The organism is Clavibacter sp. AC415, from assembly GCF_979252985.1.
Genome location: NZ_CEEDAR010000018.1, coordinates 1 through 55,984 on the forward strand (window position 1 = coordinate 1; position 55,984 = coordinate 55,984).

General features: G+C 74.5%; 38 protein-coding genes, 4 tRNA genes and 23 pseudogenes (1 of these 65 cut by a window edge). 27 read left to right on the forward strand and 38 right to left on the reverse strand.

Annotation, left to right across the window (positions count from 1 at the left end; translation table 11 throughout):
- The 4 genes and pseudogenes from ACZ411_RS10860 to ACZ411_RS10875 all read right to left on the reverse strand — a co-directional run.
- Positions 1–175: pseudogene (locus tag ACZ411_RS10860) on the reverse strand (uL11 family ribosomal protein); the annotation flags it as partial.
- A gap of 22 nt (positions 176–197) precedes the next feature.
- A pseudogene (nusG, locus tag ACZ411_RS10865) lies at positions 198–1,300 on the reverse strand (transcription termination/antitermination protein NusG).
- 187 nt (positions 1,301–1,487) lie between these two features.
- Entirely contained in the window at positions 1,488–1,781 is a 294-nt protein-coding gene (gene secE / locus ACZ411_RS10870; protein ID WP_464170579.1) for a preprotein translocase subunit SecE, read from the reverse strand.
- Between the two features lie 69 nt (positions 1,782–1,850).
- A tRNA-Trp gene (locus ACZ411_RS10875) sits at positions 1,851–1,927 on the reverse strand.
- 195 nt (positions 1,928–2,122) lie between these two features.
- On the opposite strand from ACZ411_RS10875, the pseudogene ACZ411_RS10880 reads away from it, so the two are divergent.
- A pseudogene (locus ACZ411_RS10880) lies at positions 2,123–3,345 on the forward strand (pyridoxal phosphate-dependent aminotransferase).
- A gap of 46 nt (positions 3,346–3,391) precedes the next feature.
- On the opposite strand, the pseudogene ACZ411_RS10885 reads toward ACZ411_RS10880, so the two are convergent.
- The 7 genes and pseudogenes from ACZ411_RS10885 to ACZ411_RS10915 all read right to left on the reverse strand — a co-directional run bounded on the left by ACZ411_RS10885 (position 3,392) and on the right by ACZ411_RS10915 (position 7,669).
- Positions 3,392–4,548: pseudogene (locus ACZ411_RS10885) on the reverse strand (UDP-N-acetylmuramate dehydrogenase).
- Entirely contained in the window at positions 4,526–4,987 is a 462-nt protein-coding gene (locus tag ACZ411_RS10890) for a MaoC/PaaZ C-terminal domain-containing protein (protein ID WP_464171112.1), read from the reverse strand. Before ACZ411_RS10890 ends, ACZ411_RS10885 begins: the two are co-directional and overlap by 23 nt.
- Positions 4,988–4,994: 7 nt before the next feature.
- Positions 4,995–5,447: pseudogene (locus ACZ411_RS10895) on the reverse strand (FAS1-like dehydratase domain-containing protein).
- 650 nt (positions 5,448–6,097) lie between these two features.
- On the reverse strand, positions 6,098–6,229 hold the full coding sequence (locus ACZ411_RS10900) for a hypothetical protein (protein ID WP_464170581.1): 132 nt from the start codon (positions 6,227–6,229) through the stop codon (positions 6,098–6,100).
- Positions 6,230–6,422: 193 nt separating this feature from the next.
- Positions 6,423–6,496: transfer RNA gene (locus tag ACZ411_RS10905), tRNA-Met, on the reverse strand.
- A gap of 40 nt (positions 6,497–6,536) precedes the next feature.
- A tRNA-Thr gene (locus ACZ411_RS10910) sits at positions 6,537–6,607 on the reverse strand.
- Between the two features lie 124 nt (positions 6,608–6,731).
- Positions 6,732–7,669: pseudogene (locus ACZ411_RS10915) on the reverse strand (aldo/keto reductase).
- 164 nt (positions 7,670–7,833) lie between these two features.
- Here ACZ411_RS10915 and ACZ411_RS10920 point away from each other — a divergent pair.
- Positions 7,834–9,587 (forward strand): annotated as a pseudogene (locus ACZ411_RS10920) (glycoside hydrolase family 13 protein).
- 90 nt (positions 9,588–9,677) lie between these two features.
- Here the strand turns inward: ACZ411_RS10920 and ACZ411_RS10925 are convergent.
- Both ACZ411_RS10925 and ACZ411_RS10930 read right to left on the reverse strand, forming a co-directional pair.
- Positions 9,678–9,899, reverse strand: coding sequence for a M23 family metallopeptidase (locus ACZ411_RS10925; protein WP_464171113.1), 222 nt, complete (start codon positions 9,897–9,899; stop codon positions 9,678–9,680).
- Positions 9,900–11,028: 1,129 nt separating this feature from the next.
- Positions 11,029–11,839 (reverse strand): annotated as a pseudogene (locus tag ACZ411_RS10930) (inositol monophosphatase family protein).
- A gap of 290 nt (positions 11,840–12,129) precedes the next feature.
- On the opposite strand from ACZ411_RS10930, the gene ACZ411_RS10935 reads away from it, so the two are divergent.
- A complete protein-coding gene (locus ACZ411_RS10935) occupies positions 12,130–12,447 on the forward strand; it encodes a hypothetical protein (RefSeq protein WP_464170583.1) in 318 nt (105 codons plus the stop codon).
- A 134-nt stretch (positions 12,448–12,581) separates the two neighbouring features.
- On the opposite strand, the pseudogene ACZ411_RS10940 reads toward ACZ411_RS10935, so the two are convergent.
- Both ACZ411_RS10940 and ACZ411_RS10945 read right to left on the reverse strand, forming a co-directional pair.
- Positions 12,582–13,694: pseudogene (locus tag ACZ411_RS10940) on the reverse strand (aldo/keto reductase); the annotation flags it as partial.
- 173 nt (positions 13,695–13,867) lie between these two features.
- Positions 13,868–13,951, reverse strand: a tRNA-Tyr gene (locus ACZ411_RS10945).
- A gap of 188 nt (positions 13,952–14,139) precedes the next feature.
- On the opposite strand from ACZ411_RS10945, the pseudogene ACZ411_RS10950 reads away from it, so the two are divergent.
- Both ACZ411_RS10950 and ACZ411_RS10955 read left to right on the forward strand, forming a co-directional pair.
- Positions 14,140–14,639, forward strand: a pseudogene (locus tag ACZ411_RS10950) (YajQ family cyclic di-GMP-binding protein).
- Positions 14,640–14,718: 79 nt separating this feature from the next.
- A pseudogene (locus ACZ411_RS10955) lies at positions 14,719–16,199 on the forward strand (phospholipase D-like domain-containing protein).
- Positions 16,200–16,223: 24 nt separating this feature from the next.
- On the opposite strand, the gene ACZ411_RS10960 reads toward ACZ411_RS10955, so the two are convergent.
- From ACZ411_RS10960 to ubiE, 5 genes and pseudogenes are all read right to left on the reverse strand, one after another.
- Positions 16,224–16,397, reverse strand: a complete 174-nt coding sequence (locus ACZ411_RS10960; protein ID WP_464170585.1) for a hypothetical protein — start codon at positions 16,395–16,397, stop codon at positions 16,224–16,226.
- Positions 16,398–16,843: 446 nt separating this feature from the next.
- A complete protein-coding gene (locus ACZ411_RS10965; RefSeq protein ID WP_464170587.1) occupies positions 16,844–17,131 on the reverse strand; it encodes a hypothetical protein in 288 nt (95 codons plus the stop codon).
- 622 nt (positions 17,132–17,753) lie between these two features.
- A pseudogene (locus ACZ411_RS10970) lies at positions 17,754–19,126 on the reverse strand (FAD-dependent oxidoreductase).
- A gap of 106 nt (positions 19,127–19,232) precedes the next feature.
- Positions 19,233–20,304, reverse strand: a pseudogene (locus tag ACZ411_RS10975) (polyprenyl synthetase family protein).
- A 35-nt stretch (positions 20,305–20,339) separates the two neighbouring features.
- A complete protein-coding gene (gene ubiE / locus ACZ411_RS10980) occupies positions 20,340–21,074 on the reverse strand; it encodes a bifunctional demethylmenaquinone methyltransferase/2-methoxy-6-polyprenyl-1,4-benzoquinol methylase UbiE (RefSeq protein WP_094116720.1) in 735 nt (244 codons plus the stop codon).
- A 159-nt stretch (positions 21,075–21,233) separates the two neighbouring features.
- On the opposite strand from ubiE, the pseudogene ACZ411_RS10985 reads away from it, so the two are divergent.
- A pseudogene (locus ACZ411_RS10985) lies at positions 21,234–22,509 on the forward strand (isochorismate synthase).
- 5 nt (positions 22,510–22,514) lie between these two features.
- Here ACZ411_RS10985 and menD read toward each other — a convergent pair.
- Positions 22,515–24,195: pseudogene (gene menD / locus ACZ411_RS10990) on the reverse strand (2-succinyl-5-enolpyruvyl-6-hydroxy-3-cyclohexene-1-carboxylic-acid synthase).
- 81 nt (positions 24,196–24,276) lie between these two features.
- Complete coding sequence (locus ACZ411_RS10995; protein WP_464170589.1) at positions 24,277–24,717, reverse strand: PLD nuclease N-terminal domain-containing protein; 441 nt, start codon at positions 24,715–24,717, stop codon at positions 24,277–24,279.
- A gap of 570 nt (positions 24,718–25,287) precedes the next feature.
- On the opposite strand from ACZ411_RS10995, the gene ACZ411_RS11000 reads away from it, so the two are divergent.
- A complete protein-coding gene (locus tag ACZ411_RS11000) occupies positions 25,288–25,575 on the forward strand; it encodes a DUF1905 domain-containing protein (protein WP_464170591.1) in 288 nt (95 codons plus the stop codon).
- Positions 25,576–25,587: 12 nt separating this feature from the next.
- On the opposite strand, the pseudogene ACZ411_RS11005 reads toward ACZ411_RS11000, so the two are convergent.
- The 4 genes and pseudogenes from ACZ411_RS11005 to ACZ411_RS11020 form a co-directional block, all read right to left on the reverse strand.
- A pseudogene (locus ACZ411_RS11005) lies at positions 25,588–26,578 on the reverse strand (1,4-dihydroxy-2-naphthoate polyprenyltransferase).
- 11 nt (positions 26,579–26,589) lie between these two features.
- On the reverse strand, positions 26,590–27,237 hold the full coding sequence (locus ACZ411_RS11010) for a histidine phosphatase family protein (protein WP_464170593.1): 648 nt from the start codon (positions 27,235–27,237) through the stop codon (positions 26,590–26,592).
- 141 nt (positions 27,238–27,378) lie between these two features.
- Positions 27,379–28,362 carry a serine hydrolase gene (locus tag ACZ411_RS11015; protein WP_464170595.1) on the reverse strand — a complete coding sequence of 328 codons (984 nt, stop codon included), beginning with the start codon at positions 28,360–28,362 and terminating at the stop codon, positions 27,379–27,381.
- Positions 28,363–28,384: 22 nt separating this feature from the next.
- A complete protein-coding gene (locus ACZ411_RS11020) occupies positions 28,385–30,370 on the reverse strand; it encodes a M13 family metallopeptidase (protein WP_464170597.1) in 1,986 nt (661 codons plus the stop codon).
- Positions 30,371–30,461: 91 nt separating this feature from the next.
- Between ACZ411_RS11020 and ACZ411_RS11025 the strand changes: the two genes are divergently transcribed.
- From ACZ411_RS11025 to ACZ411_RS11035, 3 genes and pseudogenes are all read left to right on the forward strand, one after another.
- Entirely contained in the window at positions 30,462–30,659 is a 198-nt protein-coding gene (locus ACZ411_RS11025) for a helix-turn-helix transcriptional regulator (RefSeq protein ID WP_464170599.1), read from the forward strand.
- The gene (locus ACZ411_RS11030; RefSeq protein WP_094116729.1) at positions 30,643–31,044 is read left to right on the forward strand and encodes a hypothetical protein; all 402 of its coding nucleotides are present in this window, start codon (positions 30,643–30,645) and stop codon (positions 31,042–31,044) included. Before ACZ411_RS11025 ends, ACZ411_RS11030 begins: the two co-directional genes overlap by 17 nt.
- 136 nt (positions 31,045–31,180) lie before the next feature.
- Positions 31,181–32,453: pseudogene (locus ACZ411_RS11035) on the forward strand (uracil-xanthine permease family protein).
- 45 nt (positions 32,454–32,498) lie between these two features.
- Here the strand turns inward: ACZ411_RS11035 and ACZ411_RS11040 are convergent.
- Both ACZ411_RS11040 and ACZ411_RS11045 read right to left on the reverse strand, forming a co-directional pair.
- On the reverse strand, positions 32,499–33,197 hold the full coding sequence (locus ACZ411_RS11040; protein WP_464170602.1) for an HAD family hydrolase: 699 nt from the start codon (positions 33,195–33,197) through the stop codon (positions 32,499–32,501).
- A gap of 79 nt (positions 33,198–33,276) precedes the next feature.
- Positions 33,277–33,786, reverse strand: coding sequence for a MarR family winged helix-turn-helix transcriptional regulator (locus ACZ411_RS11045; protein WP_094116732.1), 510 nt, complete (start codon positions 33,784–33,786; stop codon positions 33,277–33,279).
- A 132-nt stretch (positions 33,787–33,918) separates the two neighbouring features.
- Between ACZ411_RS11045 and mmuM the strand changes: the two genes are divergently transcribed.
- Positions 33,919–34,851 carry a homocysteine S-methyltransferase gene (gene mmuM / locus ACZ411_RS11050; protein WP_464170605.1) on the forward strand — a complete coding sequence of 311 codons (933 nt, stop codon included), beginning with the start codon at positions 33,919–33,921 and terminating at the stop codon, positions 34,849–34,851.
- 119 nt (positions 34,852–34,970) lie between these two features.
- Here mmuM and ACZ411_RS11055 read toward each other — a convergent pair.
- Positions 34,971–35,835 (reverse strand): annotated as a pseudogene (locus tag ACZ411_RS11055) (NAD(P)H-binding protein).
- A 104-nt stretch (positions 35,836–35,939) separates the two neighbouring features.
- On the opposite strand from ACZ411_RS11055, the gene ACZ411_RS11060 reads away from it, so the two are divergent.
- The 9 genes and pseudogenes from ACZ411_RS11060 (at position 35,940) to ACZ411_RS11100 (ending at position 42,790) form a co-directional block, all read left to right on the forward strand.
- Positions 35,940–36,338, forward strand: a complete 399-nt coding sequence (locus ACZ411_RS11060) for a winged helix-turn-helix transcriptional regulator (RefSeq protein ID WP_464170607.1) — start codon at positions 35,940–35,942, stop codon at positions 36,336–36,338.
- 50 nt (positions 36,339–36,388) lie between these two features.
- Positions 36,389–37,678 (forward strand): MFS transporter, encoded by a 1,290-nt coding sequence (locus tag ACZ411_RS11065; RefSeq protein WP_464170609.1) that lies wholly within the window; start codon positions 36,389–36,391, stop codon positions 37,676–37,678.
- Positions 37,679–37,820: 142 nt separating this feature from the next.
- A pseudogene (locus ACZ411_RS11070) lies at positions 37,821–38,712 on the forward strand (oxidoreductase).
- Complete coding sequence (locus ACZ411_RS11075; RefSeq protein WP_464170611.1) at positions 38,709–39,077, forward strand: YidH family protein; 369 nt, start codon at positions 38,709–38,711, stop codon at positions 39,075–39,077. The pseudogene ACZ411_RS11070 and the gene ACZ411_RS11075 overlap by 4 nt, the downstream one beginning before the upstream one ends.
- A complete protein-coding gene (locus tag ACZ411_RS11080; RefSeq protein WP_104289398.1) occupies positions 39,074–39,445 on the forward strand; it encodes a DUF202 domain-containing protein in 372 nt (123 codons plus the stop codon). Before ACZ411_RS11075 ends, ACZ411_RS11080 begins: the two co-directional genes overlap by 4 nt.
- A 122-nt stretch (positions 39,446–39,567) precedes the next feature.
- Positions 39,568–40,632: pseudogene (locus ACZ411_RS11085) on the forward strand (ABC transporter substrate-binding protein); the annotation flags it as partial.
- Between the two features lie 598 nt (positions 40,633–41,230).
- Positions 41,231–41,686 carry a carbohydrate ABC transporter permease gene (locus ACZ411_RS11090; protein WP_464171116.1) on the forward strand — a complete coding sequence of 152 codons (456 nt, stop codon included), beginning with the start codon at positions 41,231–41,233 and terminating at the stop codon, positions 41,684–41,686.
- A gap of 190 nt (positions 41,687–41,876) precedes the next feature.
- Positions 41,877–42,392 (forward strand): ABC transporter permease family protein, encoded by a 516-nt coding sequence (locus ACZ411_RS11095; protein ID WP_464170614.1) that lies wholly within the window; start codon positions 41,877–41,879, stop codon positions 42,390–42,392.
- Positions 42,389–42,790, forward strand: a complete 402-nt coding sequence (locus ACZ411_RS11100) for a carbohydrate ABC transporter permease (RefSeq protein ID WP_464170616.1) — start codon at positions 42,389–42,391, stop codon at positions 42,788–42,790. The genes ACZ411_RS11095 and ACZ411_RS11100 overlap by 4 nt, the downstream gene beginning before the upstream one ends.
- A 39-nt stretch (positions 42,791–42,829) precedes the next feature.
- Here ACZ411_RS11100 and ACZ411_RS11105 read toward each other — a convergent pair whose 3' ends face one another.
- Together ACZ411_RS11105 and ACZ411_RS11110 are read right to left on the reverse strand one after the other, a co-directional pair.
- Entirely contained in the window at positions 42,830–43,582 is a 753-nt protein-coding gene (locus ACZ411_RS11105) for an SDR family NAD(P)-dependent oxidoreductase (RefSeq protein WP_317229855.1), read from the reverse strand.
- Between the two features lie 358 nt (positions 43,583–43,940).
- Positions 43,941–44,039: pseudogene (locus ACZ411_RS11110) on the reverse strand (pectate lyase); the annotation flags it as partial.
- Between the two features lie 8 nt (positions 44,040–44,047).
- Here ACZ411_RS11110 and ACZ411_RS11115 point away from each other — a divergent pair.
- Complete coding sequence (locus ACZ411_RS11115) at positions 44,048–44,197, forward strand: hypothetical protein (protein ID WP_464171156.1); 150 nt, start codon at positions 44,048–44,050, stop codon at positions 44,195–44,197.
- Here the strand turns inward: ACZ411_RS11115 and ACZ411_RS11120 are convergent.
- Positions 44,173–44,856, reverse strand: a pseudogene (locus ACZ411_RS11120) (pectate lyase); the annotation flags it as partial. The gene ACZ411_RS11115 and the pseudogene ACZ411_RS11120 sit on opposite strands and share 25 nt — an antisense overlap.
- On the opposite strand from ACZ411_RS11120, the pseudogene ACZ411_RS11125 reads away from it, so the two are divergent.
- The 4 genes and pseudogenes from ACZ411_RS11125 to ACZ411_RS11140 all read left to right on the forward strand — a co-directional run bounded on the left by ACZ411_RS11125 (position 44,855) and on the right by ACZ411_RS11140 (position 48,465).
- Positions 44,855–46,948 (forward strand): annotated as a pseudogene (locus ACZ411_RS11125) (PhoX family protein). The pseudogenes ACZ411_RS11120 and ACZ411_RS11125 overlap by 2 nt on opposite strands.
- Before the next feature lie 165 nt (positions 46,949–47,113).
- Positions 47,114–47,446, forward strand: coding sequence for a biopolymer transporter Tol (locus ACZ411_RS11130; protein ID WP_464170619.1), 333 nt, complete (start codon positions 47,114–47,116; stop codon positions 47,444–47,446).
- 102 nt (positions 47,447–47,548) lie between these two features.
- Positions 47,549–47,839 carry an MmcQ/YjbR family DNA-binding protein gene (locus ACZ411_RS11135; protein WP_464171118.1) on the forward strand — a complete coding sequence of 97 codons (291 nt, stop codon included), beginning with the start codon at positions 47,549–47,551 and terminating at the stop codon, positions 47,837–47,839.
- A 23-nt stretch (positions 47,840–47,862) separates the two neighbouring features.
- Positions 47,863–48,465 (forward strand): hypothetical protein, encoded by a 603-nt coding sequence (locus ACZ411_RS11140; RefSeq protein ID WP_464170621.1) that lies wholly within the window; start codon positions 47,863–47,865, stop codon positions 48,463–48,465.
- A 25-nt stretch (positions 48,466–48,490) separates the two neighbouring features.
- Here ACZ411_RS11140 and ACZ411_RS11145 read toward each other — a convergent pair whose 3' ends face one another.
- Positions 48,491–48,913 (reverse strand): hypothetical protein, encoded by a 423-nt coding sequence (locus ACZ411_RS11145; protein ID WP_464170623.1) that lies wholly within the window; start codon positions 48,911–48,913, stop codon positions 48,491–48,493.
- A gap of 144 nt (positions 48,914–49,057) precedes the next feature.
- Between ACZ411_RS11145 and ACZ411_RS11150 the strand changes: the two genes are divergently transcribed.
- A complete protein-coding gene (locus ACZ411_RS11150; RefSeq protein ID WP_094116745.1) occupies positions 49,058–49,795 on the forward strand; it encodes a ZIP family metal transporter in 738 nt (245 codons plus the stop codon).
- Between the two features lie 42 nt (positions 49,796–49,837).
- Here ACZ411_RS11150 and ACZ411_RS11155 read toward each other — a convergent pair whose 3' ends face one another.
- From ACZ411_RS11155 to ACZ411_RS11175, 5 genes are all read right to left on the reverse strand, one after another.
- On the reverse strand, positions 49,838–50,086 hold the full coding sequence (locus ACZ411_RS11155) for a MarR family winged helix-turn-helix transcriptional regulator (RefSeq protein WP_464170625.1): 249 nt from the start codon (positions 50,084–50,086) through the stop codon (positions 49,838–49,840).
- On the reverse strand, positions 50,083–52,116 hold the full coding sequence (locus ACZ411_RS11160; protein ID WP_464170627.1) for a choice-of-anchor G family protein: 2,034 nt from the start codon (positions 52,114–52,116) through the stop codon (positions 50,083–50,085). The genes ACZ411_RS11155 and ACZ411_RS11160 overlap by 4 nt, the downstream gene beginning before the upstream one ends.
- Before the next feature lie 226 nt (positions 52,117–52,342).
- Complete coding sequence (locus ACZ411_RS11165) at positions 52,343–53,140, reverse strand: hypothetical protein (RefSeq protein ID WP_464170629.1); 798 nt, start codon at positions 53,138–53,140, stop codon at positions 52,343–52,345.
- Positions 53,130–53,864, reverse strand: coding sequence for a S24/S26 family peptidase (locus ACZ411_RS11170; RefSeq protein WP_464170631.1), 735 nt, complete (start codon positions 53,862–53,864; stop codon positions 53,130–53,132). Before ACZ411_RS11170 ends, ACZ411_RS11165 begins: the two co-directional genes overlap by 11 nt.
- A 19-nt stretch (positions 53,865–53,883) precedes the next feature.
- A complete protein-coding gene (locus ACZ411_RS11175; RefSeq protein WP_464170633.1) occupies positions 53,884–54,579 on the reverse strand; it encodes a SipW-dependent-type signal peptide-containing protein in 696 nt (231 codons plus the stop codon).
- A gap of 303 nt (positions 54,580–54,882) precedes the next feature.
- On the opposite strand from ACZ411_RS11175, the gene ACZ411_RS11180 reads away from it, so the two are divergent.
- On the forward strand, positions 54,883–55,984 hold the 5' portion of the coding sequence (locus ACZ411_RS11180; RefSeq protein ID WP_464170635.1) for a MinD/ParA family ATP-binding protein. Its footprint extends 827 nt past the window's final position; 1,102 of the gene's 1,929 nt are visible here — the first part of the coding sequence; its start codon is at positions 54,883–54,885; its stop codon lies off the right edge, out of view.

Here is a 55,984-nt window from a genome sequence, read left to right on the forward strand (position 1 = left end):
TCATGGATGACGTTCCCGCGCTGACCTCGGTCTGGGCGTTGTACTCGCCCTGCAGAACTCCATGATGTTGACGCCGTGCTGTCCCAGCGCCGGCCCGATGGGCGGTGCGGGGTTGGCGGCGCCTGGCCTTGATCTGCAGCTTGATCAGACCCGTGACCTTCTTCTTCGGTGCCATTTCTCTTCCTTCTCCTTGATTGCTAGATCGAGCGGGCCGCGCGGCCCGACATCGCGCTGGAGGGGCTCCTGGTGACCTGGTCGAAGCCGTAGCTCGACCGGGGTCTCGCGCTCGAACAGGGAGACGAGGACGGTGAGCTTGCCCGCTCCTCGGGCTTCGATCTCGCTGATGGAGCCGGGGAGGCCCGCGAACGAGCCCTCCTTGATCGTGATGGTCTCGCCGATCTCGAAGTCGACCTCGGCGGCGACGACGCGCTGCGCCTGGCCGCCCTTGGTGGGCTGGCCCTTGACCTGCGCCACGCTCCTTGATCTCGACGAGGCGTCTTCAGCATGGAGAAGGCCTCCTCGAACCGCAGGGGCGTGGGGTTGTGGGCGTTGCCCACGAAGCCCGTGACGCCGGGGGTGTGGCGGACGACCGACCAGCTGTCCTCGTTGAGGCTCATGCGCACCAGCACGTAGCCGGGGATGCGCACGCGGTTGACCATCTTGCGCTGGCCGTTCTTGATCTCGACGACGTCCTCCGATCGGGACCTCGATCTGGTAGCAGGTCGTCGGTCCATGTTGAGCGCACACGATGCGGTTCTCGATGTTGCTCTTCACGCGGCGCTCGAAGCCCGCGTAGGAGCGGACGACGTACGGCTTGCCGGGCTTGGAGCGGAGCTCCTTGCGGAAGTCCTCGTACGGGTCTGACCTCGGGGGCGTCCTCGTCCGCCGCGGCCGCGTCGGCCGTGTCGTCGTCGGGCACCAGGTCGGCCTCGGCCTCCGCGACGTCCTCGGCGGTGGCGGGCGTGACCTCGGCGGGCTCGAGCGCCTCCTCGGCTGCCTCCTCCTCCGCCTCGTCGTCGGTCGCCTCGACGGCGGCCTCGGCCTCGTCGGCGGAGTCGACGTCGAGCGCGTCCTCGACGATGGCGTCGGCCTCGGGGTCGTCGACGGACTCCATCGCGTCGAGCGCGGCCGTCAGGTCGGTCTCGACGTCGTCGCCCTCGACGTGCAGGGCGGTGTGCTCCGCCGCGTCCGAGCTGCCCTCGGATGCGGTGGTGACGGAACCCTCCTGGGCCTCGTCCACCTCGGAGGACTGCTCCGCCGCGGGGGCGAGGTCGACGTCGTCGCGCTTGCTCTCGGCCAATGGATCTACTTCCCTCGTTCTTCGTCGTGCATGTACGTCTCGTGCCGTGCGGCTCCGGCACGCGCGGAGGCGGATCGACGCCGACCCGCAGGCGCTCCCGGCCCTCGTGCGCCGCGGCGCGGGGGGCCGTTGGACCCCGTGCGACCGCCGTCCCGGTCCGTGCCGCCCCCGTGCGGAGGCCCCGGTGCTAGGCGCCGTTGCCGAACACCACGATGGCGAGGTACCCGAACAGCTGGTCGAGGAGCGAGACGATCACCATCATCACGATGACGAAGGCCAGGACCACTCCCGTGAACGTGAGCAGCTCCTTGCGGGTGGGGGTGACCACCTTCTTGAGCTCCTGCACGACCTGCTTGATGAAGAGCACCAGCCGGGCGAAGGGGTTGCGTCGCGCGTCCCGCTGCTCGCGAGCCTGCGCGACGATCTCCTCGCTCGGCTCGTCGCACGATCTTCCGCGCCACGCGTGGGTCCCTTCCTGCATTGCTCAGGCGCCTCCCGGAGATCGGGCGAGCCGCGACGGGCCGCGTCCGTGGACGCGGATCGACCGCAGCAGGGCGGACAGGACTCTGAAAAACCTGCAACCTGCGGTTTTGGAGACCGCTGCTCTACCAATTGAGCCACCACCCTCTGCGTCGGCGCCCGCCTGCCCCTGCACCCCACCACCGTGCGAGCACGGACGGAAGAGGGCGCGGAAGAGCATGGCGGAGATACCGACCCGGCACGTAGTGTACCAGCATCCGCGCCCGGCGCGGTGCCCGGACCCCCGTCCGACGGGCGTCGGCGCCCGCGTGGCGCGCCGTCCGGATCCCTATGCTCGCAGGTATGTCCGAACCGCAGAGCACCGTCCCCCTCAGCCGGCGTCTCCACCCGCATCGGTCTCCATCGCCGAGTCCGCGACCCTCAAGGTCGACGGCAAGGCCAAGGCCCTGCAGGCTGCCGGGCGTCCCGTGATCAGCTTCGCGGCGGGCGAGCCCGACTTCCCGACGCCCGACTACGTGGTCGAGGCCGCGGCCGAGGCCGCCCGGGATCCCCGCAACCACCGCTACACCGCCGCCGCCGGCCTCCCCGACCTCCGCGAGGCGATCGCCGACAAGACGCGCGCCTCCTCCGGCCTCGAGGTGGGGATCGACCGGATCATCGTCACCAACGGCGGCAAGCAGGCCGTGTACCAGGCGTTCCAGACGCTGCTCGACCAGGGCGACGAGGGTCCTCGTCCCCCACGCCGTACTGGACGACCTACCCCGAGGCCATCCGGCTCGCAGGCGGCGTCCCCGTCGACGTGTTCGCGGGCGCCGACCAGGGCTACCTCGTCACCGTCGAGCAGCTCGAGGCCGCATGGACCCCGCGCACGAAGGTGCTGCTGTTCGTCTCGCCCTCCAACCCCACGGGCGCTCGTCTACTCCCGGGAGCAGACGCGCGAGATCGGCGAGTGGGCCGATGCCAAGGGCCTCTGGGTGATCAGCGACGAGATCTACCAGGACCTCGTCTACGACGGGGCCGAGGCCGCGAGCATCGTCGACGTCGTGCCGGCGCTGGCCGACCGCACGATCCTCGTCAACGGCGTCGCCAAGACCTACGCGATGACCGGCTGGCGCGTGGGGTGGATGGTCGGCCCCGCCGACGCCATCAAGGCCGCGGGCAACCTGCAGTCGCACCTCTCCTCCAACGTCTCCAACGTCTCGCAGCGTGCGGCCGTCGCGGCGCTCCGCGGCCCGCGCGACACCGTCGACCGGATGCGGGAGGCGTTCGACCGCCGCCGCCGCACGATCGTCGCCGAGCTCGACGCCATCCCGGGCTTCGTCACGCCGACGCCGCAGGGCGCGTTCTACGTCTACCCGGACGTCACGGGCCTGTTCGGCCGCGAGATCGACGGCGTGACGCCCACGAGCTCGCTCGAGGTCGCCGACCTGCTGCTGGAGAAGGCGGAGGTCGCGGCGGTCCCCGGCGAGGCGTTCGGCCCGAGCGGCTTCCTGCGCTTCAGCTACGCCCTCGGCGACGAGGCGCTCCTCGAGGGCGTGCGGCGGATCCGCGACCTGCTGGCCTGACCCGGCCGCCCGGCCGACGCCGAGCGGCCGGGCGGGTCGGCCCTCCCTAGAGGGAGAGGCCGACCAGCACGGGCTCCGGCTGCAGGATCACGCCGTGCTCGCTCATGACCCGGCCCTGCACGTAGCGCGCGAGGGCGGCGACGTCCTCGGCGGTGGCGGTGCCGCGGTTGGTGAGCGCGAGCGTGTGCTTCGAGGAGACCGCGGCGCCCGATCCCGGCAGCCGGAAGCCGCGCTGCACGCCCGAGCGCTCGATGAGCCACGCGGCGCTGAGCTTCACGGCAGCGGGCTCGCGACGGCGGCGCGCGACGGCCTCGCGCTCGATCGCCTCCGCGACCTCCCACTGGTCGCCGAGCGGGACGACGAGGTCCTCGGCGGGTCCTCCTGCGGCCAGCGCGGGGCATCGGCCGGCAGTGTGCGGGCGAAGGCGGCGCTGACGATCGGGTTGGTGAAGAAGGATCCGGCGCTCCAGGTGTCGGGGTCCGCGTCGTCGAGCACCATGCCCTTGGACGCGCGGAGCGCCAGCACGGTCTCGCGCACGCGGGCGACGGGCACGCGGTCGCCGAGCTCGACGCCGAGGGCGCCCGCCAGCTGCGCGTACGCCACCGGCAGGCCGAGCGCGTCGGGGCCCTCGCCCCGCGCGAGCGCGAAGTCCACCGCGAGCACGACGCCCGCGCGGCCGCGCTTCAGCGACGACGTGCGGTACCCGAGCCCGAGGTCGGCGGCGCTCAGGCGCTCCACCTCGCCCGTCTCGTAGTCGAGGAAGTCGACGGCCTCGAGGACGTCGGCGACCTCCTGGCCGTACGCGCCGATGTTCTGCACCGGGCGAGGCGCCGGTCGACCCCGGGATCCCGGAGAGCGCCTCGAGGCCCGCGAGGCCGTCGGCCACGGTGCGCTCCACGAGCGCGTCCCACGGCTCGCCGGCCTGCACGCGCACGAGCACGGTCCCGTCGGGGCGCTCCTCGCCGACCTCGACGCCGCGCGTCGCGATGCGGACGACCGTCCCCGGCGATCCCCTCGTCGGAGACCAGGGCGTTGGAGCCGCCGCCGAGGACCACCCAGTCCTCGCCGACGGACCACAGGCCGAGCAGCGTGTCGACGAGCTCGGTCGCGCTCGCTCACGGTCACGAGCTCCTCCGCAGGGCCGCCGACACGGAGCGTCGTGAGGTCGGCGAGCGGGGCGTCACGGTGGGTCTGGATCGTCACGGGTGCCCGACGCGAGCCGGACGTGCGCCTGCGCGCGGCCGAGCACCGTCTTGCCGTCGACCGAGGCGGCGATGTCGATGCGGATACGGTCCCCGCCTCGGGGTCGATCGCGCCGACCTTGGCGACGATCGTCATGTGCTGCCCGTCGGCGGGATCCACGACCACGGGCCGCGTGAAGCGCACGCCGTACGCGACGATGCGGGCCGGATCGCCCGCCCCAGTCGGCGACGGGCTGCACGGCCTGGCCCATGGTGAGCATGCCGTGCGCCAGCACGCCCGGGAGCCCGACCGACGCGGCGACGTCGTCGCGGTAGTGGATGGGGTTGAAGTCGCCCGACGCGCCCGCGTAGCGGACGAGGGGAGATCGCGGGTGAGATGGAGGGAGCGCTCGGCGACGACCTCGCCCACCGCGAGGTCGGCCAGCACGGGCACGGCGGATGCGGCGCTCACGCGTCGTCCCCCCGCACGACGAGGGTCGAGCACCGGCGGTGACGACATGGGCGCCGGACGCGTCGACCATGGCGGACTCGGCCGTCACCATGGAGTTGCCGCCGAGCGACGCCACCTTGGTGACGGTCAGCGTGGCGGTGAGCTCGTCGCCCGCGACCACGGGGCGCGTGTACGTGAACGCCTGCTCGCCGTGCACGACGCGGCTGAAGTCGATGCCGGCGTCGGGCTCCGCGAGGAGCTGCGCGAGCGTCGCCTCCTGCACCACGACGGGGAACGTGCTCGGCGCGACCACGTCGGCGTGGCCCGCGGCGCGCGCGGCCTCGGGGTCGAGGCGGACGGGGTGGGTGGCGCCGACGGCGCGGGCGAACTCGCGCACCTTCTCGCGGCCCACCAGGGTAAGGGGCGGCGGCGGGGAGCACGCGACCCTGGATGTCTGGATTCACTGGCACCGGACGATCCTACGCGGGCGGGCCCCGGAGCGCCCTCGGCGGCGCCGTGCATCGGGGAACGCCCCGGGTACGCGAGAGCCCCGTCCCCCACTTCTCGTGGGGACCGGGGCCCGGGTCGCGATGCCGCTGGAGCGGGATCAGCTGCCCTACTGGCAGGAGTCGCACTGCAGGAGCTCCATGGGGTCGACGGGGATCGCGTAGCCGCCGACGGAGTCGTCGTCGTCGTAGTCGATGTGTGCCCCTCCTGGTGCGTCGTGTCGGGAGCCGCCGGTCGCGGTTCCTCAGGTCTCGGCGCTCGCAGCTCCGTGGCCTCCCGGAACTCGCGTCGATGCGGGTCCCTGGGTTGCTCGGCCACCTGGTCGGGCGGCGAGGTCTCCACTATATAACCCGAACTACAGACCTGTCATTCCACTACATCTAGTGTTTCGGCGTGTCGCGGCGCCTTCCGCGCGATCATGCGGATCCGCGCTCGCGGACCGGATCGAGAGCCCGCGCGAGCCCGGCGTGTCGCCTGCGGAGGCGCCCCACGACGGGTGCCGCGGCCCCGGGCCGCCCTGCGCCCCGGAGGCCGCGCAGACCGTCGCGGGCGCGCACGAGGGCCGCCGCGAACGCGTCGCGGCGGCCCCCGCGCTCGGTGCGCGGGATGCGGATCAGGCGTCGCCCTCGCGCGCCTCCTTCTCCGCCTCGGACTCGCTGGCGGTGTAGTCGCCGCCGGTGGACGCCTCGCGGCGCTCCTCGTCGTGCGCGTCGGGGACGGGGTTGCCCTGGGTCTTGTAGAGCACGTCGTCGTGCTCGGCGCCCGCGGCGTGGTCGGGGTGGTCGGGGATTCGTGGTGGGTCATGCCCGGAGGCTACGCCCGGCGCGTGCCGAACCGGAAGCGCGGGATCCGCTGGGGCATGAGGAAAGGCCCCGGAACCTGGCGAGAGGTGTCCGGGGCCTATCGAGAGGACGGACCGCGGAGGATCCGTGCTTCCGTAGCGGGAGCGGGACTTGAACCCGCGACACCACGATTATGAGCCGTGTGCTCTAACCACCTGAGCTACCCCGCCATGACCCCCGCCGGCGGCCGCGGCCGCTCGTGGAGGATCGAGCCCCCAGTGAGATTGAACTCACTACCTCTTCCTTACCAAGGAAGTGCTCTACCAATGAGCTATGGGGGCGTGCCTGGGCGCGTCGGAGACGCGCTGGAACCCTACGACGATAGCAGGTCCGGGACCGCCCGCGAGACGCGCGACGGCCCCGGACCGGGGCACGGCCGGCCCGGACGGGTCGGCCGGCAGGGCATCAGACGGCGGACAGGTCCCGGACCTCGTCGGCCGTCAGCTCGAGCTCGACGGAGGCCAGGAGGTCGGGGAGCTGCGTGAGGTCGCGCGCGCTCGCGATCGGCGCGGTGACCGACGGCTGCGCCCGGAGCCAGGCGAGGGAGACGGTCGTGACGCTGACGCCGTGGTCGGCGGCGACGCGGTCGAGCACCTCGAGGAGGGCGCGGCCGTGGTCGTCGTAGTACTTCGAGGCGGCGCCGGCGCGCGGGCTGTCGACGTCCGCGCCGCGGTACTTGCCGGTGAGGAAGCCGCTCGCGAGGCCCGAGTACGGCGCCGAGGCGATGCCCTCGCGGATCAGCAGGTCGGCCAGCTCGCCCTCGTAGTCGTCGCGGGCGACGAGGTTGTAGCGGTTCTGCAGCACCTCGAAGCGGGCGATGCCCTCGCGGGCCGAGACGTCGAGGGCCGCCTGCAGGCGCTCCGCGGCGAAGTTGGAGGCGCCGATCGCGCGCACCTTCCCCTCCGTCACGAGCTCGGCGAGCGCGGTCACGGTCTCCTCGAGCGGCGTGTCCTGGTCGTCGACGTGCGCGTAGTAGAGGTCGATCGCGTCGACGCCCAGTCGGCGGAGGCTGGCCTCCACGCCGCGGCGGACGCTGTCGCGCGAGGTGCCCTTCGCGGCCTCGAGCGAACCCACCTTGGTGGCGATGACGAGGTCGTCGGGACGGCCGCGCGACGCGAGCCAGCGGCCGATGATCTCCTCCGACTCGCCGCCGGAGTTGCCGGGCTTCCACGCGGAGTACACGTCCGCGGTGTCGATGAAGTTGCCGCCGGCCGCCGTGTAGGCGTCGAGGAGCCGGAACGAGGTCTCCTCGTCGGCGGTCCACCCGAGACGTTGCCGCCGAAGGACAGGGGCAGCACCTCCAGGCCGCTGGATCCGAGGGGCACGCGTGCGGGGTTCGTCATGACTGATCTCCTTCGTCCGGTGATGACGGCGGTGGCCGCCCCTCCAGGGTCAAGCCGTCGCGGGCGCCCGGCTATTCCGCGGCCACGCGCTCGGACGGCCGCGCCGGGCCCGCGCTCGCGACCCTCCGCGGGGTGGCCCGCCGCCCGTCGCCTAGGCTCGTCGCATGACTCCGCCTGCCCCCACGGCCCTGTCCCCGGCTGCCCGGGACGACATCCTGACCCGCCCCGACGGCGACGACGCGCACGGCACCGGATCCGAGTGGTGGCGCACCGCCGTGATCTACCAGATCTACCCCCGCTCGTTCGCGGACTCCGACGGCGACGGCATCGGCGACCTCCCCGGCATCACCGAGCGGCTCCCCGCGCTGCGCGAGCTGGGGGTCGACGCCGTCTGGCTCTCCCCGTTCTTCCTCTCCCCGCAGAACGACGCCGGCTACGACGTGGCCGACTACTGCGACGTGGACCCGCTCTTCGGCACCCTCGACGACTTCGACCGCATGCAGCGGCGCGCGCACGAGCTCGGCCTGCGCGTGATCGTCGACATCGTCCCCAACCACACCTCCTCCGAGCACCGCTGGTTCCAGGAGGCCATCGCGACCCCCGCCGGCAGCGAGGAGCGCGCCCGCTACATGCTCCGCGACGGGAAGGGCGCCGACGGCGAGCTCCCGCCCCAACAACTGGGAGTCGATCTTCGGCGGACCCGCGTGGTCAGCGCCTCGCGGAGCCCGACGGCACCCCCGGCCAGTGGTACCTCCACCTGTTCGACTCCTCGCAGCCCGACCTCGACTGGACGAACCCGTGGGTGCGCGCGCGCTTCCGCGAGATCCTCCGCTTCTGGCTCGACCGCGGGGTCGACGGCTTCCGGGTCGACGTCGCGCACGGCATGGTCAAGGCCCCGGCCTTCCCGACTGACGCCGCCGCCCGAGGGCCAGGGCAGCATGGGCGGCGGCGCCGGCGGCGTGGACGACGAGCCCGCGGCCTCCGCTCCCCCGCCGCCGTACTTCGCGCAGGAGGGCGTCCACGAGATCTACCGCGAGTGGCGGGAGATCTTCGACTCCTACGACGGCGACCGCGCCATGGTCGCCGAGGCGTGGGTCAGCCGCTCGCGAAGCTCGCCGACTGGGTCCGCCCCGACGAGATGCACCAGGCCTTCAACTTCAGCTACCTCGAGACGCCGTGGGACGCGACCGCGCTCCGGCACACCATCGACGCGTCGTTGGCGACCTTCTCCTCCGTCGGCGCGCCCAGCACCTGGGTGCTGTCGAACCACGACGTGGTGCGGCACGCCAGCCGCCTCGCGCTCTCGGGCGAGAACCCGCAGGGCGTCGGCATCGGCCCGCGCTCGACCGTGACGGTGGACGAGGAGCTCGGCCTCCGCCGGGCCCGCGCCGCCAGCGCGCTCATGCTCGCGCTGCCGGGCAGCGCGTACATCTACCAGGGCGAGGAGCTCGGGCTGCCGGAGGACATCCGCCTGCCCGACGAGGCGCGCCAGGATCCGACGTTCCACCGCACCGCGGGCGAGCGCTACGGGCGCGACGGCTGCCGCGTGCCGATCCCGTGGGAGGCGGGCGCCCCGTCGTACGGCTTCAGCACCGGCGACGCCAGCTGGCTGCCGCAGCCCGACGACTGGGACCGGTTCGCCCGCGACGCCGAGCAGGCGGATCCCGCCTCGACGCTGTCGCTCTACACGGAGGCGCTGCTGCTCCGCCGCGAGCACGGCCTCGCGCTCGGCGACATGGAGTGGATCACGGCGGAGGGCGACGACGTCCTCGCGTTCCGGAGCGCGGGCGTCACGGTCGTCGCGAACCTCGGGGCCGCGCCCGTGCCGCTGCCCGAGGGCCGCGTGCTGCTCGCCAGCCGTGCGCTCGACGGGGACGCCGTGCCGTCCGACACGACGGTCTGGCTCATCGCCGACTGATCGGGTCGGCGCCGACCGCACGACGGAGCCCCCTCGCCTTCGGGCGAGGGGGCTCGCGTCGTGCCGGCGCGAGGCGCGCCGCCGCTGCCGCTAGTTCGCGTGCTCCTGGAGCCAGGCGAAGGGGTCGACGGCCGTGCCGTCGGCCATGCGGATCTCGAGGTGCAGGTGCGGGCCGGTGGACGCGCCCGTGTTGCCGACCTGGCCGATCTGCTGGCCGACCGTGACGGGGTCGCCCGCCTGGACGCGCATGGAGCCCGGCAGCATGTGGCCGTAGACGCTCGTGACGAGCTGCCCGTCGATGACGTGGTCGATGACGAGGTGGACGCCGAGGCCGGAGTCGCTGCTGACGGACTCGGCGCACGACGCCGTCGGCGATCGACTGGATGGGCGCCCCCATGCCGGGGGCGAAGTCCACGCCCTGGTGGTTGCTCGAGCAGCCGTTGGAGCAGGGCGCGATGCGGTTGCCGAATACGCCGCTGATGGGCACGCCGGAGGCGAAGGGCCACTGGATGGTGCCGTTGATGTCGTTCGTGAAGGCCCCGGCGCCCTTCGACGTCTGCGCCAGCATGATCTGCTGCGGCGTCGTGGCCGTGAACGCGTCGTCGGTCCCGCCGACCACGCTGGCCTCGGGAGCGGCGGAGAGCGCGATGCTCTGGCTGGGGATGGAGCTCGCCGGCGCGTCCGTGACCACGTTCGCCTGGGCGATGTCCTGGCCCGTCAGGAACGCGGAGGACGGCAGCGAGGTGGCGATGGTCACGGTGGCGACGAACGCCATGGTGAGGAGCGTGAGGCCGCGCGAGGCGCTGGCGCGACGACGGCCGGCGGCGGCCTCGGGCGCGGGTGCCGCGAGGGCGGGGCGCGAGGAGACGGGGACGCGTCGGCCGCGGGAGCGCACGTGGGGGGCGGCGGCCGGGACGCTGGCGCGCTTCGCGTGCACGAACGAGGACCGGCGGGCCTCGGGGGCGGCGGCGGACGCGGCGCGGATGCGGCGGGCGCGGGTCTCGAGCGGCACGGACTCGGCGGCGGCCAGGGCGGCGGGCTCGGCGTCCGCGGGGAGGTGCGTGGTGGGGACGGCGGGTGCCTCGACGGGCACCTCGGCCCGGACGGCCGACGCCGCGGATCCGCTCGTCGCCTCGGCCGCTCGACGCTCGGCCTCACGGCGCTCGCGTCGCGTCGGGTACGTGGTCCCCGTGGTCTCCTCGGGGGTCAGCACGAGGGCCGCCGGACGGAGGGCTGGGGGCACGCGAGGCGTGGAGGACGGACAGGATCGGAGGACTCCTGAATGCGAGGGACAGGTGCTGCGCGGTGCCGGCCGACAGGGGGTCGGGGCGTGCGCGTGCGACCGGTTCCAGCCCGGTCGCAATGTAACGGATCGGTAAAAGGCTGAACCGGCGGAAGGGATTCGCGCCACCCGGGGGATGCGCCGGGAGGGTCGGAGGGGCTATGCGCGCGGGCGCTCGAGCCGCTCCTCGAGGGCGCGCGCGAGCTCGGGATGCGCCGCGATCAGGAGCTCGGCGGACGCTGGACCGCCGCCGGTCCCCGTCACGCGGGCGCCCGCCTCGGCCGCGATGAGGGCGCCCGCCGCGTGGTCCCAGGGCTTCAGCCCGCGCTCGAAGCACGCGTCCGTGCGGCCCGCCGCGACGTCGCAGAGGTCGAGCGACGCCGCGCCGATGCGGCGGATGTCGCGCACCTCGCCGAGGAGCTCCGTGACCACCCGGCCCTGCCGCATCCGCGTCTCGGCGTCGTAGGAGAAGCCCGTCCCGACCAGCGCGAGGGAGAGCGGCACGCCCGTGTTCACGGCGAGCTGCCGGCCGTCGAGCGCCGATCCCCCGCCCGCCGTGGCCGTGTAGACCTCCCCGCGGGTGGGGTTCACGACGCAGCCGGCGCGCGCGGACCAGGTGAGCGGATCCGGCTCGCCCTCGACCACGGCGATGCTCACGGCCCAGGCGGGGATGCCGTAGAGGAAGTTGACGGTGCCGTCGATGGGGTCGACCACCCAGGTCGAGCCCGGAGGTGCCCGTCGTGCCCGCGGACTCCTCGCCGAGGAAGCCGTCGTCGGGGCGCACGTCCTGGAGCGCCCGCCGGATGAGGTCCTCGGTCTCGCGGTCCGTGTGCGTGACGATGTCCTCCGGGCTCGACTTCGACGCGGCGACCTCCACGCCCTCGCGGCGGCGGCGGAGCGCGAGCTCCCCGGCGCGGACGGCGATGTCGCGGGCGATGGTCAGGAGCGCGGTGTCGCCGGGGGAGGTCATTCTCCCACCCTGCCAGAAGAGGGGCCCCGGCGCCAGCGGGGCGGGTGCCAGGGGCCGCGGCGCGCCGGCGGATGACGGTCGAGGCTCTGAGGCCGGGGTGGCGCCGAGGCGCTCGTCGACGACCGGCGCCGCGTCCGCCCCCTGCGCGGGAGGCGCTTCCGCTCGACGCGGCGGGCGTTCCCGAGCAGCGCGACGCCGAGCACCATGAGCCCGCCCGGCCGCGAGCAGCGCCCACGCGCCGCCGACCCGGGGTCGTGATGAGGGCCGCGACGAGGGCTGGCCGTAGCCCCATGCAGACGATCGCGCCGATGCGGCGGGCCGACGCGGCGCCCGTGCCGCCCGCGACCCGGCTGTCGGAGGAGAGGTTCACCATCGTCATGGTCACGACGACCGTGGAGAGGTCCCGCAGGCCGATGCTCTTCACGGCGGCCGCCTGCGCGCCGAGCAGGAGCGCGAGGAACCCGGTGATGGCGATCATCACGGTCGTGTCGAGGGTGCCGACCGCGAGCCAGCACCACGGCGAGCGCCAGGGTGAGGAGGGTGCCGGCCACGAGGACTCCGCACCGACGAGCGCGGCAGGTGCACGTCGGTGGGCGCCCGGCGGGTGATGCGGGACGCGACGACGGCGCCGAGCATGAAGGCGAGGAGCGCGACGAGGTTGTTGAGCACAGGGGATGTCCGCGACCCCCACCAGGCCGAAGCCGATGAAGAGCACGTTCCCGGTCATGTTGCCGGTGAAGACGCGGTCGAGGGCGAGGTAGCTCACGCCGTCGATGGCGCCGGTCGCGGTGGTCATCACGAGCAGGGCGGCGATGTAGGAGCCCTCGGGCCAGGGACGGGACACGGGCGGATCGCCTCGTGATGCGGCTCGGTCGTCGGTCGCCCCAGGATACGGGCGGCGCGTCAGGCGGTGCCGGTCGCGCGTCGCCCGTGCGGCGGCGGCCGCGAGCCGCGACACCTCGTCGTCGTCGAGCCGGAGCTGCGCCGCGGGCATCAGCTGGCGGATCTGCCGGGCCGTCCGCGCGCCCCAACGGAGCGCGCTCGCGACGCCGCGCCGGCCGAGCACCCACGCGATGGCGACCTCGGCGACCGTCGCGCCGCGGGGCCAGGGCGACGTCCTCGGCCGCCCCGGACGGTCGCGTGCCGGCCCGGCGACATGTACTGCTCGGCGTCGAGGGCGCGCGCCGACGGCACCGCCGGCGCCCCCGGCAGGTACTTGCCCGTCGAGGAACCCCTTGGCGAGCACGCTGTGCGCGACGAGCCCGAGGCCCTGCGCGCGGATCGACCGCCTGCATCCGCCCCTCGGCGTGGTCGCGAGCAAGCAGGCTGTACTCCTCCTGGACGACGCCCACGGGCACGGCGCCGGATCCGTGGGCGAGCGCGAGCGCCCGCTCGATGCGCTCTCGGGGCGAAGCCGGGAGACGCCGACGACACGCGCCTTGCCGCCCGTCACGAGCTCGGACAGGGCGGCGACGGTCTCCTCGAGGGGCGTGCGGGTGTCGTCGAGGCGCGCATGCACGATGTCGACCCGGTTCGGTGCGGAGCCGACGGAGGGACGCGTCGACGCCCCGGCGGATCGAGCCGGCCGACGTGCCGGGCGCGTCGCGGCTCTCTGCCGACCTTCGTGCCGACGACGACCTCGTCGAGCGCGGCAGCCGCGCGCGGCCAGCCAGCCTCCGATGATCGCCTCGGACTCGCCGCCCGCGTGCCCCGGTATCCATTGCCGGGGGTTGCAGGACGAGGCCGTGTCGACGAAGGTGCCGCCCTCCTCGCGGTAGGCGTCGAGGATGGCCCACGCCTCCTCGCGGTCGGCGGTCCAGCCGAAGCCGCTGGTGCCGAGGCCGAGGGTGGACACGACCAGGCCGGAGGTGCCGAGGGCGCGCGTCCTCGAGGGGCCGGGGGGCGGCGGGGAACATGTGCGGGTCTCAGGTGTCGGGCGCGTCCGCGGCGATGCGGGCGCGGGCGGGCCGGCGACGAGAGCGTCGTGGCAGACGGACGGCCCCGCGTCGCGGGGCCGTCATCATGGGGTGGCGAGTGAGGGAATTCCGAACCCCCGAAGGCTGAGCCGTCTGATTTACAGTCAGATCCCTTTGGCCGCTAGGGTAACTCGCCATGCGCACCCGACCTGTGTGATCACGGACCGGAGACGCTCGTCGATGATAGCGGGCGCCGGCCCGCGAAACTCGAAATCGCGCGGAGCCGCGCCCCGGCCGCGCCCCGGCCCCGCCCGGACTGCGCCCCCGCCGGCAGCCCTACGCCGCCCGGCCGCTCCCGCGCCGCCGATCCTTAACGTGGTCGGCATGGCAGATTCCTCGTTCGACGTCGTCAGCAAGGTCGAAGAGTACCGCATGGAGGCGGACAACGCCGTCCACCAGACCCAGAAGGAGGTGGAGCAGCGCTACGACTTCAAGAACGTCGGCGCCTCCATCGAGTGCGAGCGGCGACACCATCCTCATGAAGGCCTCCAGCGAGGAGCGCGTGAAGGCCATCCTCGACGTCCTCCAGTCGAAGATGATCAAGCGCGGCATCGGCCTCAAGAGCCTCGAGGAGGGCGACCCCCTTCGCCTCCGGCAAGGAGTTCCGCATCGAGGTCACCCTGAAGCAGGGCATCGACCAGGCGAACGCGAAGAAGCTCGGCAAGATCATCCGCGACGAGGGCCCGAAGAGCATCAAGAGCCGGCGTCGAGGGCGACGAGCTGCGCGTCTCCAGCGAGAGCCCAGCGACGACCTCCAGCAGACCATCGCGCTGCTGAAGGGCGCGGACGTCGACCTCGACCTGCAGTTCGTCAACTTCCGCTGACCCGCGGGGGCTCCGGGCGCGTGTCCGTCGAGCCCTGCGCCCGGTCGGCCCGAGGGCGCCCCGGGGAGCAGTCCGCCTGATGGATGCCTCGATGACCACCCTCATCCTCGCGGGGCTCGCGCTCGTCGTCGACTTCATCGTGCGCGTCGACGGCCCTGCTGGCCATCCCCCGCAACCGCCCGCCCGTCCACCGCCATGGCGTGGCTCATGGCCATCTTCTTCCTGCCCTACATCGGCATCCTGCTGTTCCTGCTGATCGGGGTCCACCCGGCCGCCCAGGCGCCGGCGCGAGAAGCAGCAGGAGATCAATCGCTTCATCATCGAGTGGACCGAGGGGATCGAGCGGGTCACGCGCGAGCACTCCTGGCCGTCCTGGCTCGACTCCGTCGTCGAGCTCGACCGCACCCTCGGCGCCATGCCGCTGGTGGGCGGCGACCGGGCGAGGGCTCTACAGCCAGTACGACGAGTCGATCGCGGCGATGACCGCGGGAGGTCGAGAAGGCCGCGCGCTACGTGCACGTCGAGTTCTACATCCTCGCCTGGGACGTGACGAGCGCCCCGTTCTTCGACGCCCTGGAGCGCGCCGTCGCCCGCGGCGTCACCGTGCGCGTGCTGCTCGACCACATCGCCTCGCTGCGGGCACCCGGCTACCGGCGCACCACGCGGAAGCTCACGGCGATCGGCGCCGACTGGCACCTCATGCTCCCCGTGCAGCCGCTGCGCGGGCGCTACCAGCGGCCCGACCTGCGCAACCACCGCAAGGTGCTCGTGATCGACGGCCATGTGGGCTTCATGGGCTCGCAGAACATGGTCCATCGCAGCTACAACAAGGTCGTCAACCGCAAGCGCGGGCTGAAGTGGCAGGACCTCATGACGCGCCTCGAGGGGCCCATCGTCAGCGGGCTGAACGCGATCTTCATCACCGACTGGTACGCCGAGACCGACCAGCTGCTCGTGCGCGAGACGGAGCCGATCGAGATCGCGGCGACGACGGACGACGAGGAGCTCGACTGCCAGGTCGTGCCGTCCGGTGCCGGGTTCCCGGGCGAGAACAACCTGCGCCTCTTCAACGCGCTGCTGTACTACGCGCAGGAGCGCATCGTCATCACGTCGCCGTGCTTGGTGCCGGACGACTCCATGCGGTACGCGATCGCCGCCGCCGTGCAGCGCGGGCTCTCCGTGGAGCTGTTCGTGAGACGAGATCGGCGACCAGCCCGTGGTGTACCACGCGCAGCGCTCCTACTACGAGGAGCTCCTCAACGCCGGCGTGCGGATCTGGATGTACCGGGCCCCGTACATCCTGCCGGCGAGCAAGCACTTCACGATCGACGACGACGTCGCCGTCATCGGCTCCAGCAACATGGACATGCGCTTCGTTCAGCCTCAACATGGAGGTGTCGCTTCATGGTGCGCGGCCCCGGCTTCGTGCGCGAGATGCGCCGCGTCGAGGACGGCTACCGGGCGCGCAGCCGAGAGCTGACGCTCGACGAGTGGAGCCGCCGCACGCGCTTCAGCACCGTGCTCGACAACCTGGCGCGGCTGACCTCGGGCGTGCAGTAGGCCCGAGGAGCGCGCCGGTCAGGATCAGACGATGTCGTCGGATCCCGCGGTGGCGGAGGCGCGCGCGACGTCCGCCTCGCGGTCGATGGCCCGGTCGAGCACGCCCTGCAGGAGATCGCGGAGCTGCGAGTCCCCCTCCTCCTCGCCCGCGATGTCGCGCCGGACCTGGTCGCCGACCCGCCAGATGACGGGGAGCATGTCGCGCCCGGCGCCGGTGGCGGCCGACGGAGAGCCGGCGTTCGTCGGACGTGTCGCGGAACCGGGTGAGCGTCGCCGAAGACCTCGAGGCGCTTGAGCAGCGGCGAGAGGGTGCCGGGCGTGAGGTGCAGCTTCTCGGCGAGGTCGACGACGGCCTGCGGCTCCTCCTCGTCGAGCGCCAGCGGCGCGAGGTACTGCGGGTGGGTCAGGTTGAGCGGCTGCAGCAGCGGCCGGTAGAGCGAGACGACGGCCCGGGATGCCGCGGCCAGCAGCACTCCGGTCTCGTCCTGCAGCAGTGTGAGCGATCTATCCGCCATGTCATTTCCTCTGGCTCGTCGGATTCGTCGATGCCGGGGTCTTGGACACTGCCTGCACCGTACGCCTGTCCGAGCACCGAGACGAGATGCCGACGTACAGGCAACCATCGGCCGGGGTCGTCCGCACGCTCACGCGATCGTAGTGGGCGACGCGGCCACCAGCAGCGCGCCGAGCAGGAGCCACGGGCCGAACGGGATGGCCGCGGGAGCCCGCCGGCGGTCGACCACGAGCAGCGCCAGCGCCGCGAGGCCGCCGAGGAACGTCCCCGCGGCGAGGCCCAGGGCCACCTGCTCCGCGCCGAGCTGGCCGAGGACCAGGCCGATGACGCCCGCGAGCTTCACGTCCCCGGATCCGAGGCCGCCGGCGGTCGCGGCCTGGAGGAGCGCGAGGACGAGGACGGCGCCGAGGCCGCCCATAGAGGGCCTGCACAGAGGAGGCCAGGGTGCTCCCGCGGCCAGGGCGAGCAGGCTGCGGCGGCGACCGCGGCGGGACCCGTGGCGCGGTCGGGCAGGCGGTGCGCCGCGAGGTCCGCGACCACGAGCACGGGGCCGACCGCGAGGAGCAGGAGCGCGAGCGGGAGGCGCGCGGTCGGGGTCCCGGCCAGCCACGGCGGCCGTGAGCGCGCCCGTCGCGAGCGCGGCGACGGCGGCGGAGCGGCGGCCGAGGCCCGGGACCGGCGGACGGATCGGGGGTGGGCGGATCCGTGGCGGGCGGGACGAGCCCGCGGCGCCGGCCTCCCCCGAGCGCCCACCGGGCGAGGGCCGGCGCGACGGCGCGGACCCGCGGCGCCCGTGAGACCGCCGGCGCCGACGAGCGCCGTGGCGAGCGCAGGCACGGCCGCGGAGAGCGCGGGCACGGCGGTGGCGAGCGCGGGCGCGGCGGTGGCGAATGCGGACGCAGCGGCGGGGATCACCCGGCGACCCTCAGGGGCCAGTAGAGCCGGCGACCGGCGGACCGCCCCCACCTGGGGCCGGACGACGGACGGGCGCCCGCGGGAGGAGCCGCGGACGCCCGTCGGCGTGGATCAGGCGGGACGGATCAGGCGGACTGCCGCGTGCGCGACGCCTCGATCATCTCGTCGCGCTCGACGACCTTGATGCGGGCGCGGCCGTGGGGCGCGCCCAGCGCGATCTCGTGCTCGTCGAGCGCGTGCCAGCCGGAGAGGTCGGTGAACTCGATGCCGCGCGCGGCGAGCAGGTCGACGATCGCCTGCTCCTCCGGGGCCTCCGGGGTCCACCAGTCGCCCTGGTCGTTGAGGACGTGCGAGACGGTCTCCATGGCGTCCGAGCTTCGTGTGCCCGATGAGGCCGATGGGCCCGCGCTTGATCCAGCCCGTGGCGTAGACGCCCGGCACGCGGGTGTTGTCCGCGTCGAGGACCTGGCCCTCGTGCGTTCGGGATGACGCCGCGGCTCTCGTCGAACGGGATCCCGTCGACGGGCGAGCCGAAGTAGCCCACCGCGCGGTAGACCGCCTGCACGGGCACGTCGCGGAACTCGCCCGCGCCCTCGACGCCGCCCGTGCCGTCCAGGAGCAGGGCGTGCGCTCGATGCGAGCAGGCCGGCGACGCGGGGCTCGGCGTCGTCGGACGCGAGCACTCTCCGCGGGGCGCGAGTAGAAGTGCAGGTGCAGGCGACGGGACGCGGTCCCGGCCTCGCGGGTGCGCCACTTCTCCAGCACGCGGCTGATGACCATGACCTGCTTGTTGGTCTTCGCGGCCTCCTCGGCGGCGCGGATCCGCGCCGAAGTCCTCGTCGTACACGATCGCGTCGACGTCGGTCACCTCGCCGAGCTCCCGCAGCTCCAACGGCGTGAACTTCACCTGCGCGGGGCCGCGGCGGCCGAAGACGTGCACGTCGGTGACGGGCGAGTGCTTGAGACCCGTGTAGACGTTGTCGGGGATCTCGGTGGGCAGCAGGTCGTCCGCGTGCTTCGGCGAGCATGCGGGCGACGTCGAGCGCCACGTTGCCGTTGCCGATGACGGCGACCTCGCGGGCCTCGAGCGGCCAGTCGCGCGGGAAGTCGGGGTGGCCGTCGAACCAGTTCGACGAAGTCCGCCGCCCCGTAGGACCCGGGCAGGTCGATGCCGGGGATGTCGAGCTCCGCGTCGCGGATCGCGCCGGTCGAGAAGATGACCGCGTTGTAGTGCCGCTGGAGGTCGGCGAGGGTGATGTCGCGGCCGTAGTCGACGTTGCCGGAAGATGCGGATGTCGCCGCGGTCGAGCACGTCCCGGAGCGCGCCGATGATGCCCTTGATGCAGGGGGTGGTCGGGCGCGACGCCGTAGCGGACCAGGCCGTAGGGCGCGGGGAGGCGCTCGAACAGGTCGATGGAGACGTCGAACTGCTTCTCGGCCTTCAGGATGATGTATCCGCCGCGTAGATCCCCGCGGGCCCTGCGCCCACGATGGCCAGCCTGAGCTTGGTCGCTGATGTCCTTCTGTTCGTCGGCGTCCCCGTGCCGGCCGTCGGGGGCGTGGTGGTGCGGATCCCCGCGAGAACCGGCGGGGCCGAGCGGCAGCTAGCGCGTGCGCTCGACGATGGTGTCGGCGAAGCGCGTGAGCGCCTTCCGGACCGGGCCCTCCGGGAGCGGGGCGAGCGCCTCGACCGCCTCCGCGGCCCAGCGGTGGGCCTCGGCGATGGTGCGCGCGGTGACCTCGTGGTCGCGGAGCTCTGCGATGGCCGCCGTGAGGTCGGCCTCCGAACTCGGGCGTCTCCTCGTGCTCCACGTCGCGCTGGATGCGGGCGAGCAGCGCCGCCGCCTCCTGGTCGGTGGCCGCGAGGCGGGTCAGGTACAGCAGCGGCAGCGTGGAGACGCCGGCGCGGAGGTCGGTGCCGGCGAGCTTGCCGGTCTCCTCGGGCTGGTCGGCGAGGTCGAGCACGTCGTCGACGAGCTGGAAGGCGACGCCGGTGCGCTCGCCGAACGCGAGGACGGCGGACTCGAGCTCGGGATCGGCGCCGGAGTAGATGACGCCCATCTGCGCCGCGCAGGCGATGAGGGAGCCGGTCTTGTCGGCCAGGACGTCGAGGTAGTGCTCGATGGGGTCCTGGTCCTCGCGCGGGCCGATGGTCTCGTGCAGCTGGCCGAGCACCAGGCGCTCGAAGGTGGCGGCCTGCAGGCGGATGGCGCGCGGGCCGAGGTCCGCGACGATCTTGCTGGCGCGGGCGAACAGGAGGTCACCCGCGAGGATGGCGATGGAGTTGCCCCACACGGCCTGCGCGCTCGGGACGCCGCGGCGCATGTCCGCCTCGTCCATGACGTCGTCGTGGTACAGCGATGCGAGGTGCGTGATCTCGATGGCGACGGCCGCGTCGACGACCTGCTGCGTGTTGCCCTCGCCGAGCTGGGCGATGAGCAGGGCCAGCATGGGGCGCACCCGCTTGCCGCCCGCGTCGAGCAGGTAGCGCGTGGTGACGTCGGCCACGTCGTCGGCGAAGCGCACCTCGCGGAGGAGCTGCTCCTCCACGAGCGCGAGCCCGTCGTCGATGCTGCGGGCCATGCGGCGGTCGTCGGAGGACGAGAACAGCCGCTCGGTGAGGCTGGCGTGGGACGCGACGGAGCCGCGGCGGGCGAGCGGGATGCTCGGACTCATGATCGGCGTCCTTGTCTCTGGGGGTTCACGCGCGGTCAGGACGCGGCGGGACGGGGAGCGGCATGACGGCCGACGGGCTTGACGCCGCGGTGCAGCGCCACGATCCCCGCGGTGAGGTTCCGGTGCTCGACGGCCTCGAAGCCGGCCGTGCGGAGCCACGAGCTCAGCGTCTCCTGGTCGGGCCAGGCCTGGATCGACTCGTTCAGGTACTCGTACGCGCTGGCGTTCGAGCTGACGAGCTTCACGAGGGAGGGCGCGACGGCCTTCATGTAGAGGTCGTAGCCGCGGCGCACGAGCGGCACGGGCGGCGTGCTGAACTCGCAGATGACGATGCGGCCGCCGGGCTTCAGCACGCGGAGGAGCTCGTCGAGGCCCGTGCGCGGCTCGACCACGTTGCGCAGGCCGAAGGAGATCGTGACCGCGTCGAACGAGTCGTCCGCGAAGGGGAGGTCGGTGGCGTCGGCGTGCACGAACTCGATGCGCGGGTTGCCCGCGTGCCGGCGGCGGCCGACCTCGAGCATCCCCTCGGAGAAGTCCGCGGCGACCACGTGGGCGCCGGAGGCGGCGAGCGCGGCGCTCGAGGTGCCCGTGCCCGCGGCGAGGTCGAGGATCCGCTCGCCCGCGACCGGGGCGACCGCCCGGGTGGTCGCGACGCGCCACAGCTGGTCGTTGCCGACCGACAGCAGGGCGTTCGTGCGGTCGTAGGCGCTCGATACCTCGTCGAACATCGCCGACACCTGGCCGGGCTTCTTGCTGAGGTCTGCACGCATCACGCCGTCAGTCTATTCGGGAGCGCTGGGCGCACGGTGGGCGGCGGCCGGATGCCCAGGGGCCGATCAGAGGACGGGGGCGACCGGCCCCGCGGAGGCGCGACCCGGGCGCTCCGCCCTCCGCGGGAGGCCCCGAAACCCGGCGGTAGGCTGGCATCCGTGACCGCAACCCGCGTCCGAGCGCTCCTCGTCGACACCACCCCCGTCGACTCCATCGCCCGCCTCGTCCCCCTCCTCGACGCCCGGCACCCGCTGCTGTGGCTGCGGCACGGATCCGGGATGGGCGGCATCGGCGAGGCGCTCCGGCTCGAGTTCCGCGGGCCCGACCGCGTGCGGGACGCCGCCGCCGCATGGCGCGAGGTGGCCGCGGCCGCGACCGTCGTCGATCCGCTCGGCATCCCGGGCACCGGGCTCATCGCCTTCGGCGCCTTCGCGTTCGCGGACGACTCCGAGGCGGCGAGCGTGCTCGTCGTGCCGCGGATCGTCGTCGGCCGGCGCGACGGGGTGTCGTGGGTGACCCGCATCCGCCTCGCCGAGGCGGAGCCGTCCGACCCCGCGTCGCCGTTCGACGCGCTGGCGCCGGGCGCGATCCCCGTGCCCGAGCGATCGGGCGCCGAGTACCGGCTCCACCTCCGCCCCGGCGCCATGGGCCCGGACGGCTACCAGGAGGCCGTCGCGCGGGCCGTCGCCGCGATCGGCGCCGGCGACCTCGAGAAGGTCGTGCTCGCGCGCGACCTCGTGGGGCGCCTGCCCCTGGGCGGCGACCTGCGCCTCGCCCTCAGCCGCTTCGCGCGCGGCTACCCGGACTGCTGGACCTACGCGGTCGACGGCCTCATCGGCGCGAGCCCCGAGACGCTCGTGCGCGTCGACGGCGGCACGGTCGGGGCGCGGGTCCTCGCAGGCACGGTGTCGCGCGGCGCGGACGCGCGCGCGGACGCCGCCGCGGCCGCCGGCCTCGCCGCCTCCCCGAAGGACAACGGGGAGCACGCCTTCGCGCGCGACAGCGTCCTCGACGCCCTCCGCCCGCACAGCCGCGACCTCGCCACCACCGACGCGCCCTTCACCCTGAAGCTCCCGAACCTGTGGCACCTCGCGAGCGACGTCACGGGCACGCTCGGCGACGGGTCCTCGTCGCTCGACCTCGTGGGCGCCCTGCACCCGACGGCAGCCGTCGCCGGGCACCCCACCGCCGCGGCGCTCGCGCTGATCGCCGAGCTCGAGCCCGCCGACCGCGGCCGCTACGCCGGACCGGTCGGCTGGGTCGCCGCGGACGGCGACGGCGAGTGGGCCATCGCGCTCCGCGGCGCCCAGGTGGACCCGTCGGGCGCCATCGTCGCGCACGCGGGCGCGGGCATCGTCGCCGGGATCCGACCCGGAGCGCGAGCGCGCCGAGACCGCGATGAAGTTCCGCCCGGTCGTGGAGGCCCTGGGCTAGGTCCCCTAGCGGACCAGCGGCACCTCGATGAGGAGGGGCGCCGCGGACGCGGTCGTGAGGGCCGCCTCGAGCTCGCCGTGGGTGGAGGCGCGCAGGTGGGTCCAGCCGTACGCGGCGGCGAGGGCGGCGAGGTCCACGCGCTGCGGGGTGAACATGACGCGGTCGATCGCCGCGGGCGCCGCGGTGCGGGACACCTCGAGGCCGTCGAAGATGGTGCCCCCGCCGTCGTTGCCGACGATCACCTGGATGCGCGGGGCGCGCTCGCCCGTGCCGAGGAGCAGCGAGCCCACATCGTGCAGAAGCGTGAGGTCGCCGAGGAGCACGCGGGTGACGCCCGCGGCGGAGGTGCCGGATCCCGCCTGCGAGGCGAGGGCGATGCCGAGGCCCGTGGAGACGGTGCCGTCGATGCCGGCGAGCCCGCGGTTCGCGTGCACGCGCACGCGCTTGCCGGGGAGCACCCGGTCGGCCTCGCGGATGAGCCGCGACGCGCCGAGGACGAGCCGGTCGTGCGGCCAGGTGGCCTGCCAGACGGCGCGGACCAGATGCCGGCGGGTGACGTCGGCGCGGACGGCCGCGAGCTCGGAGCGGGCGAACTCGCGGCGCTCGGCGGGCGTGGTGCCGGCGGGGACCAGCGGGGCGGTCTCGGCGGCGGTCGCCTCGTCGAGGATCGCGCGGCTCGCCTGCACCCAGGTGCCGAGCCAGCGCCGGGCCTCCGCCGGGTCCGCGGGCTCCCCGACCACGCGCACGGCGGCCGGACGGGCGGTGACGCGGTGGCGGGGGTCGTAGTCCTCGCCGCCCGTGGATCCGACGACGATCGCCTCCACGTCGTCCCGCCCGACGAGCAGCGGGACCTCGCGGGTGAGGGTGGGGTGACCGAACACGACGACGCGCTCGACGCGGTCGCCGAACCCGGGGCGGGCGAGCAGCTCGCGGAAGGACACGACGAGGTCGGGGCCGAAGTGGGATCCGCTGGAGATCTCCGCGGCGAGCGGCCAGCCCGCGGTGCGCGCGAGCTCCTCGGCGGCCTCGCCCGCGGCGTGGCCGGCGATGACGAGGGTGCGCGGGCCGTGCCTGAGGTCGAGGACGTCGGCGTCGGGCGCGGGACGGTCCGCCGCTGCCCGGCCGGCCGCGTCCGCCGCGGCGCGGCTCTCGGCGACGGCCGCACCCAGGTCGGGCACGGCGACGGAGAGCGGATCCCGGAACGCCACGTTCACGTGCACGGGCGTGCGCCCGTCCCGGGCGAGCCGGTACGCGTCGCGCGCGACGACGGCGTCCCGGGCGAGGTCCTCGTCGGTCTCCTCCGGCGCCGGCACGTCGACGCAGGCGACCCGGTCGCCGAACATGCCGGGCTGGCGGGCTGGTCTGGTTGCTCGCGATGCCGCGCAGCTCCGCGGGGCGGTCGCCCGTGAGGACCAGCATCGGCACGCCGGAGTGCCACGCTTCGAGCACGGCCGGGTGGAGGTTCGCGACGGCCGTGCCGGACGTCGTGATGACGGGAGCGGGCCGGCCGGACTCGACGCCGAGGCCGAGCGCGAGGAAGCCGGCCGCGCGCTCGTCGATGCGCACGTGCAGGCGGACGCCGTCGACGCGCTCCAGCTCGGCGGCGACGAGCGCGAGGGCCTGCGAGCGGGATCCGGGGCAGAGCACGACGTCGGTGACGCCCTCGGCGACGAGCGCCAGCAGCATGGCGACGGCGCGGTCGGTGGACGGGTTGCCGGTGCGCGGGGACGAGGAGGAGCGGGCGGCGGATCGGGGATTCGGTCGTGGTCACCGGAGGTCAGGCGTCCCTGGCGGCCCGGTGCGCGGTCGTCGTCGTCGCGGCCGGGGCGCGGGGTGGTGCCCGGAGCCGGCGGCGCGGCGGGGTCGTCCTGGACCCGCGCCGTCGCTGTCGAGGTCGGCGAGCTCCTGCTCGAGGCGGGCGGATGCGCTCCTCCTCGGCACCGCGTGCGGCCGAGGCCGGAGAGCAAGGAAGTCCGGGTCGTCGTCGGGACCCAGGCGGCGGCCGGAGGCGCGCGCCAGGTCGGTGCGGTCCTTGCCGATGGTGAGCCAGAGGATGCCGCCGATGAGGGGCACCAGGACGACGACCGCGATCCACGCGGGCTTCGGGAGGCCGCGCATGCGGGTCCGCGGCGTCAACGCGGTGTCCACGATGACGAAGACCGTGAAGAACACGATCACGACGGCGAGACCGATCAGCAGGCGGGGCATCTCGTCATGGTAGCTCCGCCGCCGGGGAAACAGCCGGGCGTCCGGCGTGCGGGCGCGGAGCGCGGCGACGAGGCCGACACGCCGGGCGCAGCTCGGGGCGAAACCGCCGGCGCGCCTCGTCCAGGGCCTCCGCAGCCGACGCCGCGCTCGTGCGAGTTCCCGCCGCGACCGGCTCGTCTGCACCGTCCTCCGCGTGCTCATGTTCGCGATCCCGTTCGGCCTGGTCGTGGCGGTGAACCCGGACCTCTGGCCGCTGGCCGCCGTCATCGGCGCGGTCGTGTCGTTCTGCGGCTCCTCAGATCTCCCTGCGCCGGCAGCGCGAGGCCATGGCGGCGGACCTCGCGGCCGTCGCGGCCGGCCGCCGCAGGCCCGTGGAGGACGACGACTCCGAGGACGCCGCCGTGGACGCCGCCGAGCGCCGCGCACGTGCCTCGGGCGCGCCCGACGTCGCCGCGCAGGACGCGGGCGCCCCGGGCGCCGGCACGCCGGACACCGCGGCCGCCACCCCGCGCGCCGACGGCGAGGCCGAGCGCAGCCGACCCGCGGGGCGCGCGAGGCAGGACGGCATCCATGGGATCGGGCATCGGACCCCTCGACATCGCCTTCACCGCGCCCATCGGCGTCACCGTGAAGGGCGACCTCTGGCGGTGCGTCGAGGTCCCGGGCTCCGCGGAGCTGCTCGGGACGGGCAAGGCCGTGAAGGTGGTGGCCGCCGTCGACGGCGAGCCGCTCACGATCGGCCTCCTGCCGACCGGATCCGGGGGGCACATGCTGTCCCTGAGCGCGAGGCTGCGGAAGCGGCTCGGCAAGGACCTGGGCGACGAGGTCGACGTCCGGATCACCGAGCGCCTGACCTGACGCCCTCCCCGCTCAGAACGCGAACGCGGCGCCGAGCCCCAGGCCGAAGGTGAGCGCCGCCATGCTCGTCAGCTGCAGCGAGAGGATCAGCTCCCTCGGGGTGCGTCCGGTGCACGCGATGATGGCCGCCGGCAGCGCCAGGACCAGCGTGAACAGCACGAGCAGCGCCTTCGGGTAGAAGAGGCTGAAGAAGACGAGCACGCCGTACGCCACCGCGACCATGAGGCAGTAGACGATGCGCGACCAGCGCGGGCCGAGGCGCACCGCGAGGGTGCGCTTGCCCACCTTCCCGTCCTGGTCGATGTCGCGGATGTTGTTCACCATCAGCACCGCGCAGGCGAAGCCGCCCGCCGCGACGCCGCCGAGCCAGCCCTCGCCCGTGATCCGGCCGATGAGGATGAACTGCGTGCCCGCGGTCGCGACCAGGCCGAAGAACACGAAGACGACCACGTCGCCGAGGCCCGCGTAGCCGTAGGGGCGCTTGCCGCCCGTGTAGTAGTACGACTCGCCGACGATGGCCACCGCGCCGACCGCGAGCAGCCACCAGTGGCCGGTGATGAGGACGATCGCGAGGCCGGCGACCGCGGCGAGGCCGAAGAACGCGAGCGCGACGGTGAGCACGGTGCGGGGCTTCGCGGCGCCGGATCCGGTGAGGCGGGCGGGGCCGACGCGGACGGCATCGGTGCCGCGGATCCCGTCGGAGCAGTCGTCTGGCGTAGTTCACGCCGATCTGCAGCAGCACCGCGACGGCCAGGCAGAGGAGCGCCAGGCCGAGGTCGGGGCCGTCAGGACCCATCGCCCGCGCGGCGCCCGCGCCGATCGCGACGGGCGCGACGGCGAGCGGGAGGGTGCGGATGCGGGCGCCGGAGATCCAGTCGCGCGCCGTGGCCCTCCGGACCGCCGCCGGGTTGCCGGAGCGCGCCGTCGCGGGCGATCCCTGGCGGGTGCGGGTGCGGGCTGCGGACGAGGGGGCCTGCCGGGTGCGCTGCTTCTTCTGTGCCACGAGGGGCGATCCTACGCGGCGGCGGCCCGGCCGACGGCGGTGACGGCTAGCGGCTGCCGCCCACGGGCGACGGGGCCCAGCCGGTGGCCGGGCAGTTCCAGCGCATGATCGCGTGGCGCCCGTGCTCGAAGCCGAGCTCGCTGAGCGTGGAGGTCGAGAAGCGCGAGGATCCCCCCGGCCTCGGCGGGGAGGCCGACCCAGGCGACGGCGAGCGCGCGGATCACGTGGGCGTGCGCGACGAGCAGCACGTCCTGGCCGGACTCGAGCACCGGCAGCACGCGCGCGAGAACGTCGAGGACGCGCGCGCGGACCTGGCCGGACGTCTCGCCGGGGGTGTCGCCCGCGGGGACTCCGTCGGTCCAGAGGTCCCAGTGGCCGCGCTCGGACTGGATGTCGGCCGTGGTGCGCCCCTCGTAGGCGCCGTAGCTCGAACTCGACCAGCCGGTCGTCGACCTCGGCCTGGTCCCGGTAGCCGATGAGCTCGGCGGTGCGGAGCGCGCGCGACCGCGGGCTCGCGAGCACCAGCCCGAACTCCGTGCCCGCGAGCACCTCGCCGACCGCGCGCGCCTGCTCCTCGCCGGTCTCCGTGCAGGGGGATGTCGGTCGTGCCGGTGCGGCGCCCGTTGACGCTCGACCTCGGTCTGCCCGTGGCGCACCATGACGATGCGGCCGCGGACCTTCTCCTGCCACTCCGGGGCGCCGGGGATCTCCGCGCCGGGCGATCGCGGCGTCGACCTCGGCGTGCATCGGCGACACGTCGTCGCGGGCGAGGCGCTTGGCGGTGGCGGGGTTCATGCCGGTCATGCGGGGCTCTCCTCCGTCGCCCGGGAGGGTGGCGGGCGACATCCGACTCTACGCCCGGGCGGATCCGGCGTCCCGGTGCACGTGCTCCAGGAGGTCGAGCCCGACCACGCCCAGGGCGTCCCGCACGGCCAGCCGGGCGCGGAGACCGGCGTCGTCGAAGCGCACCATGACGGCGTACGCGACGGCGCCGCGCGGGCCGCGGAGCACGCCCGCCTCCGCCCGCACGCCCGCATCGACGCCCGTGCAGTCGACCAGGGCCATGCCGTGCGCGCCGCCGCGGCTCGACGGCGCGTCCATCCCGAACGCGGCCGCGACCATCGACCGGTCGGCGTCGAGCGCGAGCCAGCCGACGACGCGCGCGCCCGTCGCCTCGCATCGACCTCGCCGTGCACGAGCGAGGCGAAGAGCGACGCGAGCTCGCGGGCGGATCCCACGGAGAGCTGCGGCGCGTCGTCCGGCCCCCGCGTGCCGCGCGCCACGTCGAGGAGCGCCGTCCGGCGGAGGCCGAGCGACTCGGCGCGGGCCCGCACGGCGTCGAGGCCCACGAGGCCGAGCAGCGCGTTCGTCGCGGCCGCGTCGCCGGTGGCACCGACGAGCGACGCGAGGTCGGTGACGGGCAGCGACGGCACCACGAGGTGCCGCCAGAGGCCCGCGGTGCCGCCCTCGTCGTCGTCGCCGCGGTCGACGAGGTGCAGCGGCGAGAGGTCGCCCGAGGTCATGCGGGCCGACAGCTCCGCGAGCAGCAGCACGCGGCCGAGCCCCGCGGCCGGCAGGGCCACGTGGTCGTCGACCGCGAGCACCACGTCGCTCGAGTCGAGGTCGGTGGCGCGCGCCGCGACGCGCATCCCGTCGAGGGCGAGGCCGCCGAGCGCGCGGAAGGCGGAGCGGAAGCCGTCCGTCGGCTCCTGACCGCGGCGACGCGCCGGGCCGCCCCCGGCATGCCGGGGGCGGTGGGGCGGATCCTCCTCGGTCGCGCTCATCGTGCGGCCCGCGCCCCGCGCGTCACCAGATGGTGACGCGGGCCTCCTCGTCGAGCCAGAGGCCGTCGCCCGGCTGCACGTCGAACGTCGCGTAGAAGGCGTCGATGTTGCGGACGATCTGGTTGCAGCGGAACTCGTTCGGCGCGTGCGGGTCGATGGCGAGCAGGCGCGTGACCTCCGCGTCGCGGCCCTTCTGCTGCCAGGCCTGGGCCCAGGAGAAGCGCAAGAAGCGCTCCGCGCCGGTGAGCCCGTCGATCACGGGCGGCTCCGCCCCGTCGAGCGAGAGCAGGTACGCCTTCCACGCGATGGACAGGCCGCCCAGGTCGCCGATGTTCTCGCCGATGGTGAGCGCGCCGTTCACGTGCGGGGCGTCGTCGGCCGTGAGCTGCGCCGGGACGAGGGCGTCGTACTGCTGGATGAGCGACGCCGTGCGCTGCTCGAACGCCGCGCGGTCGGCGGGGGTCGACCAGTCGGTGAGCCGCCCGTCGCCGTCGTAGCGCGAGCCCTGATCGTCGAAGCCGTGGCCGATCTCGTGGCCGATGACCGCGCCGATCGCGCCGTAGTTCGCGGCCGGGTCGCGCTCCTCGTCGAAGAACGGGAACTGCAGGATGGCCGCCGGGAACACGATCTCGTTGAAGCCGGGGTTGTAGTACGCGTTGATGGTCTGCGGCGTCATGAACCACTCGTCGCGGTCGAGCGGCGCGCCGATCTTCGCGAGCTCGCGGCGGGTCTCGAAGCGGGCGGTCGCGCGGACGTTGCCGACGAGGTCGGTCGGGTCGATCTCGAGGGCCGAGTAGTCGCGCCACCTGTCCGGGAAGCCGATCTTCGGGGTGAACGCGTCGAGCTTCTCGAGCGCCCGGCCGCGGGTCTCCGCGGTCATCCAGTCGAGGCCGGAGATGGAGTCGCGGTAGGCCTCCACGAGGTGGCCGACCAGCACGTCCATCTCCGCCTTGGCGGTGCGGGAGAAGTGGCGGTCGACGTAGATCCGGCCGATGGCCTCGCCCATGGCGCCCTCGACCAACGAGACGCCGCGCTTCCAGCGCACGCGCTGCTCGGGCGCGCCGGTGAGGGTGCGGCCGTAGAAGTCGAAGGACGCCTCGGAGAAGGCCTTCGGGAGGAGCGCCGCGTTCGAGCGGACGACCTGCCAGGTGAGCCAGTCGCGGAGCGCGGGGACCTCGTCGGCGGTGAGGAGCGCGCCGAGTCCCTCGGCGAAGCTCGGCTCGCGGAGCACGACCTCGTCGAGCGCCCCCTCGGGCACCTCCAGCGCGTCGCGCCAGATGTCGAGGTCCGCCCACGCGGCCTTCGCGACCAGGTTCCGGAGCCCGGCCCAGGTCGTGAGGTTGTACGTGGCCTGGCTGTCGCGCGTGCGGACGTTGTCCCAGTGGGCGGCGGCGATGCGGGTCTCGAGGTCGAGGATCCGGTCGGCGCGGGCGGCGGGGTCGTCGATCCCCGCGAGACCGAGCATGCGCTCGACGAAGGCGCGGTACGCGTCGCGGATGGCCGCGTGGCCCTCCTCGCGGTAGTAGCTCTCGTCGGGCAGTCCGATGCCGCCCTGCTCGATCTGCACGACGTAGCGCTCGGGGTCGCCCGGGTCGTTGTCGACGAAGAGGCCGAGGAGGCCGCTCACGTTGGTCTGCTCGAGGCGGCCGAGGGTCCGGAGGAAGGTCGGCACGTCGGTGACGGCGGCGGCCTGGTCGAGCTGGTCGCGGATGGGCTCGACGCCGAGCGCCTCCACCCGCTCCTCGTCCATGAAGCTCGTGAAGAGGTCGCCGAACTTGCGCTCCTCGCTGCCGGGCGCGGCGTCGACGGCCTCCTCGATGATCACGCGCACGGCCTCCTCGGCCGCCTCGGCGAGCTGGTGGAACGAGCCCCAGCGGGCCTTGTCGTCGGGGATCGCGGTGCGCTCGAGCCAGCGGCCGTTCACGTGGAGGTAGAGGTCGTCCTGCGGGCGCACCCCCTCGTCCAGCTCGTCGGTGCGGATCCCGGTCGGCGGTGTCTCGGCGCTCATGCGGCCAGCCTAGGCGCCCCGGCCGCGGCCCTCCCGGACGATGTGTAAAGCGTGCTTGACACGTCTTCGGTGTAAAGCTAGCTTGTCATCCATGCGCAGCGAGGTGAAGGAGCTCCGGACGGCCGCCGGCCTCTCCCAGCAGGCACTCGCCACCGTGCTCGGCGTCTCCCGCCAGACCGTGAACGCCATCGAGACGGGCCGCTACGACCCGTCGCTCGCGCTGGCCGTGCGCACGGCCCGCTTCTTCCACCGATCCGTCGAGGAGGTATTCCATGTCGAAGTCGACTGAACGCCGCGGGATCTCCCGTGTGAACGTGCTGCTCGTGTCCGTGTTCGGCGTCGGCGCGCTGGTCGCGCTCGTCGCCGGGAATCCCGGATCCGCCTTCGTGCTCGCCTTCATGGGCGCGATCGGGTTCGGCGGCGCCCTGCAGGCGTCCCGGCCCGGCGCGAGCGACGTGACGCGCATCAACGGCCTCGAGTACCGCGACGAGCGGGACGGGCTGCTGGCGCAGCAGGGGTTCGCCGTGGTCGGCGTCGCCGCGCTCGTCATCTCCGTCGTGGCGTTCGTCGTCACCACGCTGCAGGGCGAGATCCACTGGTTCATCTGGGGGCAGATGCTGGCGCTCGCCTCGGTGTGGGCCGTCGCGAACGCCGTGGTCGTCCGGCGGAGCTGAGCCGCGCGGATCGCCGCGCGGACACGGTCGGATCCGCGCGCGGAAACGCCGCCGCAACACGGCGTCGGTACGCTCGCGGATCGGGGCGTCTCCCCACACACCCGCGCGGAAGCAGGCGAGCATCCGGCCCGACAGAATCTGGACCCTCCACGGCGACGGCAAGGCGGTGGACGCCTCCGCGGTCGTCGGCCCCGGCGAGCGCCTCACCTGGCCGCGCACCATCGGCCTCGGCATGCAGCACGTCGTCGCGATGTTCGGCGCGACGTTCCTCGTGCCCGTCCTCACGGGCTTGCCGCCCACGACCACGCTGTTCTTCTCCGGGATCGGGACGCTCCTGGTCCTCCTCATCACGCGGAACCGGCTCCCCAGCTACCTCGGCTCGTCGTTCGCGTTCATCGCGCCGATCCTCGCGGCCAACGCGGCGACCGCGTCGGGCGGCGGCGGCATCGGGGCGGCGCTGGCCGGGGCATCGTCGCGGTCGGGATCCTGCTGGCCGTCGTCGGCGGCATCGTGCAGCTCACCGGCACGGGCTGGATCGACGCGCTCCTGCCGCCCGTGGTCGCCGGCGCGATCGTGGCGCTGATCGGCTTCAACCTCGCCTCCGCGGCGCGCGACGACTTCGTGGTGGCGCCCGTGACGGCCACCATCACCCTCGCCGTCGTGATCCTCTCCACCGTGCTGTTCCGCGGGATCCTCGGCCGCCTCTCCATCGTGCTGGGCGTCGTCGTCGGCTACGTGGTGGCGGTCATCCGGTCGGAGGTCGACTTCTCGGCCATCGCGGATGCCGCGTGGATCGGCCTGCCCGAGTTCCACTCGCCGGAGATCACGCCGCAGTTCTGGGCGCTGCTGCCGCGTTCCTGCCCGTCGTGCTCGTGCTCGTCGCGGAGAACGTGGGGCGCATCCGCGGCGTCGCGCAGATGACCGACGGCTCGGTCAACAGGCTCACCGGACGCGCGCTCCTCGCGGACGGCATCGCGACCGTGCTCGCGGGCCTCGGCGGCGGATCCGGCACCACCACGTACGGCGAGAACATCGGCGTGATGGCGGCCACGCGCGTCTACTCGACCGCCGCCTACTGGGTCGCGGGCGCGTTCGCGGTGCTGCTCGGCCTGTCGCCCAAGGTCGGCGCGGTCATCAACACGATCCCCGCGGGCGTGCTCGGCGGAGTGACGACCGCGCTCTACGGGCTCATCGGGATCATCGGCGTGAAGATCTGGATGGACAACCGGGTCGACTTCGCGAAGCCCGTGAACCAGCTCACGGCGGCGACCGCGCTCATAGTGGCGATCGCGCCGTTCACCTTCACGCTCGGCACGGTGTCGTTCAACGGCATCGCGCTCGGCACGGTCGCGGCGATCGTCGTCTACCACGTGATGAGCACGGTCGCGCGGCTGCGCGGGACCGCGTAGCGCCGGCGGCGCAGCTCTCGCGGCCCGGCGCCCGGCGCCCGCGGATCAGAGCCCGAGGAGGCGCTCGAGCGCCGGGTCCTCCAGCGACTCGAGCACGAGGTCCGCGCCCGCGTCGCGCAGCTCGTCGGCCGAGTAGTGGCCGCTCGCGACGCCGACCGCGGTGGCCCCGCGTCGTGCGCGGAGGTGATGTCGTTCGGGGTGTCGCCGACGACCAGCACCTCGTCGCGGGAGGGCGCCGCTCCGCGCAGGGTGCCCGCGGTCGCGATGGCCCGGCGGACGCACGTCGACGCGGTCGGGCGAGTCGGAGCCGTAGGCGCCGAAGACGAAGAAGCGGCCGAGGCGGGCGGGCTCCATCTTGGTGCGGGCGGCGCCCTCCATCGCGCCGGAGACGACGCCGAGCACGACGCCCGCGTCGGCGAGCCGGTCGAGCAGGGCCTCGGCGCCGTCGAGGACGCGGTAGCCCTCGGAGACGCGGATGTCGTCGGCGAGGTGCCGGAGGTAGGAGGCGTAGAGGCGCGCGAGCTCGGCGGGCTCCGGATCGCGGCCCATGACGGCGCGGAACGTCGCCGTGCCCACCTGGGGATCGGTCTCCCCGGCGGAGGAGTGCTCGCCGATGTCCGCCTCGACGTCGTGCACGTCGCGGAACGCCATCGCCCAGCTGCGGGTGCCGGACCCGCCCGTGTGGATGAGGGTCTCGTCGATGTCGAAGAGCACGGCGGGAGGGATGCGATCGGTGTCGGCCATGCGTCCATCGTGCTCCGGCGCGCCTCCGCATGACCCGCACGGATGTCCGCTCGGATGCCCGCTCGGGGTGCCCGGAGGATCAGGAGCGGCGCGCGCGGACCCGCTCGGTGGTGCGCGCGATCACGCGGAGGCTGTCGATGAGGGTCGCGACCTGCTCGCGGCTGAGGTCGGCGAGCACCTCGTCCTCGTCGGCGACGAGCCGGCGCATCGCCCGGTCGACCCGCTCGATGCCGAAGGGGGTGAGAACGACGAGCCGGCTGCGGCCGCCCGCCGGATCCTCCTCGCGCGTGATGAAGGAGCGCGCCGTCAGCCGGTTCACCCGGTGCACGAGGCTGCCGGTGTCGGTCCCGAGGCGCTCGGCGAGGCCCGCGCGCGTGAGGCCCGCGTCGCCCTGCTGGCGGAGGACGGACAGGAACTCGAACTCGCTCGTCGTCAGGCCCTCGGCGGCGAAGGCGCCCTCGCGGATCCGCTGCATCTGCGGCAGCAGGCGCCGCAGCCGCGACACCACGTCGAGCGGCGCGAAGTCGACGTCGGGCATGGCCGCGCCCCACGCGTCGATCACCAGGTCGACGTCGTCGTCATCCTTCATCGGGACTCCCACCGTCGCCTCCACGGTACCCGGCGCAGGGCGCGGGGCGGGCCGACGGGCGCGGGGCGGATGCGCGGCGTCGCGGGGCGTCGCCGGCCCGGATCCGCCGACGCGCTCCGGCAGGATGTCGGCATGGCCCGCCCGCTCCCCATCCCCGACCGCCCGCTGGTGCTCGACGGCGGCCTCGGCACGCTGCTGGAGGCGCGCGGGCACGACCTGACGGACCCGCTCTGGAGCGCGCGCGTGCTCGCCGACGAGCCCGACGCGATCCGGTCCGCGCACGCGGAGTACTTCCGCGCCGGGGCGGACGTGGCGATCACGGCGTCGTACCAGGTGGGCTTCGAGGCCTTCGCGCGCCGCGGCCTGGGCGCCGCCGCCACCGAGGGGCTGCTGCGCGCGAGCGTGCGGCTCGCGGCCGAGGCGCGCGACGGCGCCGCGCGGGAGGACGCGGCGGGCGACGCGGCCGCCGGACGGTCCGCCGGCGCCCCGCGCGACCGCTGGATCGCCGCGTCCGTGGGCCCCTACGGGGCGACGCTCGGCGACGGATCCGAGTACCGAGGGTCGTCGGGCCTCACCCGCGACGAGCTGCGCCGCTGGCACGCCCCGCGGTTCGCCGTGCTCGCCGACGCGGGTGCCGACCTCCTCGCCTGCGAGACGATCCCGAGCCTCGACGAGGGCCGGGCGCTGGTGGACCTCGCGCGCGGCTCGGGCGCGCGGGTGTGGCTCGCGTTCACGGTCGCCGACGGGCGGCTGCGGTCCGGCCAGCCGATGGGCGAGGGGTTCGCGCTGGCGGAGGAGGCCGACGAGGTCGTGGCCGTCGGGATCAACTGCGCGCACCCGGACGAGGTGCCGGGCGCGATCGCCGCGGCCCGCGCGGCGACCGACCGGCCCGTGGTGGTCTATCCGAACTCCGGGGAGCGCTGGGACGCGGTCGTGCGCGGCTGGGCCGGTGACCCGGCCCTGCCGTCCGTCGACGCGTGGATCGCGGCGGGCGCGTCGCTCGTCGGCGGCTGCTGCCGCGTGGGGCCGGCCGAGGTGCGGCGCATGCGCGACGCGCTCGGCTGACGCCGCATGACGACGGCCCGTCTCCTCCAGGGAGGCGGGCCGTCGTCGACTGCGGATCCGGCTCGGGTCCGGATCCGGCTCGGGCCCGGATCCGGCTCGGGACCGGATCCGTGGGCGGCTCAGGCGCTCGCGACGGCCTGGCGCAGGCCCTCGGCGAGCGAGGTGGTGGGGCGGCCGAGGAGGCGGGCGAGGTCGCCCGTCTCGTCGTCGAGCTGACCCGCGGCCGTGGCGGCGTCGAGGCCCACCAGGAAGCCGATGGTGCCCTCGTCGAGGCCGGCGCCGCCGAGGATGCTCGCGTGCTCCTCCGAGGACACCCGGGACACGGGGACGGGCTGGCCGACGATGCCGGAGATCGCGGCGGCGAGGTCGTCCTGCGTCCAGCGCTCGTCGCCCGCCAGCTCGAGCGTCCGCCCGGCGAGCGAGTCGTCGAGGGCCGCGACGGCGATCCCCTCGGCGAAGTCCGCGATGGTGGCGCTCGCGACGATGCCCTCGCCCGCGCTCGTGAGGAGGCCGCCGGACTGCCGCACGGCGTCGACGGTGGCCGCGTAGTTCTCGGTGTACCAGCCGTTGCGGAGGAGCGTGACGGGCACGCCGGAGGCGGCGAGGACCTCCTCGGTGGCCTTGTGCTCGCCCGCGATGAACAGCTCGGTGGTGCTGGCGCGGAGGACGCTCGTGTACAGGATCCGGCCGACGCCCGCGGCCTTCGCGGCCTCGATGACGGTGGTGTGCTGCGGGACGCGCTGGCCCACCTCGCTGCCGGAGACGAGCACGAGGGTGTCGCCGGGCTGGATGGCCGCGGTCACGCTGTCGGCGTCGGTGTACTCCAGGGCGCGCGGTGCGCACGCCCTGGGCGGCGAGGTCCGCGAGGGCCTCGGGGCGGCGCGCGGTGGCGAGCACGTCGGAGGCGGCGGCGCCGCGGGCGAGGAGGGAGGCGACGATGCGCGATCCGAGGCGGCCGGTGGCGGCGGTGACGACGATGGTCATGGGGTGCCTTTCGAGTCGTGGGAGGTGCGGTACGCCCGGGACAACCGGACTGACGGCGAAGAGCTTCCCACAGGGAGGTACCCACTTTCAGGTAAGTTGGTCGCATGCACGACATGAGCTTCCGGGTGACCCGCGACCGGCCCGGCGTGACCGAGGGCCGCTACCCCGCGAACTGCCCGTCGCGGACCCTCCTCGACCACGTCACGAGCAAGTGGGGCGTCCTCGTCCTGCTCGCCCTCGGGCAGGGATCCCGGCGCTGGGGCGAGCTCCGCCGGGAGATCGAGGGCATCAGCGAGAAGATGCTCGCCTCGACCCTCCGCACGCTCGCAGACGACGGGTTCGTCATCCGCGACGCCCAGGCGACCATCCCCCCGCGCGTCGACTACCGGCTCACCGAGCTCGGCCACGAGGCGTCCGCGCGGCTCATCCCCCTCATGGACCTCGTGGCCGACATGGCCGAGCAGGCCGGCGAGCGGTCGCCGGGAGCCCCCGCGCGTCCCTAGGCTGGAGACCTGCATCGCCGCCGGGCGAGGCCAGAGAGAGATCACGCCCCATGCCCTCCCCGTCCGCGCCGACGCTGTCGCGCACGCCCGCTCCCACCCGTGACGTCCGCCGCGCGCGCGTCGCCGTCGGGATCCTGTTCTTCACCAACGGCGCGATCTTCGCGAACCTGCTGCCGCGCTACCCCGCGCTGAAGGCGGAGCTGGGGCTCGCCGACGTCGAGTTCGGGGCGGCCGTCGCCGCGTCGCCGCTCGGGGCGCTCATCGCGGGGCTCGCCGCGGGCGTCCTCATCCGCCGGTACCGGTCGGCGCGCGTCGCCGTGGCCGCCACCGTGCTGGCCTCCGTCGGGATCCTGCTGGCCGGCCTCGCCCCCGGCTGGCTGGTGCTCGCGGGCGCCCTGTTCCTCGCCGGCGCCATGGACTCCATCACCGACGTCGCGCAGAACTCGCACGCGCTGCGGGTGCAGCGGCTGTACGGGCGCTCGATCATCAACTCGTTCCACGCGGTGTGGTCCATCGGCGCGGTCACCGGCGGGATCATGGGCGCGGCCGCCGCGCAGGTGCGGCTGCCGATCCTCGTGCACCTCTCGATCACCGCGGTCCTCTTCAGCGCGTTCGCCGTGGTCTCGCTCGCCTGGCTCCTGAAGGGCCCCGAGCCGGAGCCCGGCGAGGGCGGCGCGGCGCACGCCCACGCGCCTGCCGCGGATCCCGAGGACGGCGTCGTCCGCGCCGCCTCCCCGCGCGCGCTCGGCCTCGTGGCCCGGTACGGCGTGCTCCTCGCGCTCGTCATCATCGCCTCCGGCGGCGCGATCGTGGAGGACGCGGGCAGCACCTGGTCGGCCATCTACCTCTCGCGCGACCTCGAGGCCTCCGCCTTCGTCGCGGGCCTCGGCTTCATCTCCCTCCAGGGCATGCAGTTCATCGGCCGCATGCTCGGGGACCGCATGGTCGACCGCTTCGGCCAGCGCGCCATCGCCCGCCTCGGCGGCGTGCTCGTGCTCGCCGGGATGGGCGGCGCGCTCGCGTTCCCCAGCGTCGTCGGCACCATCGTCGGGTTCGGCGTCGCCGGGTTCGGCGTCGCGACCCTCATCCCGGCCGCCATGCAGGCCGCCGACGAGCTGCCCGGCTTCAAGCCCGGCACGGGGCTCACCATCGTCGGCTGGCTGCTGCGGGTCGGGTTCCTGGTGTCGCCGCCGATCGTCGGCGCCATCGCGGACGCGTCGTCGCTGCGACTCGGGCTGATCTTCATCCCGGCCGCCGGGCTCCTCGTGCTGGTCTTCTCGCGCGTGCTGGCGACCCGGCGCGCGCATCCGGCGGCGCAGGCGGCGCCGAGCGCCTCCTAGTCCGCCCGCGCGGCGGGCCGGTGGTCGGCCCGCCGGGCCGATCCGCGGGCGCGCGGATCCGCTCACGGGCTCCTGCGAGTGCGACCGGGCGCGGGTCGGCCCGCGGGAGAGTGGGCGGACGCCCGCGACCCGAGAGGATCCCATGTCGACCGACCTGCCCGGAGGGCTCTTCCCCCTCGCCGACGACATCACCGTCACGCGCTTCGGCTACGGCGCAATGCAGCTCGCGGGGCCGCGCGTGTTCGGCCCGCCCGCGGATCCGGACGCCGCCCGCGCCGTGCTGCGCGAGGCCGTCGCGCTCGGGATCACCCACATCGACACGGCCGACTTCTACGGCCCCGGGCACACCAACGCCGTCATCGAGGAGGCGCTGTTCCCCTACCCGGAGCACCTGCACATCGTGACCAAGGTCGGGTCGCTCCGCGACGCGAAGGGCCGGTGGCCGCAGGCACTCTCCGCGGCCGAGCTGCGGCAGGCGGTCTACGACAACCTCGACGCACCTGACGCTCGACGTGCTCGACGTCGTGAACCTCCGCGTGGGCGCGTTCGACAGCCCCACCGACGGGTCGATCGACGAGCCGTTCACGGCGCTCGCGGAGCTGCAGCGGGAGGGCCTGATCCGCCACCTTGGCGTGAGCAACGTGACGCCCGCGCAGGTGGCCGAGGCCCGCGCGATCGCGCCGATCGTGTCGGTGCAGAACCACTACAACCTGGCCCGCCGCGACGACGACGCGCTCATCGACGAGCTGGCCGCGGACGGCATCGCGTACGTGCCCTACTTCCCGCTCGGCGGGTTCTCGCCGCTGCAGTCCGAGACGCTGTCGCGGGTGGCCGCGTCGCTCGGATCCGCGCCGCTGCCGGTCGCGCTCGCCTGGCTCCTGCAGCGGTCCCCGAACGTGCTCGTCATCGCGGGCACCTCGTCCGTGGAGCACCTGCGGGAGAACGTCGCGGGCGCGCGGATCCGCCTCCCCGAGGACGCGCTCGCGGAGCTGGAGGGGGATCGGCGGCTGATCCGCGGGAGGATGGCGGCATGACCGCGCCCGACCGCCGCTTCCCGCGCCGCGTCTACCGGGAGGGCACCGAGCCCGACGTGCGGTTCACGCTCGCCAACGAGCGGACGTTCCTCGCCTGGATCCGCACCTCGCTCGCCCTGCTCGCCGGCGGGGTCGCGCTCGAGGCGCTGGGGCTCGGGCTGCAGCCCGGGTTCCGGCTCGCGGCGTCGGTCGTGCTCATCGTGACCGGCATCGCGGCCCCCGCGCAGGCGTGGATCGGCTGGATGCGCACCGAGCGGGCCCTCCGCCGCGACCGCCCGCTGCCGTCGTCCGTCCTGTCGCTGCCGCTCGGGATCGCGGTGGCGGTCGCCGGGGCGCTGGTGCTCCTCGGGGTCCTCACGGCGTGAGCGGTCCCGATGCCGCGCGCGGCGAGCGCCCGTACGACCCGGGGCTCCAGCCCGAGCGCACGGCCCTCGCGTGGCGGCGCACCGCGCTCGCGCTCGTCGTCGGATCCCTGCTCGGGCTGCGCGCCCTCCCCGCGGTGCTCGGCGCGCCCGGCCTCGCGCTCGCGTTCGTCGGCGTGGCGCTCGCGCTGAGCGTGCTCGTCACCGCGCACCGGCGGTACCGGCGGGTGCACCGGATCCTCACGACGCGCGCCGCCGACCCTGCCGCGCCGCCCGGAGCCGCGCTCCCCGGCGGCGCGCTGCCCGCGCTCGTCGCGGCGCTCACGGCGGTCGCGGGGCTCGCCGCGCTGGCCGTCGCGCTCGTGCGCTGACGGGACAGCAGATCTGACGGGCGCATCCGAGGTTCCACGATGCCCCCCGGCCGGGGTATCGAATGGCATGACACCGCATGGCGTCCGCCGCGCACCCCTGCGCACCCCTCGGAAAGGCCCCCATGGAACTCGACCGCCGCCGCTTCCTCACCGCCACCGGAGCCGTCTCGCTGACCGCGATCCTCGCGAGCTGCGCGGGCTTCAGCAAGCCCGCCACCTCCGCGGCGGCCGGCACGCTCGCCTTCACCACCTGGGGGACGGACTCCGAGCTCGCCGGCTTCCGCGACCAGATCGCCCGCTTCCAGGAGGCGAACCCGGGATCCACGGTCGAGCTCAACGCCGTGCCGTACGAGCAGATGTTCACCAACATCGACGCGCAGCTGCAGGCCGGCAACCCGCCGGACGTCTTCCGCGTGCCGTACTACACGTTCGGCAGCTACGCCGGGCGCGACCAGCTGCTCGACCTCTCCGACCACCTGCCCGCCGACTTCGGCGACCGCTTCACGCGGGGCGCGTGGGCGGCCGTGCAGAACGGCGACGCCCCCTTCGGCGTGCCGCACCACACCGACACCACGGCGATCCTCTACAACAAGGCCCTCATGGACGCCGCCGGCGTCACCGACATCCCGACGACGCTCGAGGACGCCTGGACCTGGGAGGAGTTCGACGCCGTCGCCGCCCAGCTGCGCGCCGCGCTCCCCGCCGACCAGTACCCGTTCGCGTACAACTGGCAGGGCAACGGCGTGACGCGCTGGCTCACCTGGCTGTTCGAGGCCGACGGCCGCTTCCTCACCGAGGACCTCGCGGACGCCGCCATCGACTCCGATGCGGCGCGGAAGGCCGTGGACTTCACCCGCTCGTTCTTCGAGAAGGGCTACGTGCCCGACAACGACACGATCAAGTCCTCCACCTACGCGCAGGACAGCTGGTACGCGCAGACCACGGCGATGGTCTTCTCCGGCGCCTTCTCCATCCCCGACGCCACCGACACCCTCGACTTCGAGTGGGGCGCGACCTTCGCGCCCCGGGACGTGCGCGCGGCCAGCGACTTCGGCGGCAACGCGCTGGTGGTCACGAAGGACGTGGCGGATCCCGCGCTGGCCGCGGCCTTCCTCGACTTCGTCACGCAGGAGGACGCCATGCGCGCCTTCTGCGAGGGCGCGTCGCTGCTGCCCACCCGCCAGGACCTCATCGACTCCGGCATCGAGTTCGCGGTGCGCCCCGAGCTCGCGCCCGTCTACAGTCGGCCGCGCAGGCGAGCACCGTGCAGGCATCCGAACTCGGGGCAGGTCGCCTCGCCGTCGATGTCGCGCATCATCACGGTGCTGCAGGACGAGCTGGAGAAGGCGTTCACGAGCGACGCGTCGACGGACGACGTGGTCGCCGCGCTCGCCGCGGGCATCGCGTCCGCCGTCCCAGGCGGGCTGATGACCGCGGCACCCGGGGCTGCGGACCGGCACCCCCGCCCGGGTCGCGGGCACGACGCCGGAGGTCCCGGGGCGAGCGGACCGTCCGCCGCGCCGCCGCCGCCGCACGCGCTCGCGCGGCGAGGCCGGCGGTCGCGTGGATGCTCCTCACGCCGAACCTGCTCATGCTCGGCCTCTTCGTGCTCGTGCCGCTCGTGTGGGCGGTGTTCGGTGAGCCTCCAGCGCACCGACGGGTTCGGCGGCGGCACCTTCACCGGGCTCGACAACTACCAGCGCCTGGTCGTCTCGGACACCGGTCTTCGTGGCGGTCCGCCGCCTACACGGTGCTCGTCACGCCGACCGCTCACGCCGCTCGTCGATGGGCCTCGGCCTCGGCGCGGCGGTGCTGCTGAACTCGGTGCTGCCGGCGCGCGGGCTGTTCCGCTCGATCCTCATCCTCCCCATGGCCATCTCGGGCGTCGCGACGGCGCTCATCGGCGTGCTCCTCTTCGACGAGAACAGCGGCCTCATCGACAAGCTCGTGCGCGCCGTGGGGCTGCCGGGCGTCCCATGGCAGTCGGACGGCACGGCCGCGTTCGTCTCGATCGTGCTCATCACGCTGTGGTGGCGCGTCGGGTTCAACATGCTCATCTACCTGGCGGGGCTGCAGTCGGTCGACGCGGGCGTCTACGAGGCCGGGCGCCTCGACGGCGCGAACGGCTGGCAGCGCTTCCGGTACCTCACGGTGCCGCTGGTCGGGGCCGTGGTTGCCGTTCTTCCTGCCGCTACCTCAACGTCATCTACTCGTTCCAGGTCTTCGACCTCGTCTTCGTGATGACCGGAGGCGGCCCCGGCAACGCCACCTCCGTCATCGTCACGTACGCCTACGACCAGGGGTTCGTCACCCGCGACCAGGGCTACGCGGCCGCCATCGGCGTCGTGCTGCTCCTCGTCATGCTCGCCTTCACCGCGGTGCGCTGGGTACTCCAGCCGCTCCCGGGACCTCGTGGACTGAGAGCCGCCCCATGACCACCGCACCCGTCGCGCCCGTGGGCTCCGAGGTCCGCCCCGCCCGCACCGCCCCCACCGACCGGCTCACCCGGCCGGGCGCCCGCCGCACCCGCGAGCGGCGCCTCGTCGCGCTGCGCGTCGTCGCCGCGAGCGTCGTCGCGCTCATCATCCTGTTCCCGCTGTACTGGATGGTCGTCGTCGCGTTCTCGACCCGCGCCGACCTCCTCGGCGGCGCGCTCCGCATCTTCCCGACGACGCTCACGCTGTCGAACTTCGAGCGCGTCCTCGACTCCTTCCCCGTCGCCACCTGGTTCGGGAACTCCACCGCCATCGCCCTCGTGGTCGCGCTCATCACCGTGACCATCAATGTGCTCGGCGGATACGCGTTCGCGCGGCTCGAGGTTCCGCGGCTCGAACGCGCTCTTCCTCGTGGCGCTCGCGACGCTGATGATCCCCGTGCAGGCGATCATGGTGCCGCTGTTCACCCTGGTCACCGGGGCTCGACCTCTACGGCACGTACTGGGCCGTGATCCTGCCCACGGCGGCGAGCGCGTTCGGCCTGTTCCTCGCGCGGCAGTTCATCCTCGGGATCCCGACGGAGCTCATCGAGGCGGCGCGGATCGACGGCGCGAGCCACCTGCGGATCCTCCGCAGCATCGTGCTCCCGCTGTCGAAGCCGCTGCTCGCGGTGCTGTTCTTCATGAGCCTGCTGTCGACCTGGAACGACTTCTCCTGGCCGCTCATCGCGCTTAAGCAGAACGAGCTGTTCACGCTCCCCATCGGCCTGCTCTACCTGCAGGGCCAGTTCGGCTCCGACTACGGCGGCACGATGGCGTTCGCGCTGATCAACGTGGCGCCGATGGTGGTGCTGTTCCTCGTCTTCCAGCGCTACTTCGTGCAGGGATTCGCGCGCAGCGGGATCCGCTGATCGGGGCCGGCGCCGCGTGACCGGCGCCAGCCGGACGCGTCAGCGCGCCGAGTAGCCGCCGTCCACGAGGTGGTAGCTGCCCGAGATGAAGGACGCGTCGTCGCTCAGGAGGAAGAGGACCAGCGCCGCGACCTCCTGGTCGGTGCCCAGGCGGCCGGTCGCGTGCTGGCTCTCCAGGTACGCGAGGGCGTCCGGGGTGAGCGACGCCCGCACCAGCGGGGTGTCGATGAAGCCCGGGCCGACCGCGTTGGTGCGCACGCCGCGCGCCGTGTACTCGAGCGCCGCCACCTTCGTGAGGCCCACGAGGGCGTGCTTGCTGGCGACGTAGGCGGCGTTCTGGGCGAACCCCACGGATCCGAGCACCGAGCTCATGTTGACGACCGCGCCGCCGCCCGCCTCCACCATCGCGGGCAGCTGGTAGCGGAGGCCGTAGAAGACGCCGTCGAGGTCGACCGCGCGCGTGCGGTCCCAGGCGGCGATGTCGTACTCGCCGATGTCGGCGGCCGGGGCGCTGATGCCGGCGTTGTTCACGGCGAGGTGGAGCGCGCCGTAGGTCGCGACCGCGTGCGCGACGGCGGACTCGGAGTCCTCGGCCTTCGAGGTGTCCTGGCGGAACGCGGTGGCGGTGCCGCCCGCGGCCTCGATCTCGGCGACGACGCGCTCGGCCGCCTCCAGCTGGATGTCGGTGACGACGACCGACGCGCCCTCCGCGGCGAGCGCGCGGGAGATGGCGGCGCCGATGCCGCTGCCGCCGCCGGTGACGAGCGCGGTCTTGGTGTCGAACCTGGCCATGGTGTCCTCCTCGGATGGATGCGCGAGACGGCTCCGCAGCGCGGGCCCCGCCGGAGCAGTCGGCCACCATCGACGGTACGCCCAGGTCCCGGCACGGCATCGAGCGGCGCCCCGGCCCCGGACAGGGCCGGGGCGCCGGGACGCCGGACCCCGGGGTCAGTCGAGGTAGCGGATGGTGCCGTAGCTGAAGTCGCACACGCCGGGGAACGGCTCGCCCTTGCCCGGGATCTTCACCGCGGGCCCTCCGCCCGGCACGGTGTTCGAGCGCCAGCAGATCTGGTAGGCGCTTGCCCGCGATCGTGAGGTCCTGCAGGTGCGCCCGGTCCCCCTGGTCCTGGTTCACCCCGACGACCTTGTAGCTCCCGTCCTCGATGTAGACGTCCCGGATGTCGAACCGGTGCCGGTGCTGCGAGGGGCACGTGCCGCACGCCCGGAGGAGCGTGCCGATGTGGGAGATCCTGCGTAGTGCGAGATGTCGACGTCGCCGGCGCCGTCGACCTGCACGACCTTGTCGTACGCGGCAACCTCGGGCCGCCGCCGTGGATGGTGACGACCGACGAGGCCGGGGACCCCTCCACGAGCGTGATCGCGTCCTCGCCCACGTGCTGGAAGTAGACGTCGTCGATCGTGCACGAGGCCAGGCAGTGCAGCCCGTCGGCCGCCTCGAGGCCGACGACGGCGTTCTTGATGGTGGCGCCCGGCTCCAGGACGACGACCGGCTGCTGGAACTCGTTCGGGCCGGTCGTGCGCCCGTTGATGAGCGCGAAGTGGAAGTCGCGGGGTCTGCCCGGCGGGGATGACGATGGGCGAGCCGGTCGCCGGGATGACGGAGGTGGGGGTCGGGAACGCTCGGCATCGCGTCTATGGAGGAGCCGATCGCCGACGGGCCGGCCGCGTGGGCGGGGGCCGCGGGCGCCGCAGCGGCGCCGCCGCCGACGAGCGCGGCGAGCGCCAGCCCGACGAGGAGCAGGGCGACGGCGCCGGAGGCCGGCGCGGCGGGCCGGATCGGGGACGGGTGCGGGGGCGGCGCGGGGGGTGCGGAACGGGGTCATGCGGATCCTCATCTCAGGAGCGGAGACGTCTCTCGTCCCGCCCCGACGGAGGGTAGGGGGAACGGCACGCCGCGCGAGCGGACCGCCCCCGGCCGTCCACTCGGGGTTCACCCGGCGTCCACCGCCACGTCGGAGGGCTGCCCGGGGGCGGCCGTAGCTTGCGAGCGTGATGCGTCCGCCGGCACCCGGAGCAGACGCCCGAGATCGATGGAGACCCCACATGACCCTCACCCGTGAGACCCACCACCGGCTGCTGCCGATCCTGTGGCGCGATCCCCACGCCCGCGGCAAGCGCAGCACCGTGACCTGCCACCTCAAGTGCGACGACGCGTGCACGAAGCCCGTCCCCAACGTCAGCGACAACTCCTACTTCCGCGACATCGCGGGCCGCGCCCTCTCGCGCCGCACGCTGCTCGGCGGCGCCGGAGCCGGAGCCCTCGCGATCCTCGTGGCGCAGAACGCCGCAGCGCCGGGCGCCGAGGCCGCCGCCGCGCAGGCCGCGTCGAACCTGCCCTTCACGGCGATCACGCCCGTCGACGCGTCGATCGACCAGTTCACCGTGCCCACCGGACACCCGCTGGGCGCCCATCATCCGCTGGGGCGACCCGATCTTCAGCTACGCCGACGACTTCGACGCCGACAACCAGTACCGCCCGGCTCGCCGCGCGCCAGTTCGGCTACAACGACGACTACCTCGACATCATCCCGATCAACTCGCGGAACAAGGAGGCGCTCCTCGTCGCCAACCACGAGTACACGAACGAGAACATCATGTTCCCGCCCGCGGCCGACGACGCCGAGCGCGACGAGCAGCGCCGCATCGGCAAGCGCCCTCGCACGGCATGTCCGTCGTCGCGCTCCGTCGCAAGACGGTCGGGCAGCCGTGGACCTACACGGTCGGCCACCACCGCAACCGCCGCATCACCGCGGACACGCCCTTCACCGTGACCGGGCCCGTCGCCGGATCCGCCGCGCTCCGCACGCAGGCCGACCCGAAGGGCACCACGATCCTCGGCACGCTCGGCAACTGCGCCGGCGGCACCACCCCGTGGGGACCCCGGCGCTCTCGGGCGAGGAGAACTTCAACGGGTACTTCCGCACCGCCGGCACCTCGGCCGCCGACAAGCGCTACGGCCTCGGGGACAAGGCCACGAGCCGCGGCTGGGAGTCGATCGACCCCCGCTTCGACGCCCGCACCCCCGGCTACGAGACGCGAGCCGAACCGCTTCGGCGACATCGCGGAGGTCGACCCGTTTTCGAGCCGGCGAAGGCGCCTGTCAAGCACACCGCGCTCGGCCGCTTCAAGCACGAGGGCGCGAACGTCATCGCCGGGAAGAGCGGCCACGTCGCCGCGTACATGGGCGACGACGAGCGCTTCGACTACCTCTACAAGTTCGTGTCGCACGACACGATGGTCACCGGCACGACGCGCCAGGACCGCCGCCGCAACAAGCAGCTGCTCACGCGCGGTTCGCTCTACGTGGCGCGCTTCACGGGCGACTCGCCCGTCGCGGAGATCACCGGCACCGGCGCAAGACGCGGCCCTCCGACGGGCAGTTCGACGGCATCGGCGAGTGGATCGCGATCGCGGTCGACGGCGCTCTGCCCCGTCCCCGGCTTCACCATCTCGAGGACGCGCTCATCCGCACCCGCCTCGTGGCGGACGCCGTCGGCGCGACGAAGATGGACCGCTGCGAGGACGTGCAGCCGAGCCCCGTCACGGGCAAGGTCTACGTCGCCTGCACCAACAACACCGACCGCGGCAAGGCCGGCAAGGAGGGCGCCACGGAGATGAACCCGCGGACCACCAACCGCGACGGCCACATCGTCGAGGTCATCGAGGACGGCGGCGACCTCCCGCTCGACCACCTTCACCTGGAACCTGCTCCTCGTCGCGGGCGACCCGGCGAAGAACGAGGGCACCTACTTCGCGGGCTTCCCGAAGGACAAGGTCTCGCCCATCAGCTGCCCCGACAACGTCGCGTTCGACTCCGCGGGCGACCTCTGGATCTCCACCGACGGCGCGCCGAGCACCATCGGCCTCAACGACGGCCTGTTCAAGGTCCCGCTGGAGGGCGCCGAGCGCGGCCACGTGCAGCAGTTCCTCTCCGTGCCCACCGAGGCGGAGACCTGCGGCCCGGTCGTGCACGACACCGAGGGCATGGTGTTCGTCGCCGTGCAGCACCCGGGCGAGGACGGCTCGTTCGCCGAGCAGCACTCGTTCTTCCCCGACTACGTGCCCGCCGGCGTCACCCCGCCGAAGGGCGCGTGGCGCGGACCGCGTCCGTCGGTCATCCAGGTGTGGCGGGGCTGATCCGCTGCACCGATCCGGTCGCCGGCGGCGGCGGATCACGAGGGCCGGGGCGTGCGTGCGCCTCGGCCCTCGGGCGTTCGAGGGCGGTCCGGTCCGCGCCGCGGGGGCGGCCCGGTCGGCGCCGCGGGGGCGGTCCGGTCCGCGCCGCGGGGCTAGCGTCGAGGGGTGACCGAGCCCCAGGATCCCGACGGCCCGACCGAGGACGAGCGGTGGCTCGTCGTGGGCGGGCGGCGGTGGCCGCGCACGGATCCGTCGCTGCCCGCCGAGGTGGTGGACGCGCTGACGTCGCACCTCGGACGCGGGCGCTCGGGAGTGGGCGCCGCGAAGCGCCGGGGTGACGACGACGCGGTCGCCGCCGCCCGGACGCGCGTCGGGCTCGCGAAGCACGGCCTCGGCGAGCGCGGACCGCGCTGGTGGGACGAGCCCGAGGACGCGCGCCTCGAGCGGGCGCACGCGGCGCTGCGGGAGCTCGACGCGCTCGACCGCCCCGCCGACTGACGCGACGTCCGCACGAGGCGCCCGGAGCACCACCCGACCCGGACCGGGCGCAGACTGGGCGCATCGAGCACCGAGGCCGACGTCCGCGAGCTGGCGCTGTCGCTGCCGGGCGTCGAGGAGCGCACCGCCTACGGGACCCCCGCCTTCTACGCCGGGCCGCGCATGATCGCCCGCCTGGTGGAGGAGCCCGGCGTGCTGCTGGTGTGGCGCGCCGACCTGGGCGAGCGCGAGGCGCTGCTGCAGGAGGATCCCGCCGCGTTCACGACGACCCCGCACTACGACGGCCACCCGAGCGTGCTCGTCCGGCTGGACCGCGTCCCCGCCGCACGGCTCGCCGAGCTGCTCCGCGAGGCGTGGGACGCCCGCGCGCCGCGGCGCCTCCGCGACCGGTGACGCCCAGGGGCCAGGCTGGTCCCATGCAGCTCTACTCCGCGCTCCCCCTCGTCCGCGCCCGCCAGATCGCGGCCGACACGGCCGCCCTCGTCGGCGTCGTCGTCTCCGTGCTGGTGGGGGTCGCCGTGGCGGCGCTCATCCGCCCGCTCGGGGACCTCGGCCGCAGCATGGAGAGCTCGGGCACGCAGCTGAGCGGATCCATGACCGACGCGGCCGACGCCCTCGGCCGGCTGCCGCTCGTGGGCGACGCCGCGCGCGGGCCGTTCGAGGACGCGAGCGGCATCGGCGCGGGCCTCGTGCAGGCGGGCCGCGACCAGCAGGCGCTGGTGGGGACGGTCGCCCTGGTGGTCGGGATCCTCGTCGCGCTCGTGCCGATCGCGCTCATCGTGCGGCACTGGCTGCTCCGGCGGATCTCGTTCGTGCGGCGCGCGTCGGCGGCCCGCGCCCTCGCCGGGACGCCCGGCGGCACGGAGCTGCTCGCGCTGCGGGCGCTCTCCACCCGGAAGCCGGCGGCGCTGCTCGCGGCGCACCCGGACCCGGTCGCCGCCTGGCGCGCCGGGGACCCGCGGGTCGTGCGGCAGCTCGCCGACCTGGCGCTCCGCGACGCGGGGGTGTCCGGGCGCTGATCGGGCCTCCGCGCGGGCGGGTGGTTCAGGTGCGCGCCCGGTCCCGAGCGCGCAGGATCCCCTCGGTCGCCGGCACCGCGGTGACGGCCGACAGGGCGGCCAGCGGCATGCCGACCACGAGCCCGAGCACGGCGTCACCCGCCGCCGCGAGCGCCACCGCCGCGGCCACGCCCGCGACGACCAGGACGCCGGCGATCGAGGCCGCCCACAGCACCGGCCAGGGGGCGCGCCCCCGCCACAGCGGGTAGGGCGCCGCCCCGAGCGCGGCCAGCGCCGCCGCGTACAGCGCCACAGCTGCCACAGCGGGCACGGGCACCGGATCCCCCGGAGCGGCGGCCTCCGGCGGGGTGCCGGCCAGCGACAGGAGCCAGAGGACGGTCAGGCCGAGGCCCGCGATCACAGCCGAGGTGGACGCCAGCACGGCGCCCGTCCGGAGGCGCTGCCTCACGCCCGACGACCTCGCGCGCGCGTCGCCCTCCCGTCGCCATCGCATGGGTCCAGTGGACCGATCCCCGCACGCGGTAGCAAGCCGCCGCACCGCCGGAGCGCCGTCCGGCGGACGCGAGCGCGGAGAGGGAGCATCCTCGGAGGCATGTCGCCTCTCCTCCTCGCCGGGCTCGCCGGTCTGCTCTCCGGGCTGTCGCTGGTCGTCGGATCGCTCGTCGCGTGGTTCGCGAGGGTGCCGCGGGAGGTCGTCGCGCTCGTCATGGCGTTCGGCGCCGGCGTGCTGATCTCGGCCCTCGCGTTCGACCTCGTGGACGAGGCCGCTGCGAGCGGCGGCTTCGTGCCCACCATCGCCGGGTTCGTCGCCGGCGCCGTCGTGTACGTGGTGCTCGACCAGCTGCTCGAGCACGGCGGGTTCCGCCGGAAGCCGCACCGGCGGAAGGGCGGCGGGGGCGGCACGGGCGTGGGGATCGCGCTCGGCGCCCTGCTCGACGGCGTCCCCGAGACGGCCGTGCAGGGCCTCAGCCTCACGGGCGGTGGGACGCTGAGCGTCGGCGTGCTCGTGGCCGTCGTGATCTCGAACCTCCCGGAGGGGATGTCGAGCACCGCCGACCTCAAGGAGAGCGGCCGCGGCCCGCGCTACGTCTTCGGGCTCTGGACGTCGATCGCCGTGGTCTGCGCCCTCTCCTCCCTCGGCGGCTACGCGCTGCTCGGCGGGCTCCCGGAGAGCGGCCAGTCGGTGGTCATGGCGTTCGCCGCCGGGGCGATCCTCGCGATGATCTGCGACACCATGATCCCCGAGGCGTTCCGCAAGGCGCAGGCGCTCACCGGCCTCGTGACGGTGCTCGGGTTCGTGGCGAGCTACGCGGTGCACCAGGCGGGCTGAGCCGCCGGGGCGGCGGCGGCCGGGCGGCCGGGCGGCGGCCGGTCAGTCGTCGGCGGGCCGATCCCGGGGCGAGACGTTGAAGCGGTGCAGCAGGCCCGCGAGCTGCTCGACCTCGGTCGTGTCCCAGGCGGAGAGCCGGTTCTGCAGGCGCTCGCGCGTGCCGGAGCGCACGTCCGCGAGGCGCTCCTCCGCCAGCGGCGTGAGCGACAGGATGGTGGAGCGGCGGTCCTCGGGGTCCGGCTCGTCCTGCACGTAGCCGGCCTCGCGCAGCACGCGGAGGTGGCGGCTCACCGAGCTCTTGTCCATGAGGAGGCCCCGCCGCGACGGCGCCCGCGGAGGAGGGGCCGGCGGTGCGGATCCAGCGCGCGACCGCGAAGGCGCCGGGCTGCAGGCCGGGGTGGAACGTCGCGGCCTCCTCGATGCGCAGGGACCGGATCGACATGAGCAGCGCCCCGAGCTCGGACGCCACCGACGAGACGGCGGCCGTGCGCACGTCGACCGAGGCGTCGGCGGGGCGGTCGGGTGTCGGCTCCGGGATCACGTGGAGACCCTAACCGACGCCGATCAGGGGGCCCGGTACGCGTTGCGGCCCGCGGTGGAGGTGGCGAGCTCGATGACGGAGAACGGCGTCCCCGTGACCGCGTCGGCCACCCGCAGCCCGAGCCGGAGCGCCGTGACCGTGTACTCCGCGCTCGTGCTCTGGCCGATGGCGGGGAGGAAGGAGGACCCGGCGGGCGCCGACGGCTGGTCCGGCTGGACGTTGACCCGCAGCGACAGGACGCGGGCAGGGCGTTGACGATCGGCGCGACGCGGGCGACGACGATCGCGGAGACGGCGGAGAGGTCAGCGCCGAGGGCTGTGACCGGTCCCGCTAGGCCCGTCGTGACCGCGTCGCGCACGGGAGCGACCAGCCCCGTGGTCAGCGTCCCGACCAGGCTGCTCGCCAGCGCGGTGACGGAGCCCAGGCCGAGCGCGGAGAGGAGTCCCGCCACGACCGAGCCCAGGCCGCCCAGGTTGAGGAGGGTCGGCGTGACGGTGAAGGGCTTGCCGCCGATCAGCTCCGCCAGGGTGCCCGAGTACTGGATGGCCAGGGACAGGATCGGGATCGGGTTGCCGATGAGCGGCTTGATGCTCACTGCCGCCTTCACATCGACGGCGACTTCGACGCTCCGCAGCGCGGTCGTCATGGCATCCCGGATCGCGACGCTGCGCTGATCGATGAGTGAGCCCACATTCGCGGCCACCGCGCTCAGGGTCGCCGCGTCGACGAGGATCTCCGTGTTCGGCACTTTGCCGTTGAGACCGTTCGGTCCCTTCCCGAGCAGGGTGGCGAGGTCGACGGTCACCGTGCCGGTCGCCAGGTCCACCGACGTGCTGCCATCGGCGCTCCGCAGCGGAGCCGTGAGCAACGGAGCCACCGCCGTGGCTGCAGCATCGACGCCCGTCACGCTGACCGATCCCGTCAGCGCTGCGAGTCCGAGGGTGCTGCCCAGGTTGCCGAGGGCGGTGAGGATCGTGTTGCGGAGCGCATCCGCGATCGCCCCCGTGGGCGTCGTCGTGGGCGTACCGCTGGTGAGCAGCGCGGCCGCGCCGGCCACGCCCGTGCCCGCCGCGGCGGTCACGGTGCCGGTGAGCCCCTTCACAGCCGGGCTCACGGCCGTGAGCTCGAGGCCCGCGATGCCGTACTGGCGGGTCGAGCCGGACTGCGATCCATCCCCCCACACGACGCTCTTCCGCCCACTGCACCAGTCGAGGACCGAGCTGGAGGCGACGGCGCCGAGGGCGAGCCGCGTGCTGGTGAGGGCGGAGGTGCCCGTGCCGGTGTTCACGCTCGCGAGGACCCGGTCGAGGCTGATCGTGGCGCGCCCCGGCAGGGCGGCCCCGGCCGCCCCCGACGTGACCCCGACGCCGCCCGAGTCGGAGACGAGCCCGCTGGCCGCCGCGGAGGTGCCGGTGCCGGTCACGCGGACGTACTGGTTGAGGGCGCCCGCCGAGCCGACGGGCAGGCCGGTGGACAGCCCGGTGAGGTCGAGGACGGCGGTGTCGCCGAGCACGCCCGCGACGAGCGGGTTCAGGTACACGCCGGTCGCGGGGGACGGGACGCCGGCCGGGGTCGGCTGCGATCCGGGCGCGGCGTCGTCCACCGCGGAGAGTCCGCGCACGGCCGCGACGGTGCCGAGGTCGAGGCCGAGCAGGCTGCCCCGGAGGAACCGGGAGGACGCCGTGGTCGTGAAGCCCGTGGAGGTGCCGCAGTCGAGGTCCTCCGTGCCGATGGCGCCCTTCGCCCACTCGCGGTCGGTCCACGCGGCGGCGACCGGCACGATGCCGGGGTCACCGCCCCGGCGACCAGCGCGACGGCGACGCCCGCGGCGACGAGCGACGGGGCGCGGCCGGCGAGGCGGGGCAGGCGGAAGCCGGCCAGCATGCGGCCGAGGCCGACGATCCGCGGCTCGGCGCGTCGGCGGCGCCCCCGGCCGACGAGGTCCTCACGACCCGCGCGTCCCTCACGGCCCGCACTGCGGCGCCCCCGGGTCCCCGTGCCCCCGCTCACGCGCCGCCCCCGTCCGGCGATCCGTCGACGAGGCCCGGACGGCGGCCCGCGCCCGGCCGCCGGAGCAGCAGACCCAGCGCGAGGGCGCCCGCGCCGGCCAGCGCGACGGCCAGCAGGTCGAGGGCGGAGCCCGTGCGCGGCAGCACCCCGCCGACCGCGGGCGGTGCGGCGGCCGGCGCCGGATCCGATCCCGCCGCCGTGAGGCCGACCGCGAGCGAGCCGGTGCGGCCCATCACGCGGGAGTCGCCCGACAGCGCGGGGTCGACGGACGCCGTCAGGAGGAGGTGCTCGCCCGCGGCGGCGGTGATGTCGGGGAGTCCCGTGCGCGGACCCTCGCCCCGGAACGCGCTCAGCGGGGTCGCGGCGAGCACGGGCGCGGATCCCCCGGAGCAGGCCGGCGCCGCGTGCGGTCCCTCGGCAGCGGGCGCGGGGATCCACGCGTCGTCGCAGCGGTCGAGCCGCAGGAGCACGCCCGCGTCGACCTCGGCCAGCTCGCCGCCCGAGCGTATCTCCACGGCGAGGCGCGCGACGTCCGCGTCGCTCAGCCGGGCGGAGATCAGCCAGTGGCCCGGGGCGCCGGGCGAGACGTCCAGCATGGCGGTGCTCCAATCGGAGGAGAGGGAGATGTACCCGGGCGTGCCGTTCTCCGGCACGTCGAGGAGGACCGCGGAGGCCCGGGTGCCGATGAGGCTCAGGCCGCCCACGAGCGCGAGCGCGGCGACTGCGGTGAGCGCGGAGCGGAGCGGCGACCGGCGCGGGATCGGCGCGACGGCCGACCCCGCCTCAGCGTGCATGGCGGGCCGGGCGGCGCGGCGATCGGGCCGCCGCGCGGCGGCCCGTCGCCCGGTCGCCGCGAGGGCTCCCGCGACGCTCCCCCGTCGGCCACGACGTGCCCACGAGCAGCAGCACCAGCGCGCCCGCGAGCCCCGCGATCACGAGCGGCGTGTGCAGCAGGCGGTTCGCGTAGCCGAGGTAGGGCGCGCCGCCGAGCACGCGGTCGGCCTCCGTCACCACGTACGGCGACGGGTCGACGGTGGCGTTCGCGTCGCCCTGCAGCACGAGCTGGCGGGCCGCGGGATCCGCGGGATCCACTCCCGCCGACAGCCGCTCCACCTCGCCCGTGACGGGTCCGACGGAGACGACGCGGTGCGTGACAGGCAGGTCGTAGCCCGGTCGCGGCACCTTCACGACGTCGCCCGGACGCAGGTCCGCGGCCGGCACGCCGTCGAGCGTGACGGCGGCGGATCCGGTCGGCAGCGTCGGCGCCATCGATCCCGTCATGAGCACCACGAGCGAGAGCCCGAGGATGCGCGAGAGGAGCGTCCACGCGATGACGAGCGCCCCCGCGATCCCCGTGAGGGTGAGCACGGCGTCGCGCACGACGAGCCCGGCGGTCCGCCGCGGACGCGTCCCGGCACCGCCGCGGGCGCGCGCGCGGGACGCCGCGACGGCATCGCGGCGGGCGGCCGCGAGCGCGTCCCGGTCCCCCGCGCGCGTAGCAGCGGCCTGCGCTGACATGATGCGGTCCCTCCGCGGTCTAGACCGACGTGGAGAGGAACTCCCACGCCGGCGTCACCGTGCGGCCCTGGAGGTCGTCGAGGGTCACCCCGGTCGGCAGGGTGGGCGCCGCGGGGAGCGTGATCTCGAAGCAGTAGAACTGCGTGTTGCCGCCGGACGCGTCGAGAGTCTGCGAGCCGGTGCCCGCGGCGGTGGCCAGGGGGCCGCTCGTCACGAGCGCGCCGGTCGCGAACGCCGCCGCGTCGCACGTGGTCGCCGTGGCGGAGACCGCGACGCGGAGCGTGAGGGCGCCGAGGAGCGCGTCGTCGGCGTCGTCGGCCTCGAGGCCGACGCCCACCGCGGGCTCGGAGTCCTGCAGGACGACGGTGCCGGCGACGGATCCCGCGACCGTGCGGAGCGCGACGGGCGCGTAGACGCTCGTGCCGGGCGTCAGCGCGAGCGCGCCGGCGGTGAAGGTGAGGTCCTGACCGGGGTTCGTCTCGTCCTGGGCGAACTCGGTGGCGAGGTACGGCGAGGAGACGTTCTGCTCGACCTCGAAGGTCGACGTGCCGAGGCCCGGGCCGCTGCCGTCCGCGTTCCCGCCGAACACCCACTCGGAGTCGGTCCACGCGGCGAGCGTCGCGGTGATGCCGAGCCCGAGGACGAGACCCCCGGACAGGAACGCCATCGTCTTGGTGCGCCGCGTCATGCGCGGGCGGTCTGCGTGCAGTGCCATGGTCGTGCTCCCCTGATCGCGCGGGTCCCGCATCCGATGCCGGACGGTCCCGCCCCCCTGTGCGTCGGCCCCAGCGGCCGACACGGCGAAGCTAGGGGCGACCCGGGCCTGCTCGGGATCCCGTGCGGGCGACGCCGGTAGCCCCGAGCCCATATGCCAGTGGTCGCGCGCGCCGGCCGGTCGGACTACCGAGACGGCGACTGTGCCCCGGTCGAGGGCCCGGGGACGGCAGCCGGGATCCGGGCGCGGGACCGCCCACTGGTAGCCTCGTCCGCGCAGGCGGGGAAGACGAAGGCGAGCAACATGACCGACGACACGACCGACACCGGCCACCGAGACGGCGGGGCGTCGGAGCCTCCCCTCCTCAGCCGGCGCGAGCTGCGCCGCCGCCAGCAGGAGATGGAGCAGGGCTCCCCCGACGCGTCGGGCGACGCGCACCGCTGGGTGGATCCGTTCCCCGCGGTCCCGCGCACCTCCGAGGGCGGCCTGTTCGGCCCCGACCGGGTGCGCCCGGGCGCGGCGCCGGCCGACGCCGATCCCGATGCCGCCGGCGACGCCGACGCCGACGCCGACGCTGACGCCGCCGACGAGGGCGCTCCCCTCGACGCCGACGCCGCGGAGGACGACGATGACGCCGAGGTCGTCGGTACGCACGCGTTCGACGAGCTGTTCGACGACGCGGACGAGGACGACGTGGATCCCGAGGACCGCGTCCCCGACGAGGCCCCGGCCGAGACCCGGGCCGATGCCGACGACGCGCCCCGCTCCGCCGCCGAGCCCGCCCCCGGCTCGTTCGACGCCGTGGTCTCCCCGGAGGCCGGATCCGCCTGGACCGTCCCCGCCCCGCACGTCGTCAACGCGCACCCCTTCCGCATGCCGCTGCGCCCGAGTGCCGAGGAGCCGCGCGCCGCGCGGTCCGGCGACCGGGACCGGTCCGCCGCCGACACGGCCGCGGCCGCACCCGAGGCCGAGGTCGCACCCGAGCCCGAGGTCGCGTCGGCCGACGACGCCCCGGTCGCCGTCCCCGTCGACGACGCCCCCGTCCCCGCCTCCGCCCGGCCGGCCGCCGCCCGTACCGCGTCGGCGCCCGCGTCGGCGCCCGCACCGCAGCCGGTCCCGGTCGCGACCCCGGTCGCCTCCCTCCCCGCCGCGCCCGACGACGCCCCCGAGGAGGAGCCCGCGCAGTCCCGCCGCCCCGGCACCGACCTCACGGCGTTCCCCGACGCGGATCCGCAGCGCTACGCCATGCGCACCCCGCGCCCCGACGCCGCGACGAGCGCCCTCACCCTCTTCCCCGAGCAGACCGGCCAGCGCCCCCCGCGCGGCCCGGTCGTCGCGCGCACCGGCTTCCGCGGGTTCCTCAACACCGTCACGGGCGGCCTGCTGAAGATCGGCCCGGGCCCGG

What these genes read in the sequence shown, in the direction of transcription:
- ACZ411_RS11140 (WP_464170621.1), top strand. Translation starts at nt 47,863, where the DNA reads ATGCAGCTCTACTCCGCGCTCCCCCTCGTCCGCGCCCGCCAGATCGCG.
- ACZ411_RS11020 (WP_464170597.1), bottom strand. Translation starts at nt 30,370, where the DNA reads ATGAGCGCCGAGACACCGCCGACCGGGATCCGCACCGACGAGCTGGAC.
- secE (WP_464170579.1), bottom strand. Translation starts at nt 1,781, where the DNA reads ATGCAGGAAGGGACCCACGCGTGGCGCGGAAGATCGTGCGACGAGCCG.
- ACZ411_RS11170 (WP_464170631.1), bottom strand. Translation starts at nt 53,864, where the DNA reads ATGTCAGCGCAGGCCGCTGCTACGCGCGCGGGGGACCGGGACGCGCTC.
- ACZ411_RS11040 (WP_464170602.1), bottom strand. Translation starts at nt 33,197, where the DNA reads ATGGCCGACACCGATCGCATCCCTCCCGCCGTGCTCTTCGACATCGAC.
- ACZ411_RS11105 (WP_317229855.1), bottom strand. Translation starts at nt 43,582, where the DNA reads ATGGCCAGGTTCGACACCAAGACCGCGCTCGTCACCGGCGGCGGCAGC.
- ACZ411_RS11060 (WP_464170607.1), top strand. Translation starts at nt 35,940, where the DNA reads ATGCACGACATGAGCTTCCGGGTGACCCGCGACCGGCCCGGCGTGACC.
- ACZ411_RS11150 (WP_094116745.1), top strand. Translation starts at nt 49,058, where the DNA reads ATGTCGCCTCTCCTCCTCGCCGGGCTCGCCGGTCTGCTCTCCGGGCTG.
- ACZ411_RS11165 (WP_464170629.1), bottom strand. Translation starts at nt 53,140, where the DNA reads ATGCACGCTGAGGCGGGGTCGGCCGTCGCGCCGATCCCGCGCCGGTCG.
- ACZ411_RS11090 (WP_464171116.1), top strand. Translation starts at nt 41,231, where the DNA reads ATGGGCCTCGGCCTCGGCGCGGCGGTGCTGCTGAACTCGGTGCTGCCG.
- ACZ411_RS11015 (WP_464170595.1), bottom strand. Translation starts at nt 28,362, where the DNA reads ATGAGCGCGACCGAGGAGGATCCGCCCCACCGCCCCCGGCATGCCGGG.
- ACZ411_RS11045 (WP_094116732.1), bottom strand. Translation starts at nt 33,786, where the DNA reads ATGAAGGATGACGACGACGTCGACCTGGTGATCGACGCGTGGGGCGCG.
- ACZ411_RS10965 (WP_464170587.1), bottom strand. Translation starts at nt 17,131, where the DNA reads ATGGGCGGCCTCGGCGCCGTCCTCGTCCTCGCGCTCCTCCAGGCCGCG.
- ACZ411_RS11010 (WP_464170593.1), bottom strand. Translation starts at nt 27,237, where the DNA reads ATGGTGCGCCACGGGCAGACCGAGGTCGAGCGTCAACGGGCGCCGCAC.
- ACZ411_RS11025 (WP_464170599.1), top strand. Translation starts at nt 30,462, where the DNA reads ATGCGCAGCGAGGTGAAGGAGCTCCGGACGGCCGCCGGCCTCTCCCAG.
- ACZ411_RS11000 (WP_464170591.1), top strand. Translation starts at nt 25,288, where the DNA reads ATGGGATCGGGCATCGGACCCCTCGACATCGCCTTCACCGCGCCCATC.
- ACZ411_RS10935 (WP_464170583.1), top strand. Translation starts at nt 12,130, where the DNA reads ATGCAGACGATCGCGCCGATGCGGCGGGCCGACGCGGCGCCCGTGCCG.
- ACZ411_RS11175 (WP_464170633.1), bottom strand. Translation starts at nt 54,579, where the DNA reads ATGGCACTGCACGCAGACCGCCCGCGCATGACGCGGCGCACCAAGACG.
- ACZ411_RS10995 (WP_464170589.1), bottom strand. Translation starts at nt 24,717, where the DNA reads ATGCCCCGCCTGCTGATCGGTCTCGCCGTCGTGATCGTGTTCTTCACG.
- ACZ411_RS10960 (WP_464170585.1), bottom strand. Translation starts at nt 16,397, where the DNA reads ATGCTCCCCGTCATCTGGCGGGTCGGCGACCAGGTCCGGCGCGACATC.
- ACZ411_RS11095 (WP_464170614.1), top strand. Translation starts at nt 41,877, where the DNA reads ATGACCACCGCACCCGTCGCGCCCGTGGGCTCCGAGGTCCGCCCCGCC.
- mmuM (WP_464170605.1), top strand. Translation starts at nt 33,919, where the DNA reads ATGGCCCGCCCGCTCCCCATCCCCGACCGCCCGCTGGTGCTCGACGGC.
- ACZ411_RS11030 (WP_094116729.1), top strand. Translation starts at nt 30,643, where the DNA reads ATGTCGAAGTCGACTGAACGCCGCGGGATCTCCCGTGTGAACGTGCTG.
- ubiE (WP_094116720.1), bottom strand. Translation starts at nt 21,074, where the DNA reads ATGCGTGCAGACCTCAGCAAGAAGCCCGGCCAGGTGTCGGCGATGTTC.
- ACZ411_RS11075 (WP_464170611.1), top strand. Translation starts at nt 38,709, where the DNA reads ATGACCGCGCCCGACCGCCGCTTCCCGCGCCGCGTCTACCGGGAGGGC.
- ACZ411_RS11065 (WP_464170609.1), top strand. Translation starts at nt 36,389, where the DNA reads ATGCCCTCCCCGTCCGCGCCGACGCTGTCGCGCACGCCCGCTCCCACC.